Raw genomic sequence first — 57,455 nt, forward strand, 5'->3', positions numbered from 1 at the left:
TGCCGGGGTGGCGGAACTGGCAGACGCACAGGACTTAAAATCCTGCGGTAGGTGACTACCGTACCGGTTCGATTCCGGTCCTCGGCACCATTTTAAATATATATGCGCCCGTAGCTCAATTGGATAGAGCGTCTGACTACGGATCAGAAGGTTATGGGTTCGACTCCTTTCGGGCGCGCCATATATAGACGGGAAGTAGCTCAGCTTGGTAGAGCACTTGGTTTGGGACCAAGGGGTCGCAGGTTCGAATCCTGTCTTCCCGACCATGAACATCTAACCATTTATTATGGGGCCTTAGCTCAGCTGGGAGAGCGCCTGCCTTGCACGCAGGAGGTCAGCGGTTCGATCCCGCTAGGCTCCACCATTTATTCAAACTTATATTATTTTGGCGGTGTAGCTCAGCTGGCTAGAGCATTCGGTTCATACCCGAAAGGTCGTGGGTTCGACTCCCTCCGCCGCTACCAAAATATAAGGACCTTTAGCTCAGTTGGTTAGAGCAGACGGCTCATAACCGTCCGGTCGTAGGTTCGAGTCCTACAAGGTCCACCATGTATGCTATTTGGAGGTATACCCAAGTTTGGCTGAAGGGATCGGTCTTGAAAACCGACAGGGGAGTCAAATCCCGCGGGGGTTCGAATCCCTCTACCTCCTCCATTTTCAAAATAAATTTTATCATTCTTATTATCGCGGGGTGGAGCAGTTCGGTAGCTCGTCGGGCTCATAACCCGAAGGTCGCAGGTTCAAATCCTGTCCCCGCAATCTGGTCCGGTAGTTCAGTTGGTTAGAATGCCTGCCTGTCACGCAGGAGGTCGCGGGTTCGAGTCCCGTCCGGACCGCCATTTTTATTCAATAGTTAACTTGCTTTTGATATAAATTAATTGGCTTAGTTGCTCAGTAGTTAGAGCACGAAAGATAACTATAATCTTTATTTAAGTTATCAAATTTAATATGGCTCAGTAGCTCAGTCGGTAGAGCAAAGGACTGAAAATCCTTGTGTCGGCGGTTCGATTCCGTCCTGAGCCACCATTATTATTCAATATGTTTTATGGCGGTTGTGGCGAAGTGGTTAACGCACCTGATTGTGGTTCAGGCATTCGTGGGTTCGATTCCCATCAGTCGCCCCATTTACGCGGGTGTAGTTTAGTGGTAAAACCTCAGCCTTCCAAGCTGATGATGAGAGTTCGATTCTCTTCACCCGCTCCATAGAATGGGCCTATAGCTCAGCTGGTTAGAGCGCACGCCTGATAAGCGTGAGGTCGATGGTTCGAGTCCATTTAGGCCCACCATTCCGCAGTAGCTCAGTGGTAGAGCATTCGGCTGTTAACCGAACGGTCGTAGGTTCGAGTCCTACCTGCGGAGCCATGGGGAAGTACTCAAGAGGCTGAAGAGGCGCCCCTGCTAAGGGTGTAGGTCGGGTAACCGGCGCGAGGGTTCAAATCCCTCCTTCTCCGCCATTTGGCCCCTTGGTCAAGCGGTTAAGACACCGCCCTTTCACGGCGGTAACACGGGTTCGAATCCCGTAGGGGTCATATAGAAAAGGTGCATACATCTACGTATGCATCTTTTTTATTTGACTTTTTTAGAATGGTCCTACTATATCATTACTTATTTACTTAATAGATGGGGAGTCCTTTATCCATCTAGCATTTATTGCTTTTTATTAGGATAAACATTTCTGTTCTTTCCTTGTACATCATTTCCTATATATGCTTCATATTCTTCTATAAAGCCTTCTGTTTCCTCTTCATTATCATAAATAGTATCATAACTCTCATGGTCGCCACTGTAGTCGGAAGGTGTCTCCGAAGTTCCAAAACGGGCAACCTCAGCAAAGCTATCTTCTTTGTCAGTGATTTCATTTCCAAGGCGGCGATTTTCGAAGTGGTTTCCTAAAGATGGGATAAGTACTTCTTCTTCTACCGGTCGTGCTGAAATAGTGTTTTGTGTTTGAGCGTGTTCAAAACAATGTAATGTGGCTGGAACTGCTTCGAGTCGTTCCAGAGAAATGGTGTTACCACAAACTTTACAATAACCATAATTTCCTTCATTTATAGCTTCAAGGGCAGCATTAGTTTTCTCAATTTGGGATTTAGCATGATCATTCAACGCCGAAATTCTTTCTTTATCCAAAAGTTCAGTACCCATATCTGCTGGGTGGTTATCATAAGAAGATAGTTCATCTACGGATTCTCTTTGCCCCACCTTTACTAAGGTTTCTTCATTCCTTTTAGTTTGTTGTTGGAGTTGTTCTTTTTCTAAAAGTAATTTTTCCTTTAAATTTTGAATTTGTTTAGTAGTAGCCATTTTATTTCACTCCTTAGGAGATTTTTTTGGATCGTATATGTAACATTACCCGAATAGATGTTAGTAGAAACGTTGAGGGGTATGAAGAAAGAGGGGATTGATCACTTCTTTAACCATTTGATAAGAACAAAAAAGGATGTCCCAAAAGCAAAGGGTCAGCCCCAGCAACAACTAAATGCAGTAAAGGATAAGTGTAAGAAACACTACATACTGATTTAGTGTGCGAGGTCAGACCCTTTTTGACATCCAATTTTTCATTAAACAAAATAGCTAATCAATAATCCTATAGATAGAAGCAAGCCGAAAATGGTGTTTGTTTGAGCAGTTGCTTTCATGGCGGGCATCATTTCAATCGGAATGGTTTTGCCAACAAAGCCTTTTGTTGCTTTTGCAGCCTTAGGGATGCTTAATAGAGTTAGCAGAATCCATGGTGTTACAACTCCTAATGCAACAATTACAATAATCCATAGGTAGGCAATAGCAAACATGATAACCATGAATCGCAAACCTTTTTCACGTCCTAGTAAAATTGGCAGCGTGCGTCGACCGTTTGCTTTGTCACCATCATGGTCACGTAGGTTATTAGACATATTAATTAAGCCGACTAGAATGAGGCTAGGTACTGATACGATTGCAACTGTGCTTGAAACATGACCAGTTTGGATGAAATAAGCAATGAGTATAATGACGTAGCCCATGAAAAATCCTGAAAAAAGTTCACCAAATGGTGTAGATGAAATAGGGATGGGCCCGCCTGTATACAAGTAACCGATAAGCATGCAGATTAAACCAACTGCAGCAAGCCACCATGAGGACACAGCACAGATATACACGCCAAGCAAAAGAGCGATTGCATAAAAGCTGAGTGCCAAATTCATAATCAACTTCGGCGTCATTCCATGGCGAACGATTCCGCCACCAATGCCAACTGATTCAGCGGTATCTAGACCGCGTTTAAAGTCATAGTATTCATTAAATAAATTAGTAGCTGCTTGAATTAATAGGCTGGCAATTAGCATTGCTGCAAATAGGATCCAGTTTACTTCCTCTGCTATTAAAGAGAGCAAGGTACCAATTAGTACAGGGACAAACGCTGCTGTCAACGTATGTGGACGAATCAGTTCCCACCAAATCTTCCAGCTGCGTTTTTCTTGTTGGGGTGAAACGGAATTAGATTGTATAGACATTACACTTCTCCTCTTAAGTTAGCTTGCATTTGTAATCACGAATCAAATATTGGTACAGAATAAGTGTAGGAAAACAAATTAAGTGTGTCAATGTCTATTTGTGATTTTCTTAACAATAACGTTTGTTTGTTTTTAAAAGAGAATATATTAATAGGAAAAAAGTTGTCATAGAACGATGAATAAAGACCGCAATAATTGACATTGAGTCGAAATGAGGTGTATCTTTAAATAGGTTTGTATGCTTTTAAAATGTTGACATTAAGGGGGATTTTTTTTGGCTATCTCACATGAAACTGAATGGTTTTATGGACTTCAGCAAGCTGTGCAAAAAGCGAAACAGCAAAAGCAAAAAGTCTTGTTCAGTGTAGTAAGGAAAATCGATGATTTAGACCCCCTTTCATTTTATCAAGCTGGAAGAGAACGGTATGCAGGAGAACGCTTTTACTGGCAGGATCCTGAAAAAGAACTGACCATTGCTGGTTTAGGTATAGTGGAAAAAATCCAAGTGAAGGCGGATGCTTTAAGAGTGAGAAGGATTGAAGCGAACTGGACTGATCTTCAGAAAAATGCCGTTAAAGCAGGTGTTACTGGAATAGTGGGTACAGGTCCGTTAGTGTTTGGTGGATATTCTTTTGATTATAATAAAACGGATTCCCTGCTTTGGGATCAATTTGGTGATAGTTTGTTTTATATTCCTGCCTTCATGCTATCCATTGTGAAGGGACAAGCATATTTAACGACCAATATTGTTTGCACATCGGAAGATCAAGCAAATCTCTTCATAGATCTGATAAATGAATGGGAAAATGAGATTAGAAATCGTTTGACGAATGTGGCTGTAGGCGTAAATGAGTATTTGGAACAAATCGAGGATAATCCTGAGGGTTGGAAGAGAATTGTTGCAGAAGCCGTTTCACATATGAAGCATTCGGAATTGGACAAAGTTGTTCTAGCAAGAGAATTACGGATTGTGTTTAAGAAACGAATTGAAACAGTTGCTGTTCTTCAGCGGCTTCAAAAGGAACAAGCAGGAAGTTTTATTTTTTGTTTAGAATCGGCAGGGGATTGCTTTATTGGTGCAACCCCTGAGCGTCTCGTAAAAAAACACGGAAATGAATTATTCTCTGCCTGTCTTGCTGGCTCAATTGCTCGTGGGAAAGATGCAAAAAAGGATAGGAAGTTGGAACATGAGCTGCTACATGATCAAAAAAACCTCCTTGAACATCAATATGTCGTTTCCATGATTAAGGATGCACTAAGTTTGGTTTGTAAAAAGCTTGAAGTACCTAAAGATCCGACAGTCATGAAAAATAGGCATATTCAGCATTTGTATACACCAGTTAGCGGAGAATGCGATGCGGATGTGTCTATTTTCGACGTAATAGGCAAGCTTCACCCAACACCTGCAATGGGGGGACTTCCAACAGAACAGGCCGTTGCATGGATCCGTGAGAACGAAGAACTGGAGCGTGGCTTTTATGCATCGCCAATTGGCTGGTCTGATTCTTATGGAAATGGCGAGTTTGCGGTGGGCATACGTTCAGCGCTCATTCAAGGTAATGAAGCCTCCTTATTTGCTGGTTGTGGAGTACTGGAAGACTCTACGCCTGAAGGTGAATACGAAGAAACAGGAATAAAATTTAATCCGATGTTAAGTGCTTTAGGAGGGAACCTTCATGAATGATCGTGATGCGTTAACTGCGTATGCGACGGCTTTTGTCGATGAATTAGCTCAAAATCAAATAAAGGACGTAGTCATTAGTCCAGGTTCACGTTCCACGCCATTGGCCTTGCTTTTGGCGGAGCATCCAGAGATAAAGATTCATATTAATGTGGATGAGCGCTCTGCTGCCTTTTTTGCGTTAGGGCTTGCAAAAGCAATGAAAAAGCCGGTAGCGATGCTTTGTACATCAGGAACGGCAACCGCTAATTATTATCCTGCGATAGTAGAAGCGTTCTACTCTCGGATTCCACTGATTGTCTTAACGGCTGATAGACCGCATGAACTGAGGGATGTCGGTGCACCGCAGACAATCGATCAAATCGGAATGTATGGTAATCACGTGAAGTGGTTTGTCGAGATGGCACTTCCAGAAAGCAGTATGAGCATGGTGCGTTATGCGCGAACGGTTTGTGCAAGAGCTGTAGCGACTGCTGCTAATGAGCCAGCTGGTCCGGTTCATTTGAATTTCCCTCTGCGAGAACCGCTTATTCCGAATTTGGCAGAAGCGAGAAATTATCGTCAGGAGAAACAAGCTACTGTAGCGATTGAACCTGGTACCTTGACATTATCAATGAACCAATTGGATGCGATAGCACAAGAAATTGGGCAAGCTAAACGAGGGCTGATTATATGCGGAGAGATGAAGAATGATGGCATAAAAGAGGCCGTGACAAAGCTTGGCGGAAAACTAGGATTTCCCATTCTTGCCGATCCACTTTCACAGTTGCGAAGCGGTCAACATTCGTTTTCAAATGTGATAGACTGTTATGATACATTTTTGCGTGATGAGCATGTGATGGATGCTTTTCATCCAGATGTCATCCTCCGATTTGGAGCAATGCCTGTATCGAAGCCTTTGCTGTTATGGTTAAAAAAACAGAAAGCCGAGTCCTTTGTCATTGATGGTGGAGCAGGCTATCGGGACCCAAGCGGTCTTGCAACGCGTATGCTGTACAGTGAAGAGGAACGCTTTTGCCGAGATATTGCAGATAGGCTGCCTGAAAACGGTGACCAAGACTGGTTGCAACGCTGGGTTAAGGTTAATGAAGCGACAAAACATGCGCTCCGAAGCATCGTTAATGAAGAAGAGTTGGATGAAGGAAAGCTATTTTACCAATTGAATGAGATTATGCCGGAGCACTCTCATTTATTTGTCGGAAACAGTATGCCTATTCGAGATGTAGATACGTTTTTCTTTGCAAATAATAAAAACATAGAACTTTATGCAAACCGGGGTGCAAATGGAATTGATGGAATTGTTTCGACCGCTCTTGGTGTGAGTACGGTTAAAGAAAAGACCGTACTTGCGATCGGTGATTTAAGCTTTTTCCACGATATGAATGGTTTGCTTGCCGGAAAGCTTCAAGGCCAAAATTTGACCATTTTAGTGATTAATAATGATGGGGGCGGGATTTTCTCTTTCTTGTCGCAAGCTTCGGAAAAAGAATATTTCGAAGTATTATTCGGTACTCCCCATGGTCTGGATTTTTCACACGCGGCTCGTCTTTATAACGCAACGTATCGAAAGATAAAGGATTGGGATGAATTTAACGAGGTCTTTCCTGCATCATTTTCAATACCTGGATTAAAGATTATCGAGATTCCGACAAATCGTGAGACGAATGTTTTAAAACATCGTAATTTGTGGAGTTTTGTTTCCCGGGAAATAGCAGCTGCTTTAAACGGAGAAATACAGTGAAACTTGTCTGTAGAAGTGTCGAGTACCATATAGACATCATAGGACATGGGGAACCTCTGCTCCTTTTACATGGGTTTACAGGTAGCCTTGAAACATGGAGATTTCTTTGGCCGATGCAGAAGAAGTATCAGCTGATTATGGTGGATATCATTGGTCACGGTTCTACAGAATCTCCTCATAATGCTGAGCGATATACTATGCTGGAAGCGGCGAAGGATATTCGAGAAATCTTAGAAAAGCTTTCGATTCAAAAAACGCATGTGCTTGGCTATTCAATGGGCGGAAGGTTGGCGCTAAGTTTTGCTTGCTTATTTCCTGAATTTGTACAGTCACTGATACTTGAAAGTGCTTCTCCGGGACTGAAGACAGAGACTGCACGACAAGAGCGTAGAATCCAAGATGCAAAGCTAGCGGATAAAATTGTCGAAAAGGGCATTTCGGCTTTTGTCGATGACTGGGAGAATATCCCCCTTTTCGATTCACAGAAGAAAATGTCTCAGGAGAAACAAAAGGCTGTGAGAAAAGAGCGGCTCGCGAATACGGAACTGGGTCTTTGTAACAGTTTACTTGGAATGGGGACAGGGGATCAGCCTTCCTGGTGGAATCAGCTTGAAAACTTACCTATGCCAATTCTCCTTCTCACAGGTGAGTTGGATAATAAATTTTGTGACATAGCGAGATCGATGCAATCACTCATGAAAGATTGCGAATGGCAGATAATAAATGATGCTGGTCATGCAATTCATGTGGAAGATGAAGAGAAGTTTGGTAAGATAGTAAGTGAGTTTTTAGCAAAACAATAAAGGAGGATATAACATGACAATTCAGTGGGAAACAATTCGTGAATATCAAGAAATTTTATTCCAAAAATACAATGGGATTGCTAAAGTATCGATTAACCGACCACATGTACATAACGCTTTTACACCGAAAACAGTGTCTGAAATGATCGATGCATTTGCAAGAGCGCGTGATGACTCTAGCATTGGCGTTATTATATTAACAGGTGAAGGCGGCAAAGCTTTCTGTTCAGGCGGTGACCAAAAAGTACGTGGACATGGTGGGTATGTTGGCGACGATGATATTCCACGTTTAAATGTATTAGATCTACAACGCTTAATTCGTACGATTCCTAAACCAGTTGTTGCTATGGTGGCAGGTTATGCGATTGGCGGAGGACATGTACTACACATCGTCTGTGACTTAACGATTGCTGCTGACAATGCGGTATTCGGACAAACAGGACCAACGGTAGGAAGCTTTGACGCGGGTTATGGGTCTGGCTACTTAGCACGGATTGTAGGGCATAAGAAAGCGCGTGAAATCTGGTACCTATGCCGTCAATATGGCGCACAGGAAGCATTGGACATGGGCTTAGTTAATACAGTTGTACCATTAGAGCAATTAGAAGCTGAAACAGTACAATGGTGTGAGGAAATGCTTGAAAAGAGTCCGACCGCTCTTCGCTTCTTAAAGGCTGCATTTAACGCGGACACAGATGGTCTTGCAGGACTTCAGCAATTTGCTGGCGACGCTACACTTCTGTATTATACAACAGACGAAGCAAAAGAAGGCCGCGATGCTTTCAAAGAAAAACGTAAACCTGATTTCGGTCAATTCCCACGTTTTCCTTAATACAAATGGACACGGCAGCTTGGCGGATTTTCTCGTCGAGCTGTTTTTATATACAAAACCTAAATGGTTGTTAAAATGCCACCAGTTACTTTGAAGGATCTATCATTAAGAACGCTACACTCGCCTAATCACAATGGTGGCGGTGTGGAGCCGGAATTGTGGATGCTTTCTCGATAAGATGAGTATCCTGCTAAGTAAGATTGGTTATAGTAGTAAGTCGCGACCGTTCCCATGTCCTTTATACAAAAAAGGGGGCTAAATTTTGATTACAGAAAGAAGAGATCACCATGAATACAACGGAAAGACTACCCAATTGGCTGAAGAAACGAGCTATGCTGTCGCCACATCGACCAGCTGTTGAATTTGAAGGAAAGGTTCTTACTTTTCGCGAGCTTGATTTGCAAGCGGAAGAGATGGCGGCAAAGCTTGCTACTCAAAATCTAAAACGGGGAGATTCTTGTGCTGTATTAATCCGAAATCACAAGGATAGTGTCATAATCATTCATGCTCTTTTTTATCTTGGTGTGAAGATTGTTATGCTGAATACTCGTTTAACTGCAGCTGAACTCATTTGGCAGCTTCGTGATAGTGAAGCAAAACTGCTTGTCTCTGAACAAGCTTTTTTTGAAAAACTAAATGTGATTCAATCTTCCATGCAGGAGTTGCCCATTATTGAAAAAGAGGCGTTGGCTTTTATTAGTGGAGTAGAAGGCGTGCTTATTTTAGAAGAATTTGATTTGAGTGATATTGCGACCATCATGTATACATCGGGAACAACTGGGAATCCAAAGGGTGTCATTCAAACTTTTGGGAACCATTGGTGGAGTGCAGTAGGCTCTGTTTTGAACCTTGGATTGACAGAACGAGATAGCTGGTATTGCGCGGTCCCCATTTTTCACATTAGCGGGCTTTCCATCTTCATGCGAAACGTCATTTATGGCATGAAGGTTGTGCTCGTTGAGAAATTTAATGAAGCAGAGGCCAATCAAATGATCATGGGAAATGGTGTGACGATTATTTCGGTTGTAACGGCTATGTTAAACAGGATGCTTACTGACCTTCGAGGAGATAAGTATCCAGCCACTTTTCGCTGTATGTTGCTTGGCGGTGGTCCGGCACCTAAGCATATGCTTTTGGAGTGCAAGGAAAAAGGCATCCCTGTCTATCAAACATATGGCATGACGGAAACGAGTTCGCAAATTGTCACCCTTTCACCTGAGGATAGTCTACAGAAAATTGGTTCAGCTGGGAAAACATTGTTTCCATCGCAATTGCGAATTGAAAAGGATGGACTTGAAGCAGAGCCGAATCAACCTGGTGAAATTGTTGTAAAAGGACCGAATGTAACTAAAGGTTATTTGAACCGAAAAGAAGCGACGGACGAAGCTATCAAGAATGGCTGGCTGTATACAGGTGATATCGGTTATGTGGATGAAGAGGGCTTTCTGTTTGTCATGGATCGTCGGTCAGATTTAATCATTTCCGGCGGTGAAAATGTGTACCCTGCTGAAATTGAAGCAGTAGTAGGCAGTCATCCAGACGTGTTTGAAGCAGGTGTCACGGGAGTGTCTGATGAAGCATGGGGCCAAATTGCTGTTGCCTTTGTTGTTAGTAAACCGGGTAGTGAGCTAACTGAGCAGAAGATTATTGAATATTGTTTAACACGCTTAGCATCCTATAAGGTACCAAAACGAATCATTTTTTGCGAAGGACTGCCGCGGAACGCTTCGAATAAATTGTTGAGAAGAGAACTAAGAAAGCGATTGGAGGACTAGTTTATGAAAATCTCCTCGATTTCTATCTCTCTTATTTCTGCTCCTTTAAAGCGACCATTCATGACTCATTTAGAGACGGTGACAAAACGGGAAGCACTCGTGATTGAAGTCCAAGATAGCGATGGCAGAATCGGCTATGGTGAAGCCGTTCCGTTTTCAAGCCCTTGGTATACAGAAGAAACGATTAAGACATGTTTGCATATATTAGAGGATTTTTTAATTCCACTTGTGCTGCGCAACCCAATGAAACACCCTAAAGAACTTGAAACATTATGGGCTGGTATTCGAAGAAATTCAATGGCGAAATCCGGTCTTGGACAAGCCATTTGGGACTTATATGCAAAGCAACAGGAAATGTACCTGGGCCAATTATTCGGCGGGATGAGGAAAACGGTTGCGGCAGGAGTTGTCATTGCAGCCGATGATGTGAAGAAGGCTCTTAAGCAGATTGAAGAATTTGCTGCAATCGGTTATCAGCGCTATAAAGTAAAGATTCAACGATCTACGGATGTTGAAGTATTATCGGAAATCCGGCGTCATTATCCAGACATTCCGCTTATGGCAGATGCGAATTCTTCGTATTCCCTTGGAGATATTGAGCATTTGAAAAGGCTAGATGAATTCAACTTGCAAATGATCGAACAACCACTCGGACATGATGATTTAGTAGAACATGCAATTTTACAAAAAGAAATCCAAACGCCAATTTGCCTTGATGAAAGCATCTGCTCGTTTCATGACGCTAAACAAGCCTTAATGCTTGGGAGCGGTAAAGTGATTAGTATTAAGATGTCACGCGTTGGTGGATGGGTGGAGGCTGTCAACATTCATAATCTGTGTGTAGAAAAAGACATTCCAGTTTGGTGCGGTGGAATGATTGAATTTGGCATTTCGAAAGCCCATAATATTGCGCTTGCCTCGCTTAACGGATTTACAATTCCAGGTGATGTATCGTCTTCTACACGTTACTGGGAGCATGATATTGTTGATCCAGAAATCGTTGTGGAGAATGGATTTATAACGGTTCCAGATGGTGTGGGAATTGGTTTTGAAGTGAATGAACAGAACTTGAGAGCCATGACGGTTCATCAGCAATTATTTAAATCGCAATAGAGGTTGTTCAAAAAGTCCGGTAAAAATTGCTGTCGAATTGCTTCGTTACTTATTAATGACCTTCTGTTAAGATCGCGCACATCCTGTGCAAGTCCGGTTCTCGAGCTTCTCGGCTCTTTTTATCCTTCTTTTTGAACACGTACTATTAGAAATGTTGGGCAAGAAGTGAGATATATGTTCACTTCTTGTATTCCTTTTTGAAGGTTCCATAAAATAGGCGGCTGACTGTTTTTTTCATAGAATTTCTCAGTTATAATGGAGGTAATAAGCATCCAGAATCTGTATGGGAGATGATCTGATGACAAAGCCTTATCTAATTGCAGAAATTTTACTAAGACGTGGCCTGCCAGAGAATGTCGTTAAAGAGATCACAAGACTTGCGGAAAATGAAATTGTTTGGTTAAAGAAAAAATGCAGTTTGGATGAAGTGGAACGCTAACTGGTGCTAACAACCATACAAGAACAATCTAACGTTAAAACACCACCAGATACTGTGAAGGATAGATCATGAAGCACGCTGCACTCACCTCATTACAATGATGGCGGTGCGGAGCCTAAATTTCGGATTTAATCTCGATAAAATAAGTATACCTGTTAAGTTGATTGGCTATATGAGTGAGTCGTGAAGACCCGTCCCCATGTCCTTCATACAAAACAAAGGCAAGCTCTGCATATGGGGTTGCCTTTTTAACATTGGTTCAAAGGGAGGGAATCAAGGTAAGGGTTTATAAAAATAAAAAGGATGTCCCAATGGTCTAACCTCGCACTCATCATACAGTGTATCGTGTCACTTACACTTCTTTTAAACTGTATGTAGTAGTTATGAGGAAAGAACGGACATCCATTTCCATTTAGTTTAAAGCTGTTTTTAACGTTTCAAGGTTTTTATCCATTATGCTGAAATAATCTTCTTTGTTGCTGATATCATTGTCAGTGAGTACAGATAAATTATGGAGCTGCAATGATTTTGCTCCAAGTTCATCTTGGATAATTTTTGTTAGCTTGGATGAGATGTTTTGTTCATAAATGATGTATTGAATTCCATTGTCTTTTGCAGTTTTCACGATGTTTTCCAGTTGTTTTTGTGAAGGTTCACTTGCAGAAATGCCAGATACGCTGATTTGTTCAAGACCGTAACGCTTTTCCCAATAGCCGTAGGCTGCATGTGATACGATAAGTTTCTTTGTTTTTGCTGTAGAGATCGTTTCAGAAAATTGACTATCTAAATTTGTTAATTTTGTTGATAATGCTTCATATTGTTTTTGGAAGTAATCTGCTTTGGCAGGCATTTTTTCAGAAAGCTCATCTTTAATAATTTCAGCCATTTGTGCAGCATAGACAGGATCAATCCAAAGATGTGGATCTACGCCACCATGATCATGCTCATGTTCCTCAGTAGCAGCTTCACCGTCGTGCTCATGCTCATGACTATGTTCTTCAGTAGTAGCTTCATCATCATGCGCTATTTCGACTTTTTCACCTACTGCGACAACTTTTGTGCCTTCATCTTCAAGAATCGATTTCGACTTATTGACAAAGCCTTCTAAGTTATGTCCAATGTAGAAAAAGAGATCAGATTGTGCCATTCCAATGATATCCTTTTGAGATGGTTCAAAGCTATGTTCGTCTGTTCCTGGTGGATAGACCGTTTTTACGTCTACAAAATCGCCACCAATTTTTTTAGTAAAATCCTCTAGGGCATAGACAGTTGTGTAAACCATTAACTTTTCTTTGCCATCATCTGTTTGTGCCTCTTGCTTAGTAGTCGCTGAACTACAGCCAGCCAAAAAGGTGGCAAATATAAATAAGATTGCGATACTTAGCTGTTTTTTCATTTTTCTTTCTCCCCACTATCAGTTTTTGTTCATTAAACGAAACCATTACGGTTTAATAAAAATGGATATAAACGAAATCATTACGATTTGACTTATGTATCGTACCTTAATTAAGCTAAAAGTGCAAGAAAAAAATTTTAAGGTCGATGTTTGCAAGGTTTATCAGGAACTGGGTCAATGCCGCCTGGGTGAAATGGATGGCATTTAGAGATTCTTCTTATGGTAAGCCAGCTACCTTTAATGGGGCCGAACCGTTTAATTGCTTCTAATCCGTAATGTGAGCATGTAGGATAGAAGCGGCAGGTAGGTGGTTTTAAAGGAGAAATAACCTTTTGGTAAAATTGGATTCCGAAAATTAATATTTTTTTTAACATAAGAATCAGCCTTCATTCTATAGAATATATATTGGTAACAATATATCATATTTTCATTCAAAAAGATGCTGGAAATCATTTTCCTTCTAATTCAGTTTAAATAGATGAAATAAATCGGGATTAGATGTAGTATATACATATAAATGGGAAGAGGAGTGATACAATGCCTTCAGTAGAGAGCTTTGAATTAGATCATAATGCCGTGAAAGCACCTTATGTACGTCACTGTGGGGTACATAAAGTAGGGACAGATGGAGTAGTCAATAAATTTGACATTCGTTTTTGCCAGCCCAATAAACAGGCAATGAAGCCGGATGTGATTCATACGTTAGAGCATCTGCTTGCCTTCAATCTTCGTGAGCATTCAGAGAAATATGATCACTTCGATATTATCGATATTTCGCCAATGGGTTGCCAGACTGGGTACTACCTAGTCGTAAGCGGAGACCCGACTGTTACTGAGATCATTGATGTACTTGAAGACACAATGAAGGATGCTGTACAAATTACAGAAATTCCTGCAGCAAATGAAAAACAATGCGGTCAAGCGAAACTTCATGACCTAGAAGGCGCGAAGAAATTGATGAATTTCTGGTTATCACAAAGTAAAGAGGATCTTCATAAAGTTTTCGGTTAAAAGACATCCATGAGCATCTGATCTAAAACTAAAACGATGAAAAAGAAGAAAAGGGTATCTCATAAGGGTCAGACCTCGCACTATACAGTATGTGTTTATACTGCATTTAGTTGTTGCGGGTTCTGACCCTATGCTTTTGAGACGCTCTTTTCTTATTGCTTGTCATTTGAAGTTTTGTTTGCTTTATTCTCATCGGGATCTGGTGATGGATCAATTGTATGTTTATAATCGTATCCTTTATTAATGGTAAAAACAGATAGCGCTAAGATTACAAGGACAATAATAATGCTAATAATTATAATCGTTTTCACCTGTATACTCCTTTACAAGTATTTTACTTTTATTATACAGGAAAATCCTACATTAAACCTTGGCTCATTAGGAAAAAATACATGTTTTAACTTAAGTAGAGAGGGAATTATAGTTAATAGGAGGGTGATAACGATGGCAAAAAATAATATTGTTGAATATAAACAAGGTGAAAACCGTAAAGTGGACCAATTGGTTGAACTGGTGAATCAAGAAATCGCAAACTTAAGTGTGTTATATACAAAATTGCATAATTATCACTGGTATGTAGACGGTCCACATTTCTTCTCTTTGCATGTAAAATTGGAAGAACTATATAACGAAGTTACAGCTCATATGGATGAGCTTGCGGAAAGATTGCTGGCGTTAGGTGCAAAGCCTGTAGCGACGCTTAAGGAACAACTTGATCTAGCAACAATTAAAGAAGCGACTGGAAAAGAAGAAACAGAAGCGATGATACAAACAATCATTAATGATTTTGAGCAATTATCACAAGAATATTCAAAAGCCATTAAATTGGCAGAAGAAAACGCGGACCAAGTGACAGGCGATATGTTTGTAGGAATGCAAAAAAGCTTCGATAAACATACATGGATGCTTCGTGCTTATTTGAAGAAATAATATAGTTCTTTGAAGTCTCGCCTAAAGAAGATGTCTCAGGAAGGGTCGGACCTCGTACTCTATACACAGTATATAGTAGTAAAATACTAACTATAATCTGTATATAGTCGTTGCAAGGTGTGACCCTTTCCTCATGGGACAGCCCTTTTTTTAGAGGAGGGCACATGAAAAAGCCCTCACGATCGAATGAAGGCTGTAGTCTATGTATAAAATGCTTTCAATGAATATTACGAGGGTGATAATGGGTAACTTTGGCATTATTCATGCTATCATGTGCAAATTTGCCTTTAAGTGATTCAATAATGTAAATACCAAGGAGGTTATTAATTTCCTGATCGTCCATTTCTTCAAGTAAGTTGAATATCTCCTTCCGATCAAGCTGTTCAAGGACGGCAAAGGTTAGCATATCGATATCTTCTTCATCCCCAGACAATTTATCACGGTATAGGTTGTACAAATCCTCAATGAGTTTCATTTTTTCACCTCTTTTTCAAGTTTTAAATCATGTTTAGTATATGACTTTCCTAATTAAAGATACTTAATCAATTATTTTACACGTTAATTGTATTTAATGGAAGAATAAGTGATGTATGAAGCAGAGTGATGAAAGGGAAAATAATACTATTATAGGGGGGATTACAGTGGGTGAGGATCGAAAGACGTATTATATTTGGCTGCCGAATGGACAAATCTTTCAGGATAGTGAAAGTTCGCCTTGGAATTATAAAATTGAAGCAACTGATGATGAAATCAAGCAGCTTCGTGAATATTTTGATCAAAATTATTCTACAGAAATCGGAAACTTTTACCGTGCGCACATCCCGTTTTTAGAGTATCATCATGATCCAGGAAATGATGCTTATGATAAGACGCTTCATGAAGTGTACGAGTTGATTTATAAACTTGGAGATACCGATGCGAGAAATCATATTGCGAATATGGAGATATTATCTTCTTTTCCTAGAGAAACAGGGAAGGACCTGTAATGGATACCTTATTTGAAAATTCTAGTCAAGGAAATAAGAAAATTTGCATCCGAGGCACGTTAAGGGACCGATAGCTAAAATGTAGCCTTCATCATCCAAGAGTAAAAATTGAAAACAATAATCCATTCAATTGAAAAAGAACAAGTATCATATTAGAAAAGGGTCAGTCCTCACACTCGTCATACAGTTAAATAAAACTGTATGACGAGTGCGAGGTTAGACCCTTTTTTCTTTTATCAACTTATCCCGCATTAACGGGCAGTAAGACCCCCACCTCAAGGATTAGAGGAATCGAAGAAGCGTAGGTGGGGGGACAACTGCCCGTAAAAGCCCGATTGGTTCAACTAACAATCAGTGGGGGATGAAGAAACCCCCCACTGATTGAAGTTTCACTTTATTGTGGAAGGTCAATTTCTTGTGCGGATTTAAGCACTTCTTCAGGGATCGTAATATCCTTCACGCCGTTATAATTACTAAAGGTTGCGTTTGTTTTTTGTTCGAGTGTCACTTCTTCACTGCCTTCAGTAGTCTTGAATGTCATATCCATGCTCATTGTTGTAGGATTGAAGGTTTTCTTGTCAATCGTATAGGAATACTTTAATCCAGTAACATCTACATTTTGTAAATCAAGTCCTAATTCTTGACCAAAGCTCTGTGAAAGTTGTTCTTGCATGAACGCATTGAATTTTTCAGCTGAAGCATTTAGTGATAAAATATAAGAAGAATCGTCTTGTTCAAATGTGAAGTCTTCAATATATTCTTGCATTTTTTTCAGTTCGGCAGCAGGGTCGCCTTGCTGTTCCGATGCTTTAAGAAGTTCTGTTGACATTTCTTCAGGTAGCTTCATCCATGTTCCTTGTGTTGGTTCATACGTAAAGAAACCTTCTTTAGTGAAATAACTTTCTGTTTTCACTGATTCTTCACCTGGCATATTGATGGATATGACTTGATAGAGGGAGATTGGGTTTTGAATGACATCCATGTCAATGGTTGAAGTAATATCCATTGGTTCTGAATCACTACTTGAAGTAATGGTTTGGTCATTCTCCATTTTCACAGTTAAACTCTTCAATTCTTTACTTGCTACAATGGTTTTTTCAAATACTTCCTCAAGAGTAAGGGATTTTTCTTTTGGTGCAGATTGTTCAGTGTTTGGTTTGGTTTCTGATTTTCCGGTTTCGGAAACGGGTGCAGCTTTTTGGCCACAGCCACTTAAAAGTACTACTAGTGCGAAGAAAGGGATGGCTAATGATTTTAGCTTCATTACATCGACTCCTTTTTGGTCATTTACATACATAATATAATAAAAGAGGAAAAGATTGTTATGTAACACTTCTTTTCTATTTAAATAAACCTTTCTACCTAATTTTTTAGGTGGGGAAACAGGGAGAAAGTATGAAAAAATTTTTTGATAATCATGGACATCAAGTTGATTTTTCCTGTAAAGAGGAATTTGGTGATGCTTGGCATGTGCTTGTTTTAACACACTGGAACAAGCAATGGGTTGTAACACGGCATAAAGTTAGGGGACTTGAATTTCCGGGTGGGAAGCGGGAAAAGGGAGAAACGATTGAGGAGGCAGCGGTACGTGAGGTGTACGAGGAAACAGGCGGGAAGGTGGCCAGTTTGCTTTTTCTTGGACAATATCGTGTACATGCAGTAAGTGGACCGTTTATTAAGTCGATTTACTTTGCTGAACTTACTGAGTTAGTTGAAAAAGACGATTATTTGGAAACGGAGGGACCCGTATTATTGGATCAACTTCCAGATCATCTAGAAACGGACTCTCGCTTTAGTTTTATCATGCGAGATGAGGTTATTCCGTTAAGTATCGAGCGACTGCGAAACATTCTACCGGATTGTAAATCTGATAAATAAGGCTAAGGGTCCAGATCCCGCAACGACTATTACTGCGAGGCTAGGCCCTTTTAAAGCGCCTTATCATTTCAGCGGTCATGCTTAATTAATGATTTTTCAAGCAGTTCAACAAGCTGGTACATCACTGTGGCACAGACAGCGATAATCATGAGCGACAAGAGGACAAGGTTGAAATTAAATACTTGGAATCCATAAATTATCAAATAGCCAAGTCCTTTTGAAGAAACAAGGAATTCGCCGACGATGACGCCAACCCAGGAAAGACCCACATTTACTTTCAATGTCGAGATGATGGTTGGAAAGGATGCAGGTAGTACAGCTTCTTTAAACGTTTGAAAGCGGTTGGCGCCAAATGTTTGGAGCACTAATAGGTAGTTCGGATCAACACCTTTAAATGCGGTGTAGACGACGATGGTCGTGATAATGACGGATATAATCGCTCCCATTGTGATAATAGAAGTGAAGCCTGGTCCGAGTGCTACGATTAAGATCGGTCCAAGAGCGACCTTCGGCATCGCATTTAAGATGACAAGATAAGGATCAAGAACTCTTGAAAGAAATGGCGACCACCAAAGAATCGCGGCAAGTAATGTTCCAAGCAAAGTACCAATGATAAATCCAAGTACTGTTTCGAATAGGGTTATGCTTAGATGGTTAAACAAAGTGCCATCACTTATTTTTGTAAGAAACAGGATCCAAATCTTTGACGGTGAGCTGAAAATGAGTTGATCTATCCACTTGAATCTTGAAGCAATTTCCCATCCTGAAAAAAAAGCAAGGAAGATGAGGAGTTGATACAAACGAACCCACCGTCTCTCTTTGACGAGTGCTGCTTTGTATTGGGTGTGGAGTGCATTAATGTTCAAGGCTCTCAAGCTCCTTCCAAATAGTTTGAAATAGGGAGGAGTAGCTTGGATGGTTACGGGCTTGAAAAGGAGTTAACGATCTAAGTTCATTAGGGACTTCAAATACTTTGTGAATTCTGCCAGGGCGGGCCGCAAACAAGTAAATACGGTCGCTCATAGCAATCGATTCGCCGATATCATGTGTAACCAACACAGCTGTTTTACCATATGCCTTCAATGTTTCAGAAACGAGGTCTTCAAGCTTCAGTTTCGTTTGATAATCGAGCGCAGAGAATGGTTCGTCTAGCAATAGGATCTTTGGATCAACGGCGAGTGTTCTTGCTAGCGCTGCCCGCTGTCTCATTCCACCTGACAACTCCCTTGGATATTGATGTTCTACATTAGGTAAGCCGACATCTTGAAGGAGCTTCATCGCTGTTGACAGAGAAGTTTCTTTATCATGTTTCAATAACTTTAACCCCAGTGTTACGTTTTGCTCAATCGTTTTCCACGGAAATAAGTAATCTTGCTGTAGCATATAGCCTATTTGAAGCTCATCCCGTGAAAGCACGGGCTGCCCTTCCAGCAAAACGGTGCCAGCTGTTGGTGGAAATAGACCAGCAATAATAGATAACAGGGTTGTTTTTCCACAGCCACTTGGGCCAAGAAAGGAGATAAACTCCCCTTTCTCGATCGATAAATGAATATTTTGTAGTGCCTGTGTTGCCGTTTGTTTCGAAAAGTACGTATGATCAACACGATTAATCGTTAGAAAGTCCATGATTACTTCGATACCTTTTCGGCAAATGATGTGTTCACTAAGTCTTCATAAGCTAATCTACTTGGAAGCTCACCTGCTGCATCCATAATATTCTGCAAGTTATTCCACTCTTCTTCATCTAAAATCGGGTCTGTTGCATAGGAGCCTTGTGCTTTATAACGATCCACAACGGTTCCAATTAACGTAAGATCTGTGTCTTCAAAATACGGTTGAATTACTTCGGCTACTTCTTGGCTGCTATGTTCCTGCACCCAATCTTGTGCTTTTTTTACAGCACGGGTGAACTTCTCGACCGTTTCGCCCTTCTCTTCTATATAACTCGCTTTGGTCATGAATGTTGTGTAAGGAATATGCCCTGATTCCGTTCCGAATGAAGCGACAATATGGCCTTTTCCTTCTTTTTCAAACAGGCTGGCAGTCGGTTCAAATAGTTGTACATAATCACCTGTACCTGAAGCGAAAGCTGTAGCAACATTGGCAAAATCAATGTTCTGTATAAGTGTCAGATCATTGTGAGGGTCGATGCCATGCTTCTTGAGTACAAACTCACCAGCCATTTGTGGCATGCCACCTTTACGCTGACCAAGGAAGGTAGACCCTTTTAGCATATCCCAAGAAAAGTCATCGATTTTCTCACGAGAAACGAGGAACGTTCCATCGGTCTGGGTAAGTTGGGCAAAATTCACAATTGGATCATTTGCACCTTGAGCGTTCACGTAAATTGATGTTTCAGACCCGACAAGGGCAACATCCGCGCCATCCGATAATAAAGCAGTCATCGTTTTATCGCCGCCAGCTGTCGTTTTTAAGTCGATGCTTAGTCCTTCTTCTTCAAAAAATCCCTTTTCAATCGCTACATATTGCGGTGCATAGAAAATCGATCGAGTCACCTCTGCGACACGCACCTTTGTCAGATCGTCCTTGCCACATGCACTAAGAGCGAGGATTAATAAACAGGCCAATGTAATCATGAATCCTGCTTTTACCCAATGTTTCATCTTCCATTCCTCCTAATTCGTAGGTCATTCACCTAGAATAACGTATGCAGAAGTGAAAAATGTGTGAATGCCTATAAGAGAGAGAAAAAAGGATCGCGCCACTTCATAAAACCAGCATAATTGCGATCCATAATTTCCTATCGAAGAGGAGTAACGGTTCGACTGAAAACGAATCGTATTGTTCTTATTTACGTTTTTTTGGAATAATAACTGTGCGTGTACTTTCATTAGAAAGTAGTAGAGAGGCAGGTTGTAAGTGTTGCTTTTCGCCGAGAGATACGTACAATCAGTCTCTTTTTCACATCATTCCTTTTGATTTATGGTCAGCTTTCGGACATAAATGAAGTGGAATTTATGGTTCTTCACATTTGGTTGAAATTCATGGGTGCTTTAGGGAAACGAATAACTGTCATCATTAACAACGATCTAGTACGATTTTCATTATTATACACTCAACTTTCACACCTTAAAAATCTTGATTAATTATCGGTATCTTTTGGAAGATGGCAGATGCATTTGGAGGAATCGCTCTGCCTAGATTCATTACAATGGTGGTTATATTTCCTTCTATTGTGGGTAGAGATGAGGAGCAACCTGTACCTCCTTTTCAACAGCTGGCTCTTTTTAAGAAGCGCGAAGTGGCACTTGGATTATCAATCACCTTTTCTTGCTTGGTGGATATTCGATTGTTTATACCTATCTTTCTCCTTCTTTGCTAACTGTATTAGGGATAGTGGTACTTTCCTTAGCACAGGTTTGCTAACCTTCGGGATTGAGAGTCTGATCGGATCGAAGTGGTGTGACTGTTAAACTAAATGGTGGTAAGACGTTGCATATGAGTATTTTGTTGTCCCTTGTAACGAATTCGCCGAGTTTTGGTCGACCTTACATGAAGCTCGTTCTGGGCATGTTATGTGCGGTTAAATTTAGTGAAATATAAAATGAAAACTAATAAAACTTTAGGAGGAGTTAAAGATGACACAAAATCAAAATAGAAAAGTGGTATTGGAGCCTGCTGCACAAAAATTCGTAGAGGACACGGCTAACCCGCCGTACCTGTTTGATCTTGGTCCAGAGAAGGGCAGAGAAACAGTAGATGAAGTACAGTCCGGAGAGGTTAAAAAGCAGCCGGTTGAAGTAGAAGAGCTTGTCATTGAGGGAGAGACAACTGGACCTGTATCCATTAAAATATTGCGCCCTGAAGATGCCTCAGAAAATCTCCCTGTCATTTTATATACGCATGGTGCAGGCTGGGTTTTCGGAAACGCACATACACATGATCGTTTAGTTCGGGAACTTGCTGTTGGATCACAATCAGCGGTCGTGTTTACTAATTACAGTCTTTCGCCAGAAGCCAAATATCCGATTGCTATAGAAGAGGTCTATACGGCTTTGGAATGGATTGCTAAAGAAGGCGATAATTACGGGATGGATTCAAGTAATATTACAGTAGCAGGCGACAGTGTTGGAGGAAATATGTCGGCAGCTATTACGCTAATGGCCAAAGAACGAAAAGGTCCAGCTATTCGCAAGCAATTACTTTTCTATCCTGTAACGGATGCTTCATTTGATACGGATTCATACAAACAATTTGCTACCGGATATTTTCTGCGTATGGATGGGATGCAATGGTTCTGGGATCAGTATACATCCGATCCACAGCAGAGAGCAGAAATAACTGCATCTCCACTTCGGGCAACAACAGAACAATTAAAGGGGCTTCCTGAAGCTTTAGTTATCACGGCAGAAGCCGACGTTTTGCGCGACGAAGGAGAGGCATACGCCAATAAGCTTCGCGAAGCTGGTGTAAAGGTAACTGCAGTACGCTTCCAGGGTATCATTCATGATTTTGTGATGCTTAACGAATTCGCAGACACAGAAGCAGCAAAAGGGGCTATAATGCTTGCAAACGCATGGCTGCGTGAATAGAGGGAACATCCCAAAAAAGAAGATTAACTTTTAAAGGAACGAACCTCTTTTGTCATAATCTCCTTTTTGATTTATTTAATCAAAAGGGAGATTATGCTTTCAAAAACCTGAAAGATGGAATGAAGAACGCTTTTGGAAGGAAGCTTCACTCCGCTTCGATAAAGCGACAGTACGAACCCGACTCAATGAATTACACACTAAGTACACCACGTCCTCATGTCTTGGTCTGTTTGCTCCTCATGTTGTGGAACTAAACCTTTACTTACGCATCGGTAAGTTTCACTGTATCACACCAATCGGGCTTTTACCGACAGTTAATCTCAACTAATATTTTTCCTGTTTCTATAAAAAGGAGGTGGGTTGCCTTACTATCTCTTAAAAAAGTCTATATACTACCCGTTAATGCAGGATAAAATGGGGGAGTTGATTTACAATAAAGGAAAATGAGTTTTATGAAAGGGGGATGTATGATGGAGGATGGCATAATAATAACGAAGCAGCGGTTTCCATCACCGCATCCGAATATTCGTCTGTTTATCGTAACGTATCTTTCACAAGGCTTGAAGGTGAAGGGACTTCTTGCTGAGCCAGATGATGATCAAATGTATGATGGTTTCTTATATTTACGAGGAGGCATTAAAAATGTCGGCAAAGTACGCCCGAGTCGTATTGTGCAATTTGCAGCAGAAGGCTTCATTGTGTTTGCACCGTATTATCGGGGGAATCAAGGCGGAGAAGGGGATGAAGATTTTGCAGGCGAAGACCGTGCTGATGGGATCAGTGGCTTTATATTACTCGAACAGCACAAACGTGTGAAACCTGAGAATATTCATATTTTCGGGTTTTCACGAGGAGGAATTATGGCCCTTTGGACGGCAATTTATTGTAAATCAGCTGCCTCCGTTGTCACATGGGGCGGAGTGTCTGATATGTTTCTAACTTATGTGGAACGTGTAGACCTACGTCGCATGATGAAACGTGTTATTGGTGGTACGCCGAGTAAAGTTCCAAACGAATATAAATACCGCACACCACTGTTTGCAGTAGATGAACTAGTTGCACCAGTTCTGATTATTCACGGTGAAAAAGACAATAACGTGTCGATTGAACACGCCTACAGGCTGGAGAAAACATTGAAGGAAAAAGACAAGCCTGTTTGGAGTTGGTATTTTGACGAATTTACCCACTATTTCCCGCCGAATATCAACCGAAAAGTCGTTTGTGATCTAACACAGTGGATGAAAAACCAAACGAGAAAGCAATGTGCTAAAAAGTAAGTAAAGGAAGGGAGGTTTATGCTTTGGGAATGCCAATGGAGTTAAACACGATGATCGTGACAAAAGGCCGTGAAAGCAGAGAGGAAGAAAATCTTTTCCGTTTAACGAAAGACGGCTATCGCCTATACCCAATCGATATTCCAATTGAAGTTCGCAAAACGATCGAAAGTGAAACGAATGGGATAGCCATCATTCAAAAAGTTTCTTGGACAAACAACCAAACTGAAATCACCTATCAGTTGGTGTCATTGAATTCAACCAATTAAACAAGTAGGCTTTAGAGTAACGGATTCCGTTTAGAATACAATTAATGTCATGAACAGTACATATAGAGGGTGAAATTGCGCTGATTTCACCCTTTTCATATTCATTGTTTTTTCTGAAGTTTCATTTTACGCTATTGACGATAAATATTTAAAGTATTATATTATTATAAATAGTTTAATAATTTTAACTTTTCTTATCAAGAGAGGCGGAGGGACTGACCCTGCGAAGCCTCGGCAACCAGCATATCATGCCCGGTGCCAAATTCAGAGGAATGGTAACCATTCCGTAGATAAGAAGGTGGATAAATCTTGAATATAAACATTCAAACTCCCCTTCTGTCCATATGCAGTGGGGAGTTTTTTCTGTGGAAAAGGGGCGGGGCTTCGCAAAATCAGCGCAGCTACCCACCTTCATAAGGTGATGCAGTTTTTAGAACCTGAACCTTTTTCATCGTAGGGTTTAGAGCAGACGCTCATTAATGTTTTATGTTCAATTAAAGTCATCGATAAATAGGACAAGGGGGAGATATACATGACAGCTTTACATATTGCATTATTAGGTTACGGTACAGTGGGGAAGGGTGTTTATAAAACGATTCAAACACATCAGGAAAAGCTTAAGCGTATTTTTAGGAAAGAGGTAAAAGTGGTTGCCATACTTGTTAAAAATATAGAAAAACATCATACACTAGATTCTGATGTTCTGTTAACCGATGATTTTAACAAGATTATTACACTTGAGCAGCTAGATGTTGTCATTGATGCGATCGTTGGTCAAGAGCCTAGCTTTACGTACTTGCAGCAAGCGATGAACAGAGGATGTCATGTTATAACAGCAAACAAAGAAATGTTTGCTTATCATGGAACTCAATTAAAACAGATAGCCAAGGAAAAAGGGGTTACTTTAGGATTTGAGGCAACAGTCGCAGGAGGAATTCCGATTATCCAAACTCTACGACAATTGTTAAACGTAAATAATATCCAAAAAGTGCAAGGGATTCTTAATGGGACTTCGAATTTTATTTTGACAAAGATGCGAGAAGACGGCTGTCCATTTGAAACAGCGTTAAAACTAGCACAAGAAAAAGGTTATGCAGAAGCTGATCCAACAAATGATATTGAAGGATATGATGCCTTTTACAAAGCAGTGATTTTAAGTGAGCTAGCTTTTGGAGAGAACCCGAATTGGGAGGAATCGATTCGACAAGGGATTCAATCAATCACACCTGAGCAAATTGAGCTTTTTTCAGCATTGGGGTATCGATTTAAACATGTAGCTTCTATGGAAAAGACAGAAAAAGGGATCGTATGCTCAGTCAAACCTGTACTGGTCAATGAAACACATCCATTTTATCAAATCGAAGGCGTGCAAAATGCAGTCTCCATTGATGGAGATATTGTAGGCAACATTAGCCTCCAAGGGCCTGGAGCGGGAATGCTTCCAACCGCAAGTGCCATTATCGAAGATTTAGTGTATATAAATAAACATAGTTTTTCGCCTATTTTCTTAGATGAACAAAATGGATTAAGTGTGAAGGTATCCAAGATTTATTGGGCAATGGCAGGAGATGCGGCTGTAGAAAATATTCCTTCTCATATTCAAATCATTGACAGACCTAATCCAAATGTTCTCATTGTCGAAGCATCTTGGGAGGAAATTTGTGATATTCAATGGCCAAATACTTATTTTTATCAAGTTCTTGGGAAAGTATTAACTGAAAATACGCTTGTTAGTTCTTGAGTCAATCTTGTTAAAAAAGCAACATCCGTAGAATTGAATTAGCTGGAACGCTATAGGTAGTGAAAGTCGTACAAACAAGAAGTGATAACCCAAATCCTTACCTATCTGTATGAAGAAGACTATAGAAGTAAAGGAAATGATTTTAAAGCAAAAGAACAGGGAGGCTTTAAAATGAAACTAAATGTGGGTACAGAAGAAGCAATTAAAAGATGGAAAAGTGGTCTGCTATTTATATGGGTATCCTGAGAATAATGGATATGGTATATCATTTAAATATGGTAATAATATGCTTAATGTTAAGAATGATTTAAGATTTCAAGTAGAAAGAAGCGACAGTGTCGTATATTTGAGAAAATAAGTAAGGGTATGATTTCTTTAACTAACGGGTGCAAGAGTTGAAAATCAGGGGTGCTGCGGCAATCCCTTTTTTATTGCACTAACGGGGCAGGTTACTTTAAGAAGGAATTCAAACAATTGGTATTGAAACATTGACATATAACCATATATTTTCGGGAGAATTTAATAAAATGGAGACCTAAGAGATGAGTTAAAATACCTTCTTGAGGATTATAAAATAACGCCTTACACTTTTGGCTTAATTAGTGGTCTTGATGAAAAAACAGTTTTAGAGCTTGCAATAGTACACTATCACTATTCATATAATTTTGCTTAAAAGTATAATGACGGAAAAACAAGAAATAGATTCGAGGTGAAGAAAATGTCTTTTAGGATTATTCTCCAACTTGGTTTTGCTTTAATGCTTTTAATATTTTCAACTGGGGCTACTTTGTATGAAGGGAGTGGAATATTAGAAGACACTTGGGAATGGAAATATACAGCGATTTTTTCTCAGATGAAGAATGGGCCAGTGGAAAACGTAAATGATATTTTGCCAATTGACTATTTTGTATATGCAGCTAAATTTGTGCCTACATTTCCTTTGCTTATGCTACTTGGTGGTACATATCTTATCATCCTTTTGGCGTATATTTTTCTCAGACGTAAAGATAAAATATTTTCATATATCCTATCGTGTATTGGGGTTTTGTACTTGGGATTAAGTAGTTTTATATCAAAATCTCCAACAATTGGTTTGAAAATTTTTTTCAATAGTTTTCTCTTCATTGGCATTTTATTAATTGTTATTGCATTGCTTAGAATTTTTAATTATAAGACTAAAAAAATATAGGAACTCTTATTTTTTATGGAACAAAAGGAGTGCTTTAAAAACGTGGCTGTCTTTGTGATCGCCTTTTCTTATTATGTTAACGCAGTAGTTTATTAAAAAAAGCTTATTTACTAGAAAACGATAAAAAATGAACTGAAGAATTATATAGGGGGTGACTTATTATGACCAAAGATATTGAAATCTTTCCGGTACTTGAAACTAATAGATTAGTATTAAGAAAAGTTGAAAAAGGCGACGCCAACAGTATCTTGAAATATATGTCTGATAAAGAAGTAATGAAATATTATGGTTTAGAACCTTTTAAAACAATAAGCGATGCCTTAAGCGAGATATCATGGTATCAATCGATATTAAATGAAAAGACTGGAATAAGATGGGGAATTACTTTAAAAGAGGAAGATGAGGTGATTGGTAGTTGTGGCTTTCTTAACATGATCTCCCAACATTATCGAACTGAAATTGGCTATGAGTTAAGTAAAAGTTATTGGGGGAAAGGAATAGCAAGTGAGGCGTTGGAAGCTGTAATAAGGTACGGATTCGAACATTTGAAATTGCAAAGGATAGAAGCGTTAATTGAACCGCCTAATACACCGTCACAAAAGTTAGCAGAAAAGCAAGGCTTTATTAGAGAAGGGTTATTGAGAAATTATGAGTTTGCTTGCGGTAAATTTTATGATTTATATATGTATTCATTGTTAAAGCAAGACTTTTAAATACTGTTAGAATGTGACTGGGTTAAGGCTGTAGTTTATATATGTTTCCTAGACCTTGTAAACGGACTTCTCACTTTTTGCGATCTTTTAAATAATTTTAAATTATCATATAATAAAAATAATTATGATACACTATATATGATAATAATTGAGGCAGAAAAGATGTGTGGCTAGTTCGCGTCTTAGCTTGGTGTGGCGCTTACATCTTCTAGGCTAATTTTAGGGGAAAAGGTTGATAAAAATGAGCAGTAGTGAAACTAAAACAGACGTCATTTTAATTGGCGCCGGAATCATGAGTGCGACTTTAGGGACATTCTTGAAAGAATTAGTACCGGAATGGGAAATTAAAGTGTTTGAGAAGCTAGAAAATGCAGGAGAGGAAAGCTCTAACGAATGGAATAATGCGGGAACGGGGCATGCGGCATTGTGCGAGCTTAACTACACGGTTGAAAAACCGGACGGATCTGTAGATATTAGTAAAGCCATAAAAATTAATGAACAATTTCAGGTTTCCATGCAGTTTTGGTCTTATCTTGTAAACAGCAAGCTGATAAAAAATCCGCAGGACTTTATCATGCCATTGCCCCATATGAGTATGGTACAAGGAGATAAAAATGTAACTTTCTTAAAGAATCGTTTTGAAGCGCTGTCAAACAATCCTCTTTTCCAAGGGATGGAGTTTTCTGATGATCCAGCAAAACTGATGGAATGGATTCCGCTAATTATGCAAGACCGTCCATCGAATGAAGCGATAGCGGCAACAAAAATCAACTCTGGAACGGATGTCAACTTTGGTGCTTTAACGCACATGTTGTTTGACCACTTAAAGACTAAAAACGTCGATATCAAATTTAAACATAGTGTTGATAATATGAAACGTACGAGTGATGGCCTATGGGAAGTAAAAGTACGTAATGTTGATAGTGGTAGCGTCGAACGCCATACTGCAAAATTCGTCTTTATCGGAGGCGGGGGAGGAAGTCTGCATTTACTGCAAAAGTCTGGTATTCCTGAAGGGAAACATATTGGCGGATTCCCAGTAAGCGGAATTTTCATGGCGTGTAATAATCCAGAAGTTGTTGCCAAACACCATGCAAAAGTATACGGAAAAGCTAAAGTTGGCGCTCCACCAATGTCTGTTCCGCATCTTGATACACGTTTTATCGACAATAAAAAATCGTTGCTATTTGGACCATTTGCCGGCTTCTCACCAAAGTTTTTAAAAACAGGTTCAATGTTCGATTTAGTAACTTCCATAAAACCGAATAATCTCTTAACTATGTTGGCAGCAGGCGCAAAAGAGATGGCATTGACAAAATACTTGATCCAGCAAGTGATGTTATCGAAAGAACAGCGCATGGAAGAGTTACGAGAGTTTATCCCGACCGCAAGATCTGAGGATTGGGATTTAGTAGTAGCGGGCCAACGTGTACAAGTGATCAAAGATACTGTTGAAGGCGGCAAAGGAACGCTTCAATTCGGTACCGAAGTTATTACTGCAGCCGATGGCTCAATTGCAGCATTACTAGGAGCTTCTCCAGGTGCTTCTACTGCTGTTCACGTTATGCTTGAGGTAATGAATAAATGCTTCCCGCAACATATGCATGAGTGGGAACAAAAAATCAAAGAAATGATTCCTTCTTATGGTGTGTCACTAATGGAGAATCCAGAGCTTTTGCATGAAATTCATACATCAACAGCAGAAGCGCTTGGCCTACGCGAAAAAGAGCTAGTCTATAGTTAACTTTGGATGTAGAAATAAAGATGTTACATGAACAAGTATAAGCAACATTTTCATCGATGAAGAGATTGAAAAGGCAATGATTGAAAAACAGAGATAAAATAATAGAATATCATCGGAAATAAAACACAGAACCTTTGAAATCTATGGATTTAAGGTTCTTTTTTTAGATTCGCAGTTAGAGTCTACAGTGACCCGTACCAAGAGTAAGGGCGAGTTTTCTATGATATTCGTAATACTAAGGCTATAAAAGTATAGATTTTAAGCAAATAAAAAAACAGCTGCCGTGAATTTCTCGACAGCTGGGGTAAGGTTATCTTTACCCTTATTTCCCTTTCCCCTTCCCTTTTCCTTTGCCAGTGCCACCTTTGCCAGTGCCACTTTTGCCAGTGCCACCTTTGCCAGTGCCACTTTTGCCAGTGCCACCTTTGCCAGTGCCACCTTTGCCAGTGCCACCAGTGCCAGTACTACCAGTGCCGGTACCTTTTGCTACTGGATTTCGAGTTAAGAATTCATCCAGTCCTGTTTTTTCTGCTTGTTCAATTAATTCTAAAATTTCGGCTCTTCCCATTTATAAAACCACCTTTCGCTAAAACTCCTTAAAATATAAGGTAGTGTATATTATGAAATCTTATTTTATTTGTCCTATGTCTTTGTTCTATTTTATGTATTTTATTTTATTATCAAATGTACTCCCTTCCTCATAAGATGGAATGTAAAAAAGAAGGTATGATGTTATGCAACATAATATTCCTACAATCAGTATTTTTATTGAATCTAGGCACCTTGAAGAACTGGAAGATAACGTTTGGGATGAGGAGTCTCATCCTGCCAGACTAGTAGTAGACAACACTCCATACGATATTGGTATTACTTATCGAGGAGATCACATACGTAATTTCCCAAAGAAATCGTATAGAATCGACTTTGGAACATATAATGAAGAATTTAAAGGGCGCGAAGTTCACCTAAATGCTGAATATCGCGATCCCTCATTAATTCGAAACAAGTTATCCTTTGATTTTTTTCGAAATATTGGGAGTGTTTCTCCTGATTGTAAGCATGTTGTCATCGAAGTTAATGGAAAGCCTATGGGCATTTATTTACAGCTTGAATCGGTAGATGAATGGTTTTTGCAAAAAAGACAGCTTTCGTATGGTCCAATCTTTTACGCAACGAATTATCATGCTAATTTTTCCTTATTAACTCCGAAACGTAAACCAAAATCATCTTTGCTATCCGGGTATGACCGGAAATTAGGGAAAGCTGAGGATGACCTTGATTTAGAAATGCTCATATATAAAATTAATACAATTTCAAGGAACGATTTTGGTGAAGAAATTGCAAAAAACATGGATGTAAAAAAATATTTGTTGTGGCTATGTGGTGTGGTTTGTACACAAAACTTTGATGGTTTCATTCACAATTATGCACTATATCGAAATGGCGAAAATGGATTGTTCGAGATGATTCCATGGGATTATGATGCAACATGGGGCAGGGATTGGGATGGGGAAATGATGGAATACGATTATGTTCCTATAGAAGGCTATAATACACTCACTGCACGTCTTCTTGATGTAAAGGTATTTCGTGATCAATACCGTCTTATCCTTGAAGAAATTTTGGAAACTGCGTTTACAATTGAGGCGTTAGAACCAATCATTACAAATCTGCACAGGCAAATACGCCCTTATATAACTTTAGATCCATATAAAAAGAAGTCGATCGATATGTTTGATAATGAGCCAGAACTTATCCTACGATATATTTCAAATCGGAATAGATATCTTCGCGAGCATCTGAAGGATTTGACATAAAGGAGGAAATACTGTGGGACCAATCGTTATGAGAAATACGGGGAAGTATGGTCGAGGGATATTTGCAAACCGTAATATTAAGAATGACGAATTAATTGAGGAAGCGCCAGTGATTGTTATTCCTAAAAAAGAATGGAAGGTAATGAGGGAGAGTATTCTCCTGAACTATGTTTTCTGGTGGGAAGAGGATAAAGCTCTCGCTTTAGGATATGGTTCATTATACAATCACTCTTACACTCCTAATGCTGGGTATATAACTAACATTAAAAACCAATCGATAGACTTCTATGCAAGGAAAGATATTCATAAGGGAGAAGAAATAATGATCAATTATAATGGAGACCCAAAGGATCAATCTCCATTATGGTTTAAAGTTAGAGAGTGAAATTCGTTGCCTTGCATGTGGGGGAGTTCTCAGGTCCTTTTTTTTGAAATGATGAAAACTAACGTCAGGTTTTGGTGAATGAGATTATTATTGTCTTCGGAATTAAAAAACGATTGATTACAAGAAATTGTCCATGTATGATAACCCTTTTAAATCCCTTTTGATTTCTTATTAGGAAATGATTATGGAAGGGGAGCTTTTTATTACAAATTTGATTCTTGTATCTAATCAAATCCTATATTAGTTGGCTTTTTTTGCAGTTTTATCCATTACGGTGAACCGTATCGAAAGTGATAGTAGACTCTAAAAGGAAAAAAATGAAGTTCATAATATAACTATAGAATTTATGTATTTAATCCGAAATTCCCCTTAAAACGATTGCTTTACTACTTAAGAGTAAAGCATTTTTTTATTCAACTACCATGAAAATAAACTTCTATAACTTCGAAAAAAGACAATACCTAAGAAGACCCTTCTCATTCGTTAAAAAATGGAGTGAGCCAGAATTTATTGAGCTATGGATTGACTGGATAAGAACCAATATGGACAGTTCACAATATTTTCAATCTCTGTAGTGCAGCAGTGATATTTCCGCTGCATGGATGGTTAACCGGGTGCTTTAATGAAAAAGCACGACTGTCTTGTCTTTATGATATCCGTTCTTATTGTGCAAGCGAGACAAGTTAATGCAAGAATCCCTAACATTCACTCTGATTTACTGCATAGTATAGTCGAACTGCATACTAATAAGTTTTTAATAACTACGCACACCAAACTAATTGTGCGTACATAAAATGCCTAGAAGGTTTGTTTATATCTAATGTAAAGGTGGAAAAAATTTATGGTTTCATATATGGATTACACATCTCCATCAACTCAATACACTTTTGACGTAAATAAAAGTCCCTTGTTCAAAAAAGATAACAACAACTATATTAACGTATTAGGTGTGCAACAGTTGAATACATTGGAAAATGTGTCTCTGCTAGACATTTTCCTAAGTACTAATAATGTCGTAGAACCGCACTATCACCAAAATGCAGCTGAGTTAGTCTATTGTATTTCTGGTGCTGCTACTGTATCGATACTGAACCCATTCACAAAACAACTTCTCAATTACACTATTACACCAGGACAAGTGGCAAACGTTCCACAAGGTTGGTGGCATTATGAAGTAGCTACACTTGATGACACTCATCTTTTGGCAATTTTTGATGCACCAACCCCAGAAGTAATCTTAGGGTCTGACCTCTTAAAATTTACTCCTGCAAACGTCATGTCGCATACTTATTGCATCGATGAAAATCAATGGAAAAAAGCAGTTGCACCAGTTAAACCAACAACATATATAGGTCCATACACGAATTGCAACAAAGTAAAGGAACATACACCACATCAATATGTAGATCAACAATATCAACAGCCGCAATATAATATTCCGCAATACCAACAAACTCCTTACGTACCTCAGTATCAGCAATATTGGGGCTAGCAGATAAAAAAATACAACTATTGGCATGGAAAATCCATGTCCTTTTTACTGCACAGTTTGTGTCTGAAGCGTACTGCAAATTACTCTTCAACATTTTCAACAAATATTTTGGCAGCTTCCCACTCTGCACTGCATCCTTCACAAACTGTCATTGATATATGAATCTTAATATTTAGGAATAGAGAGTTTGGAAGCTCTCTATTGAAAGCGGTTTTTAACGAAATCAGAGGACTATCAGATTGCGTGATTTGACCCTTTGATCTCGATCTCATCTATAATATTTTTGGAAGTAAAATTCAATAAATTATCTTTCTAAAAAGAGAGCCGATAGTTGTATTTTCAAAATAACTATGATAAATTAAATGTGTAATCGGTTACATATGAGGTGAAGCTAAATGGCAACAATAAAGGATGTCGCTAAACAAGCAGGAGTCTCGGTAGCGACTGTTTCAAGAGTGCTAAATAATAATGGGTATGTTCATGAAAATACTAGAAAACTGGTAATCGAAGCCATTGGGCAGCTGAGCTATAAACCAAATGAAGTCGCTCGATCACTTTTTAAAAAGAAATCTAGATTGATTGGTTTATTGCTCCCGGATATTCGAAATCCATTCTTTCCTGAGCTTGCACGAGGGATCGAGGATGAGATACAAGAGCAAGGCTATCAATTAATCATCGGCAATATAGACGAGAAATATCCGAAAGAAATAGATTATATACAAACATTTAAACAAAATAATGTAACAGGTATCATTACGGCAACGAATCTTACAGGTCGTAGCCATTATGATAATCTTTCATCACCGGTGGTTTTCCTTGACAGGACTTTTAATGACCATCCATCTGTCTTTGCAGATGGAATCGAAGGTGGACGAATAGCTGCCTCGGAGTTAGTGAAACGAGGGAGCAAACGGATTACTATTCTTAAAGGACCTGCACAATTACAAACTGCACAAGATCGATTCAACGGAGCAATAGCAGAGCTTCGTGCAGAAAACGTAGATTTTTCTGTGATAGAGACTAGTTCATTTTCTTTTTCAGACGCAGAGATGTGGGCGAAGGAATTATTTGGGAAGTACCCTGATACAGACGGTATACTTGCGAGTAACGATGTGGTTGCGGCTGCGGTTATGCATGAAGCATTACGATTGGGAAAAGCAATCCCAGAGGACTTGCAACTGATCGGGTTTGATGACATCCCACTAAGCAGACTGCTATTTCCACCGCTATCTACGATTAGGCAGCCTGCGTATGATATGGGAAAGGAAGCGGCAAAACTGCTTATAAGATTGATCAATAAGGAAACACATTTTGAAAAAAACATCCAAATGCCTGTAATGTTTATCGAAAGGCAGACGACAAGGAAGGTTGAGAAAAATGGTTAAAATAACAGTAATCGGCAGTTCATCGATGGACTTGGTCGTAACAGCGCAGAAACGACCTGATAAAGGAGAAACGATTCTTGGGGAGTCTTTCAAAACAGTGCCAGGCGGAAAAGGGGCCAACCAAGCAGTAGCGGCTAGCCGCCTTGGAGCAGAAGTGACAATGATTGGCCGGGTTGGCGATGATGATTTTGGGAAAGAGATTATTAAGAATTTCTCAAAAAACAATGTGCTAACGCAATGTGTGGAACGGGTTACAGATATGGAAAGCGGAACCGCACACATAACGCTTGCTGAGGGAGACAACAGTATTATCGTTGTCAAAGGTGCAAACGACATGGTAACGGCGGAGTATATCGAACAGAAGCTAGAGGTTATTCGAGAATCTGATATCGTTCTCATTCAACAAGAGATTCCAGAAGAAACAGTCGAGTATGTGAGCGAAACATGTCACAGCCTGGGGATTCCACTTCTATTAAATCCTGCTCCTGCGAGACCATTAAGCCAAAAGGTCATAGAAAGAGCCACTTATATTACGCCGAATGAACTTGAAGCAGCCGTACTATTTGGGAGTGATGATATTCATGCAGCCTTAAAGCAATATCCAAATAAGGTTTTCATCACAGAAGGAAAAAATGGTGTGCGGTATCATGATGGGGAAAAGGAAGTTCTCATTCCATCTTATCAAGTGGAAGTTGTGGATACGACTGGTGCGGGAGATACGTTTAATGCTGCCTTTGCTGTTGCATTAGCAGAAGACAAAGGGTTTAGTGATAGTGTTCGGTTTGCGAACAGAGCAGCCTCTCTTTCGGTTACGAAGTTTGGCGCTCAAGGTGGCATGCCAACAAGAGCTGCTGTCGAAGGGAGTCTGTAATTTGAAAAAGTCAGGAATTTTAAACAGCCACATTTCAAAGATTTTAAGTGACCTCGGTCATACGGATATGATTGTAATAGCAGACGCCGGCTTGCCGGTTCCAGATGGGGTAGTGAAGGTCGACCTAGCGTTAAAACAGGGGACCCCATCTTTTAAGGAAGTTGTTGATGTGATAAGAGAGGACATGGTCATTGAAAAAGTGATCATGGCCTCTGAAATGGTGGACGGAAATCCAGAAACCTTTGATTATTTGAATAAAACCTTTCATGAAACGAATGTGGAACGGGTTACACATGTGGAATTTAAGGTATTAACAAAACAGGCTAAAGTAATCATTCGCACAGGAGAAGTGACGCCATTTGCGAATTGTATTTTACAATCCGGTGTATTTTTCTAAAAAGAGGTGTGGTAAATGAAAATTTCAATGGAAAACATCTATAAAGCATTTGGAACGAATCAAGTTCTTACTGGTGTTGACTTTGAACTTGTTGCTGGAGAAGTTCATGCTCTCATGGGGGAAAATGGCGCTGGAAAATCAACGTTAATGAATGTGTTGACAGGACTTCATTCACTCGATAAAGGTAGCATAATAATTGATGGAAAAGAAACGTATTTTGCTAGCCCGAAAGAAGCCGAGCGAGCTGGAATAACCTTCATTCATCAAGAGTTGAACATTTGGCCCGAAATGACTGTCCTTGATAATTTATTTATTGGCAAGGAATTAAAATCAGCTTTCGGATTACTGAAAACGAAAGAAATGAAAACGTTAGCAAAAGAACAATTTGATAAACTGGCCGTTTCGATTCCATTAGATAAAGAAGCAGGGGCATGTTCCGTTGGCGAGCAGCAAATGATTGAAATCGCAAAAGCGTTAATGACAGATGCCAAAATCATTATTATGGATGAACCGACAGCTGCTTTAACAGAAAGAGAAATCGAAAAACTGTTCCAAGTGATTGCAGCATTAAAGAAAGATGGCGTATCAATCGTTTATATTTCCCACAGGATGGAAGAAATTTTTGCTATTTGCGATCGAATTACCGTCATGCGAGACGGTAAAACAGTCGATACGAAAGCGATTCCTGAGACAAGCTTTGATGAGGTTGTAAAGAAAATGGTTGGTAGGGAGCTGACTGATCGTTTTCCCAAACGAGATTCAAAGATTGGCGAAACCGTGTTAGAGGTGAAAGGAATCTCTAAGGCAGGGGTGTTTCAGGATGTTAGCTTTTCCGTTCGATCGGGAGAAATCGTTGGCTTCTCAGGGTTAATGGGAGCAGGTCGTACAGAAATTATGCGCGCGATCTTTGGTCTCGACAAGCTGGATATCGGTGAGATCTGGTTGAATGGTGAAAGAGCGGTCATTAAGAAACCTGAACAGGCCGTACGATTAGGGATTGGCTTTATTACAGAAGATCGGAAAGACGAGGGATTAATCCTTGATTTTTCGATAAAAGAAAACATGGTATTGCCAACTCTGTACAGCTTTGCGCCCAAAGGCATTATTAATGAAAAAAGTGAATTGGATTTTGTTAATATGTTGATCAAGCGGTTAACAGTTAAGACACAGTCTGCAGAAACGAGAGTGGGCAACTTGTCTGGAGGTAATCAGCAAAAAGTCGTCATTGCTAAATGGGTAGGAATTGGTCCGAAAGTGTTAATTTTAGATGAACCGACGAGAGGGGTCGACGTTGGTGCGAAGCGGGAAATTTATCAATTGATGAATGAACTGACAAGCAGAGGCGTTGCGATTATTATGGTTTCCTCTGAATTGCCAGAAGTGCTTGGAATGAGCGATCGAATCCTCGTTGTTCATGAAGGTAAAATAAGTGGTGAATTAGCTAGAGCAGAAGCTACTCAAGAAAAAATTATGACATTAGCAACAGGAGGACTGGAACATGAAATCAGTGAATGAAGGGACTCAGCCCCTAAAAACGAATTATCTTAGTACAATGACGCAAAAATTAGGTCCACTACTTGGATTGCTATTGTTGTTTGTCATTGTTTCGATACTAAATCCAAACTTTCTTGAACCTTTAAACTTATTAAACCTTCTTCGTCAAGTGTCGATCAATGCCTTAATTGCGTTTGGTATGACCTTCGTTATTTTAACAGGTGGCATTGATTTATCAGTCGGCGCGATCCTTGCTCTTTCAAGTGCCTTAACGGCTGGTATGATTGTTTCTGGTATGGATCCAATGATTGCAATCATCATTGGCTGTCTACTTGGTGGAATGATGGGTATGGTCAATGGGTTATTAATCACAAAAGGTAAAATGGCGCCATTTATTGCTACGCTTGCAACGATGACTATCTTTAGGGGATTGACGCTTGTCTACACAGGTGGAAACCCAATTACAGGGCTTGGAGAGAATGTCTTATTTCAATTATTCGGTAAAGGCTATTTCATAGGCATCCCTGTACCTGCAATTACGATGATGGTCACCTTTGCCGTGCTGTATATAATTTTGCATAAAACGCCATTTGGCCGAAAAACATATGCGATTGGAGGCAATGAAAAAGCTTCTTTAATTTCAGGCATTAAGGTGCCACGAGTAAAAGTCATGATTTACGGACTTTCCGGATTATTAGCAGCACTGGCCGGTGCGATTTTGACATCACGCTTGAATTCTGCTCAGCCAACTGCGGGTACTTCCTATGAACTGGATGCAATTGCAGCAGTCGTTCTTGGTGGGACGAGCTTAACGGGTGGTAAAGGAAGAATATTTGGCACATTGATTGGTGCTTTGATTATTGGGACATTAAATAATGGCTTGAATATGCTTGGGGTTTCATCCTTCTATCAAATGGTTGTTAAAGGGGTCGTCATTATAATCGCAGTATTACTGGATCGTAAGAAAACAGCATAAGGAGTGGTTATTTTGAAAAAATTATTGGTCGTATTTCTATCACTAACACTCTTGCTCTTAAGTGCGTGTTCAATGGAACCGCCTAACTGGGCAAAGCCTGCAAAAAAAGAAAAAACAACGGATATTAAAATAGGACTTTCGATATCGACTTTAAACAATCCGTTTTTCGTATCTTTAAAGGATGGTGTCGTGAAAGAAGCGAAAGCTCTAGGTATGGACGTGAAAGTGGTGGATGCACAAAATGATACTGCCAAGCAAAGCAATGATGTTGAGGATTTAATTCAGCAAGGTGTTGATGTACTGTTGATTAACCCGACTGATTCAGCTGCCATATCATCAGCTGTTCAATCTGCAAATGCAATTGGCATTCCTGTTATCACGCTCGATCGCTCTTCAGATAAAGGCGATGTCGTAACCTTGGTTGCTTCAGATAATAGTAAAGGTGGCGAAATGGCAGCTGAATATATGGTTGAAAAGCTTGGAAAAGCTGCTGTAGTAGCGGAACTTGAAGGAGTACCTGGTGCTTCGGCAACTCGAGAAAGAGGGAAGGGATTCCATATGATTGCGGATACGAATCTTCAGGTAATCGCTAAACAATCAGCAGATTTCGACCGGACAAAAGGGTTAACAGTTATGGAAAACATCATTCAAGCAAATCCAACGATAAAAGCTGTGTTTGCACATAATGATGAAATGGCATTAGGTGCCATTGAAGCAATCAATAGTTCAGGTAGAGATATTATGGTGATTGGCTTTGATGGAAATGAAGATGCCCTAAATGCAATTAAAGCAGGAAAGCTTGAGGCAACAGTGGCTCAACAACCAGAATTAATTGGCAAACTTGCAGTTGATGCTGGACGTGATGTGTTAAGTGGAAAAAAAGTTGAGAAAATTATTCCTGCTCCGCTTAAGCTTGTAATAAAAGAATAATATGGTTAAAAGGGTTCTAATGAGTAACGATAGATAGTAAACGCTTTATTCGATTGCAGTTCGCAAAACAATCGAAAGTGTAGAGCGGCTCAACTACTATACTGAAAATGTCCTTGACTCCAACTATAAAACCCAGCTAATCTTCTCATGTGAAGTAGCTGGGTTTTATAGTTGTATGTTCAAAATATCTCCTAAAGTGATAGTTTATGAGACAAACGAAGACTTTTTAAGCATAACAGTGTCAGAATTAGATGTTTATGATGAAATAAGAGGAAAGTTTTGTGATCTTTTTGTATAGCATCTTGATTTTAAAAACGCTTGGTTTTGATTTCAGTTTTTCAAACTACCTGTAAATATTTTTAAAAACACCTATGAATCTTCTGGATTTAATTTACAAACTGACTTGAGTCAGATATAATGAATTCCATATCTTCGAGATATAATTTATAATGTGGGGGATTCATATGCCTGTTATTACAAAACAAACTTCAAAGGTAAAACTATGGAGCCGTTCTTTTATTTTTGTTATGTTGGCTAATGCTTTATTATTTGGGGCGTTCGAGATGTTGCTTCCGACCTTGCCTCTATTTGTTTCGCGTATTGGTGGAGATGCTACACAAATTGGATTAGTGACAGGAATATTTGTGTTTTCAGCGATTCTCATTCGGCCTTTTGCAGGTGTTCTTGCTACCAAAATGGATAAAAAATATTTATTAATTATCGGCATCGCAATATGTGCTCTATCTTCTGGGGTATACTACCTTTCGTCAGGCATTGGGATGATGATTTTTGTCCGAGTGATTCATGGCTTTGGTTTTGGCTTAGCTACCACCTATTTTACGACCATCGCAGCTGAAAATATTCCTGAGGATCGTCGAGGAGAAGGTATGGGGTATTTCGGTGTGGGAGAGACGATGGCCATGTCGATTGGACCGTTAATGGGGGTTAGTATCCTAGGTAACAATCATTTCGGAAGTTTATTTATGAGTTGTACGGCATTCATTTTACTGGCCCTATTAACAACGATTTTCATTTCTCGAAAACCTAACATGGCAAATGAATTAAGAACGGTAGAAGTTCCAACCACTACAGTCAAGTTGATCGAAAAACGTGTGCTATTTCCATCGATTCTCATTTTTATGACAGGAATAAGCTCTGGTGGAATCATGTCATTCACTACTTTATACGCAATCGATAAAGGATTTGAAAATGTCGCATGGTTTTTCTTCATTGTAGCGATTGCAGGTCTTCTTGTAAGATTGGTTTCTGGTAAAATGTTTGACAACCTAGGACCTGCTTATGTATTAATCCCTGCTGGAGTGATTAGCATTGCTGGTTTTATTGTCCTTATCGCGGCCCAGAATGAGATTGTGTTTCTCTTGGCTGGTTTTCTATATGGCATGGGATTCGGAGCCATTTTTCCTGCTCTTCAAACTGTATGCTTGAATCTAGTGGAAGAACATGACCATGAAAATGCGATCGGATCCTTTTTTAATTTTTATGATTTAGGAATCGGCGGAGGCTCTATTTTACTTGGTATAGTGGCAAAAACCTTTTCCTATGAGGCTGTATTCTATGTAGCGCTCATTACCTATGTCTTATATTTACTCCTATATCTTGTTCATGCTACTTTCGTTTTACAAATGAAAAAGAAGAGAGAATTAGCCTAGAACTATGACTCTCTCCCATTTTATCTCGGTTTAACAGGCTGTAAAACCCCCACCTCAATTTTTGTGAGAGAATCAAGAAATAAATAGGTGGGGGATAAACAGCCTGTAAATCCCCGATTGGTTCAACTAACCATCAGTGGGGGATGCCCTCCACTGATGGAAGTTTTACTTTATTTTGACTTATGGAGGTAAAAAGATGAGCAAAGAACAGATAAAAAAGATAGCGATTAAACATTTTAACCAATATGGATATGAGGGAACGAAGATGGCCCAAATTGCGGAAGAAACCGGAATTCGGAAGCAATCTCTTTCCTATCACTATTCAACCAAAAAGGAACTCTTTTTGGAAGTTTATCAAGATGTTGTACAAGAAGAACGATTGTTTGTTCAGAGCTATTTTAAAGATCATGCAGAAGAACCTCTCGAACATCAGTTGTATAACTTTTTAACGGAACATAAAAATCGTTTTTTAACGAATCCCAATGCTTCATTTATGCTTGTTTTGTCATCTTTTACGCCATTGGAGGTTTATGACTATGTCATCTCCCAATTCCGTTTATATTTGGCCATTCTTAAAGAAGAGGTTGCAGCTTGCTTTTCCAAGCATACCTGTCGTCTAAGTCCCGAAGAATGTGCGATGGCGTATGCCACGCTATTAGACGGTCTCGATGTCCAGTTATTATATGAAAACAGCCAGGCGTATGAAAAAGTACAACAGATTACTTGGAATATTTTTTGGGCTGGTGTTCAAGGGTAAAGGGAAACTTCTATGAGTGGGGGGCATCCCCCATCTAGCTTCTTTTGTTTCCTGGAATCTTAAGGTGGGGGGCTTACTGCCTGTGGAGAGTGGGATAAAAAGTTGGACACGATCCATTCATTGATAGAAATGGTTGTGGCTTTAAAATAAAGTTCGATACTTTGTAAAAAGTTTGATTAAAAGTCCTGTATTGATATGCAGGATTTTTCCTTGTTCAGCAATCGGGCCAGATTGTTGAATAGTGATTGCCATAAAATATTTGAAAGTATTAATATTATAAGATGTAAGTTTATGCTTTTTATGTAATAATTATTTTGTAGAGATGTAAATTTACAATTCATACATAGTGGAAGTGGGGATCATAATGGCAACGGGAACACATACAGTAGAAATTCCAATAGATGTACAAGCAGTTTGGGAATATGTCAGTGATCTTGAAAAATGGGCAACAACAGTACCAGCCTATAAAGAACATGAAATCATAAATGACAATCAATCTATTTGGACATTTGAAGGTAATGTGAAAGGTATTAAAAAAACAATAAAAGCGCAGGTAGATATTACCGAATGGAATGAACCTTCAAATATTAAGTTTGCACTAAAAGGTTTATCAGATAATTTTACAGGAAGCGGTCACTTTACTGCAGAAGATGTTAATGGTAAAACAACAATGACTTGTACCGTGGAAGTCCATGCAGGCGGATTATCGGGTGCGGTGTTAACACCAATCATTAAATGGGCTGTTCCAAAAGTAGCATCTCGTTTAACAGAATCTATCGCACGTAAAATTGCAGTATTCTCATAGTTTTTAAGGATTGAAAGTCGCTTCATTTTGGAGATACCTCCTCTGAAGCAAAGATGATAACCAATGTAATGATAAAGAGTTTTACTAGAAATTTTATAATTAGCGGAAAGGGGGCTGTCCAAAAATGGACGGCCTCTTTTTTCGTTGTGTCACCCATATACTCATGCTAATTCAAATAATTGATGATGGTGATTTTACAATTAGCAGAGTCTTTATTGGTTTTACTTGCTCCCTTTAATCATTCAGCGAAGAAATAAAATGAAATCATATAAAGGTTTTCGACTTCTACGTTAAATATTGGACTTATTACTAAAATACGTTTGGTACACATTTTACTTAAATTAATGGGAGATTTAGTGAAAGTAGATTTAAGTTGTTTTAAAAGTTCTCATCATGTTTTAGTTATTCCATTAAAGGGCGCGATTGTTGAGCACACAGGTAGAAAATGATCAAACTTTTATATAAGCCAATAATGGCATGACTTGGCGAAAGTCTCTAACCCAAAATGCATATCCCACTTTTAAAAGAGTAGACATATGAGTCTTTCATACGTCTACTCTTTTGCCGCTTTTAAACTCCGTTGCTGTCATTCCTTTTACTTCCTTAAATACTTTACAGAAATAATTATAGCTGCTAAATCCTACCATATAGCTAATATCCGTGATTGATGATTGTCCCTGTTCAATGAGAAAGACTGCTTCATCGATTCTTTTCTTCTGAATATAATCAATGACCGTCATATTCATCTCATCTTTAAATTTCTTTGCTATATAGGTCCGATTAAACCCAAGTTCATCTGCTACTGATTGTAGATTGATCGGTTCACTAAAATGAAGATTGAGATACATGAGCACCTGTTTGACAACCGAACTATGTCCTTTCATCGCAAAGCTTCTCACAGCATTACAATATTCTTCTGTCATAGCCACTTCCAACAGATCTATTTCAGATATGGTGATGGTTTCCTCAATCTTTATGGCAAACAGTTCTGAAATTCCATGCAAATATTGTGGAGCTACGCCACCCTTATTGGCTGCCAACCGAAGCATGCTACTGTAGCTGAAAGCAATGTTTTTTCTTGCTCTTAAAGGATTTCCAGGCACCCTGTATAAGAAATCTCCCGAAAATTCTACGAATGTTTCCAGTGCCTTTTCTGTATTCCCTACCTCAATAAAGTGTAAAAGTTTTTTCTCAATCTCATATCTTAGTTTAATATCAAAATCATCTTCATCAAATTCTTGTGGTTGAAGCTCTTTAGGATTGTCTCCTTCATTGCTTACCATTGTGATTATTTGAGATTTTATAGGAGGATGTCCATAGATATTCACTAAAACATCTCCTAAAGCTAAGTATGATTCTCCTATATAAGCAATGGATTTATAATAGCATTCCAAAGATTTGAACGAACTACTTTCCAAATGGTTTTCCTTGATTACACGCCAAATGAAAGAATCTGTTACCCGTTCTTTTAAAAAAGGACCTACTATGACCATCCCTTTATCCGTTTCATGGGTGATAAGAGCTATGGCGAAATAGGAAAGGGAAAAGGAATCTGTTTGAAAACAAAAACTATGTTTCTTTGCCTTCATCAGTGCTTTTTGAAAATGAGCATACATCCCCTTCCTTGTTTCTGTCATGATGAGGGGTTCTGTGTCATCTGAGATGTGTAGAATGGTTCTGAATTGTTCATCCATGACTTCAACATCCATTTTAAAAGCACTTTTGATCATCCAACACTTTTCCGTTAATTCATTTAGTAAGTTCTCCATCGTTTCCCCTTTATCTAAACTCTCATTTCATTATCACACCATCTTAACGTTCAAATTATTTTTTGTATATATCGATAAGTATGATAATTGCGATTTTTTATTTTGTAAGCGGGAACATTATAGCTTCGATTTTGCATAATAACCAACAATAGTAGATGTGAAAACGCTTTTATCATATTATGATGTACCCATATTAAATATTTTAATCTCATTTTTTTAGGAGGAAATCCTATGGCAAATCGTTCAATTGCTAGTGAAATTCAATATAATAACGCCAAACCATGGCAGCTTGTCGCTTTTGCTTTTAACAATTCAGCAACAAATGCTCAATACTTTATGTACCTTATGTTTTTTATCTATTATTGTACAGATAGCTTAGGGCTGTCAGCTATTATCGTCGGTGGAATGATGACATTTTCTCGTATTTTTGATGCATTTATCGATCCAATGATTGGATTAATGATCGATAAAACGAATACTCGTTTTGGTAAATTCAGACCTTATATGTTTGTGGGCATGATCATTATGAACATCTCTACGGTTGGGCTCTATTGGGGGCTTCAATTAGATAGTAACATCGCCATGTATACATGGATTGCAGTTTGTTACGTCATTTGGAACGTTGGCTATACTTGTTCTACGATTTGTACAAAGAGTGCTCAAAATGTTTTAACGAATAATCCAAAGCAACGCCCACTAGTAAGCGGAATTGACCAGGTTATCATGACTGGACTCGATATTCTTATTTTCTCCTTTGGTATGATCATTTTAAATTATTTTGGTGGGGTAGAGGATCCTTCTTCATTTAGAAACTTTGCTTTTATGATTGCAGGGTTTACCACTTTATTCACGATCATTGCAATGGCTGGTATCTGGAAAAAGGATAATGAAAATTACTACGAAGTAAAGGATATGACTAAAAAGGAAAATCAGATTAAAATAAAAGATTTCATTTCTATTATTAAAGGTAATAAAGCGCTTCAAATGCTGATTGTTGCGGGGTCTTCAACGAAAATTGCGACTTCCATTCAAAGTTCAGCAACGGCTTACTTCTTTATGATTGTCATGGGTGGTGCGGAATTTCAGGCAATCGTCAACGGACCTGCAACCTTTGTTAGTTTAGCAGGTGCCTTTATCGGTGTTGGCTTAGCTGTCTATTTAGGATTAAAAAAATCATTTGTGATTGGTCAAATTCTCAGCATTGTTGCTGCGGCCATCCTTTTAGTCATTCGACCATTTGATGCGGGCTCTGTTATTCTAGCGGTTGTTTTAATCTCTTTCTTCCGTTTAGCCGAGAGAATGGCTGATACGAATCAGATTCCAATGATTGCTGATGTAGCCGATTATGAGCTTTGGAAAAACGGACGTTTCATTCCTAGCATGATTGCCACTGCGTTCTCGTTTGTGGATAAAATGGTTAGTTCTCTAAGTGGTTTATTATTAGGAGCTGTACTTGGAGCTGCACATTATACAGCAGGGATGGAAGTCACTCCAACACTATACTGGTCTATATTAGGACTGTACTTTGGTGCACCGCTAATTGCTCATATCATTGCATTGATCGCGATGAAGAAGTACCCAATTAACAAGGAATTCTATGAAAAAATGACAAAAGAGAATCAGGAAAGAAAAGCAAAGATGGAAATGGGAGCATAGTAGCCATGTAATAACCGAGAGTGCTTTTACAAAAACATATATCTGGAGTGACTTTTATAAGGATAGAAGAGAAACGAATATCTTTTTAGAAGAGAAAAGTGGGATGTATGAACAATTAATGGGTGTTGATATCGATTTGTAAGATCATTTTAGCAACATGTAAATGAATGAAAAAGCAGTAAATGATAAGCAAAACTCTATGGGGATGAAGCAAACTTTGTACAATCTGATCATCAATAGTTAGACAGAAAAATTCATTTGTACATATGAATGCTTCTAATAAAAAGGGACCGTTGCATCTTAAAGGCAACGGTTTTTGTACGTATCATGGATCTTAATGATCGGCCAATAGGAACGCAAAGGGGTGTTTGATCAACAGGATTTTCAATAAGACAGCGCTCTAGTCCGAAGACTTCTTTAATCATGTTGGTGGTAAATCCTTTTTGGGGCGGCCCCTCTTGATAAATTTTCCCCTTAACAATGCTAATGAGATGATCAGCGTATTGCGCTGCTTGATTTAAATCATGTAAAACCATAACTATCGTTCGACCGTGAGTGATGTTTAAGTCACGCAGTAATTCTAATATTTCAATTTGGTGCGCTAGATTTAAATAGGTTGTTGGTTTATCTACTAATAAAAGATCTGTATCTTGAGCTAAGGCCATTGAAATCCACGCTCTTTGCCTTTATCTCCCAGATCATTGATCCAATGTACGATTTGCAAAATCAGTCATTTTTGTTGCCGATAATGCACGTTCTACAATTGAATGATCTTCCGGAGTTTGTCTAGAAAATAAACCTTTATGTGGATGTCTACCGTAGTAACATAGATCTTTGACGGTTACATCTTCTGGGGCCTCGGACCTTGAGGTAAAATGGTTGATTTACCACAACCATTGGACCCAATAATAACGCTAATCTTACCTTTAGGAACTTCTAAACTGATAGTATCAAGGATTTGAGTTGATCCGTAAGAGAGAAAGTTGTTCTGCTGATAATGTTGTCATAATTGATCGCCTTTCTTATGCCTTTTTTCGTTCAGAACGTAATAAATATAAAAAATATAGTGCCCCAATGACTGCTGTAATAATTCCTGCTTGGCATATTGCCCCTAAAGCTATTGTATTAGGTTACTTGAAACTATTGAAGTATCTCGCAATGGAGAACTAAAGGAATTTAAGGGAGTAGGGAAATTTTAAATAGAGGAAAATACTTTAGCATCAATTTATCCCGGCTTAACAGGCTGTAAAACCCCCACCTCAATTTTTGTGAGAGAATCAAGAAATAAATAGGTGGGGGATAAACAGCCTGTAAATCCCCGATTGGTGAGATACAGTGAAACTACCGCTGTGCTCTTCAGCGGTTTAGTTGAACCAATCGGGTTCGTACTGTCGCTTTATCGAAGATTTAGCGACAGTAGAACGGGACTAACCATCAGTGGGGATGAAAAAACCCCCACTGATGGAAGTTTCACTTTATTTAACACCGACGGAGCCAATGAAGGATATAAAATCTATACATATGATTTCCAAAAGGACAAAAATAGAAAATTAATAAAATGATGCTATGTTGGTAAGAAAAGCTGTAATACCAAACAAGAGGAGAAATATAAAAAGCCTGTATCAATGATTACTTGGTAATCATGATATAGGCTTTTTAACTCAAGAGTTAATTATCATTATCTATATTTAACTCACTGTTTGTTTTTTTGATGAGCTTCAATTCGAATTAGCGACTTTGAAACGCCACTTTTAAACCAAGTCCGAGATAGATGGCTCCGACAATTTTACCGCTAAAGCGGCCGAGCCAAGATATCCGTTTAACAAGCCGCCCGAGTGGACGAATGCAAAAGGCGATAAGTGTCGTATAGATCACACCTAAGAATACAAAGATTAGGCCGAGAAACAAGAATTGGAGAACAGATGTCCCTTGTTCAGGGTGAACGAATTGTGGCAAAAATGCTAGAAAGAAGAGAGCTGTTTTTGGGTTAAGAACTTCTGTTAAAATGGCCTGACCATACGTACTTAAAGACGATATCGGGGAAACCTTTGGCAGTTTAGGATCAGATGGCTTTTCTAATATCGCACGAATGCCGAGATAAATTAAGTAAGCAGCACCTGCAAACTTCACAATATTAAAAGCAAGTGCAGATGTCATCAAAATGGCGGAAAGTCCAACCGCGGCAAATATAGTATGAATCAAATCGCCAGTCGCGAGTCCAATACCTGCAATTACGCCTGCTTTACGCCCACCTTGAACAGTGCGAGTGGCCGTAAGAAGAACAGCCGGACCTGGAATTAAAAAGAGCCCAATTACGACTGCAATAAACGCTCCTAAAGTAGAAAAATCAAACATTGGGGTTTCCTCCTATTCCTTCAATACCGTCAAGTATAGTAGAGGATGAATCGTAAATCAACAGCCATTCAAAAGTTTAAAAACAATTCGTTTGGAATGGTATTCATGATCATAAGGAATGTTTAGAATAATATGGTAATATAAAGAAAAGTAGGGAATCAATCGCTTCAGATAAGTGATGTCTACATTTTGATTGTCAGACTGTCCAATTGCTGTCTGAATGATATGAAAATTAGGAAGATGCGTATATAAGTGCATGTTCAAAAAGGAGGATAAAAAGAGCCGAGAAGTTCGAGGAGTGCATCCCGAGAGGACCGTGGAGACAGAGGTTTGAAGCAATTCGCAAGCTTTTTTACCGGACTTTTTGAACATCCCCCTATAATTAGAATGTGCGTCATAAGCTCAAAGAAATGACAAATAGCCATCTAAAGGTGAGTAGAAAAAGAGAATTCAAGGATTACTGAGGTGAAATAGAATGGACAATCAATATTTTGTTGGTTGGGGAACACTTGCCCTTATTAATGCAGGATTAGCGCAAGGTAAAAACAGGACTGGTTTAAATTGGTTTTTATTATCTTTGCTGCTTGGACCAATTGCAACATTGATCTTATTGTTTTCAGAAAAGAAACCAGATTAAACGATATAAGACTATTTAGTTAAAAAAATAATGATCCCAAATCGAAATTGGAATCATTAACGTACATATTATAAAAGAAAACACTTATCCTTACTGAACAGATCCTCGCTTAATTAACGACACATCAATTGTCTCGTTTGTAACCGGCTCATTGGCAATAAGTTTTACTAGATTACCAGCACAAAGCGCTCCCCATTTATGCTTGGAATAATCAATGGTAGCTAAATTTGGCATGATGTATTGGGACATTTCAATATTATCAAAGCCAATAATATGTATGTGTTTTCCAATTTGATACGTTGTTGTTGACAGATAATCATACATGCCAATGGCCATTTCATCATTTAAACAGAAAACAGCAACAGGTTCTTTGTACTCTTTGACGATTTGATCTGCTGCGCGTGCGCCCGAAAGTTTAGAAAAATCCCCTTTAATTTCCTGATAGTGAATATCATCACATTGTTTTACCGCTGTTCTAACAGCTTGCAGACGTTGATGGGCATCATAAGAAATATCAGGACCTGTAACGATATAAAGCTTTCGGTGGCCTTTTTCAAGCAAATAGTGAACGGCTAAAGCGGATCCGGTTGTATTATCCAGAATCACTTGATTAATGTTTTGGTGTTCAAGTTCTCGATCTAAGACGACTAGTTTACACCCTATGTCAGCATATTTAATTAATTCTTCATCTGAAAAACTCCAATCAAGAACAATGGCGCCATCTATTACTTGTTCTGGTAGGAAACGATGAGATTTCATCCCGTTGCAGACGATTAGTTCATAATCAGTGCTGTTAAGTGTAGCATTGATACCTTGCAGAAGCGGTCCAAAAAAATTACCACTGTAATCGGACATTAAAAAGGCACCGATGATTTTTGTTTCGCGTTTTTTTAATGAGCGCGCGGCGGCATTTGGAACATAGTTCAATTCCTTTGCAATTTCCCGAATTCGTGCTGAAGTAGCTTCCGTTATTTTAGAGCTCCCATTTAATGCATAGGATACGGTTGAAATCGAGACACCGGCATGTTTCGCGATATCTTTAATACTTACCACGATAACGTCCCCTATCTTTTCCTTAACGGTATTATATCGTATTTGATTAGCTGAAAAGTTTCAATGTATATCTCATAGGAAAAAGGCATTCGTGATGGATTGAACGACTACTATTCCTGTGTTTAAATAAATAATGGCAATTTTCTAATAAACCATTGAAAACGGTTACCTGAAGACTTATAATAACTCATAGAATCGTATCGATAGCTTTAGTAATGAGATATAAGTATTTTTATATTTTTTTTATCGTTTATCGAAACGTTTCACTAAAAGTAGTATAACTGAAAACTATGAAAAAATGAATCCGTTTTCAATGAAGAAATAAAATCTAAACTCTTTTCATGAAAGTCTATCCACCTAATAAAATAGTAGAAATGGGGATAAAGATGACAGTGATTCCAATAGCAGTTCAAATGTATTCATTGCGTGAGGAAAGTGAAAAAGACTTTGCTGGTACATTGAAAAAAGTTGCAGAACTAGGCTTTGCTGGCGTTGAATTTGCTGGACTTGGAGGATTGACTGCGACAGAAGTCCGTGTGTTATTGGATGATCTAGGACTGAAAGCTGCATCTAGCCATGTTCCGCTTGTCGAGTTGAAACATAACTTGGCACAAGTAATTGAAGATCAGAAGATATTAGGAAGTACCTATATAGTTTGCCCGTATTTAATGCCGGATCAACGAAGTGAAGAAGATTATAATACGCTGATTCCATGGCTAGATGAGGCGGGTGAAACGTGTCTGCGTGAGGGCATTACCCTTTGCTATCATAATCATGATTTTGAACTAGAACGCATGTCGGATGGAAGAATGGCACTGGAGGCGATTTTTGATGATACAAACGCAGACTATGTGAAAGCAGAACCCGACATATACTGGCTGACAAAGGCTGGGGAAAAGCCGGTAGAGTGGCTTAACCGCTATAAAAATCGAACTCCACTCGTTCATTTGAAAGATATGACGACAGATGGAGAACAATTTTTTGCAGAGCTGGGAACTGGCGGGGTTGATATTGAAGCGGTGCTCACTATAGGAGAAGAAGTTGGTGTTCAGTGGTGGGTGATCGAACAGGATCTAAGCCGAACCACACCATTTGAAAGCATGGAAATCAGTATTAGGTATCTGAAAAAGAAACTTCCTTATCTTCTGAATAAATAAAAAGGGGACGAAAGTATGGCGTTAAACGTAGGCATCATTGGTTGTGGGAATATTAGTAGCATTTACTTAGAAAACAGCCGTCGTTTTCCTGAATTTACTATTATGGCATGTACGGATTTGGATATTGAAAAAGCAAAAGCGGCTGCTGTAAAATATGGCATCCAACATATGGGTAGTGTGGATGAAATGATGGCTTCGCCGGATATTGATATCGTATTAAATTTGACGGTTCCACACGCTCATGCAGCGGTAGCGCTAAAAGCAATCGAAAATGAAAAGCATGTGTATACAGAGAAGCCGCTCGCGATTACATTTGATGATGGCAAGAGAATCATGAATGAAGCCCGTCTCAAACAAGTCACTATAGGATCTGCTCCAGATACTTTTCTAGGCGGAAGTATTCAATTGGCCGGTAAGTTAATCGAAGAAGGTGTGATTGGAAAACCGATAGGCGCATCGGCCTTTATGATGTCACGTGGGCCGGAATCGTGGCACCCGAATCCTGAAATTTTTTATCATGTAGGCGGTGGTCCGATGTTCGATATGGGTCCATATTACATAACCGCACTAGTTAGCTTATTAGGGCCAGTCAACAGAATCACTGGATCTACACGTATTACGTTTCCAGAACGAACGATTACAAGCCCGAAGAAAAATGGAGAAAAAATAACGGTTCAGGTCCCAACACATGTGTCTGGCATTCTCGATTTCGTAAACGGAGCGACCGCGACGATTACAACAAGCTTTGATGTATCAGCGGCGCGGACACCGTTCATTGAAATTTATGGAGAAGGCGGTACAATCAGCCTGCCTGATCCGAATCATTTTAATCAGCCACTTCTAGTGAAAAGACATGGCGAAGAAGAGTGGCAAGAAATGAAGCCTGATGGAGACGCTCATGATAATTTGCGTGGCATCGGACTTGCTGATATGGCTAAAGCAATTGAAGTAGGGAAACAACCACGTGCAAATGGCAATATGGCCTTACATGTGCTTGAAATTATGCATGGAATTCACCGCTCATCTGAAGACGGACGCCATTATTTGCTGGAAAGTACATGTGAACAGCCGCCTTTGTTATCGTAAGAAATTGGTTAATAACGAGAAAAGCTAGGAGGATTAGTTGATGAGTACGTTAAAAGTAGGTGTTATCGGCTGTGGAAGTATAGCGAAATTTCGTCATTTACCAGAGTATTATGCTAATAAAAAGGTAGAAATCGTCGCGGTTTGTGACATTGTCGCAGATCGTTGTGAAAAAATGGCCACGCAATACAGTGCTAAAGCATTTACCGACTATAAAGAGGTATTGAAGCTGGAAGAAATCGATGCAATCAGCGTCTGTCTACCTAACTATTTACATGCACCTGTTTCCATTGATGCGTTGAATGCGGGAAAACACGTGCTTTGTGAAAAGCCGATGGCAACGTCAAAGAACGAAGCAGTTGCGATGATTAATGCTGCGAATATAAATGAAAAAACGCTGATGATCGCACATAACCAACGTTTTGTAGCTTCCCATCAAACGGCCAAACAAATTATTGACAGCGGCAAGCTCGGGAAGATTCACAGTTTTAAAACAACATTTGGTCATCCAGGTCCAGAGGCATGGAGTGTGGATGGTGCAGATAGCTGGTTCTTTAACAAAGAACAGGCTTTTATCGGAGCAATGGGTGACCTTGGCGTCCACAAATCAGATTTAATGCGTTATTTACTGGGAGAGTTTACAGAAGTAGGCGCATTTATTGAAACGACTGCGAAGAAGAATACAGAAGTGGATGACAATGCCGTCTGTATTTTACGAACAGAAAGTGGGATTATCGGTACTCTTACAGCAAGCTGGGCATATGTGTCTGGCGATGACAATTCTACAGTTATCTACGGAGAAAATGGAACCTTACGTTTAGAAGCTGATCCAGACTATTCGTTAATTGAAGAATATCGGGATGGCAAAGTGATTCATCATAAGCTTGATAAAATTCAAACGAATGAAGATGGTGGCCAGATAAATTCTCATGTCATCGACCATTTTGTTGAGTGCATTTTGGAAAATAAAGAACCACTCATCACGGGTGAAGAAGGTTTGAAATCACTAAAGGTTATTCTAGCGGCACTTGAGTCACAGGAAACAAAAAAAATTATTTCATTGGAACAGGGAGTGTAATTGAAATGAAATTAGGCGTATTTACTGTATTATTTGCAAATAAATCATTTGAGGAAATGCTTGATCACGTGAAAGCTTCAGGGCTTGATGCAGTTGAAATCGGTACAGGCTGCTATCCAGGGAATGCCCATTGCCCACTTGATGAGCTTTTAGAAAATGAGCAGAAGCGAAATGACTATTTAGAAGCTGTCACATCACGCGGTTTAACGATCAGTGCATTTAGCTGTCATGGCAATCCACTCACACCAGACAAAGCCTTTGCCGAAGAGTCGGATACTGTTTTACGTAAAACGATTAAACTAGCGTCTCTTCTTCAGGTTCCAGTCGTTAACGCTTTTTCTGGTACTGCTGGTGACAGCGACGAAGCAAAACAGCCGAACTGGCCCGTCGTTCCTTGGCCTGCGGAATATGGGGATGTGTTAACATGGCAATGGGAAAACAAATTGATTCCATATTGGAAAGAAATCGGTGAACTGGCTACACAACATCATGTGAAAATTGGTCTTGAATTGCACGGTGGCTTCCTTGTTCACACGCCATATACGATGCTAAAACTACGTGAAGCAACATGTGATGCAATCGGTGCGAACTTAGACCCTAGTCATATGTGGTGGCAAGGAATTGATCCAGTTGCTGCGATAAAAATCCTTGGTAAAGCTGGTGCCATTCACCATTTTCATGCAAAAGATACGTACATCGATCAAGACAATGTCAATATGTACGGATTGACAGATATGCAGCCATACGGAAACGTACAATCACGAGCATGGACGTTCCGAAGTGTCGGCTGTGGCCACAGCATGCAGGAATGGTCAGATATGATGAGTGCACTTCGTACATATAACTATGATTACGTTGTTAGCATTGAACATGAAGATGCGATCATGTCCATTGAAGAAGGCTTCTCGCGTGCAGTAAAAAACTTAAATGACGTTTTGATTCGTGATTCTTCAGGCGATATGTGGTGGGCGTAACAGTATGTGTAATTGAAAAGAGGCAAAGTGCCTCTTTTTTTGGCGTAGAAAGTAAGTAGATTTAGCTGCTCTTATTGTTTGTCTAAGTAAAAAATTTTCATAATGGAATATAATTGGAGTGTAACTAGAAGGTTAAGGAGGAGAAAATGATGTCTTTTAGCTTTACAGGCATTCACCATGTTCAATTAGCCGCACCACCAGGTTCGGAGGAAGTAGCAAGAAAGTTTTTTGTAGGAATTTTAGGATTTGAAGAAATCGAACAACCGGAACCAATGAAAATACGAGGTGGCGTGTGGTTCGGATTTGGAAACTATCACCTTCATATTGGCATCGAAGAACCGTTTTCTCCTGCCAAAAAAGCTCATCCAGCGTTCGAGGTAAAGAATATAGAGGCTTTGAAAATTCATTTGGCTGAAAATAACATTCCTTTTATAGTCGACACAGATTATCCAGGGGTAAACAGAATTTATATCGAAGACCCTTGGGGAAATCGAGTGGAAATTTTAGAGAAATGTATGTAACGAATCCCTTCATAAAAAGAGAAGGGGGGAAGTAATGCAAAACCCAAGGAATAGAATTCCTGGGTTTTGTTTTTCATGATGAAATTATGCTGTGTCCTTATTGTTTATATTGAAAACTTTAAAGGATTGTCTGAAAAGAGTGACGGATGACATCCCCGCGGCTAATGATTCCAGCCAATACCCCATTACGCACGACTGGTAATTTTTTTATTCGTTTTTTTCCTAAAATGGCTGCAATATTTTCAATATCTTCATGATATTCAACTGTGATAACCTTTTTCTTGGCAATATTCAATACGTTTAAATCAAGTATTTTCTTTGCCCTTGCCTCAAATTCCTCATCGTCTCCTTTTAACACGTTCATATAATAGAAGGAGCCTACAATGATATCCTTATGCTTGCCAATATGTCTCATAATATCACCATCACTTATATAAGCGATGATTTCATTTCTGTCATTGATGACTGGAAGCCCGCTTATGTGGTACTCAATAAATTTCTTGATGACGGAACGAATGGTATCGCTTTCGAAGACCTTGTAAACATGACGATTCATAATTTCATATGCTTTCATATTAGTCCTCCTAAATATTAGCCATGGAAAGTGGAACGCGTTACTATGTAAGATCCTTTCGTTTCCCCGATTGTACAAGAAAGACTAAAGTTGTTCTCGTTTAAGGTGAGCGTTTTAATTAATTCAACCAAATTTGAAATTTTGGATTGTTCCGCAATTATCCTCTTAAAATCACTCATCATTTGATTGGGTCTAGAATTCTGATTATAAAGAATTTTCTATGCGATTGGGTAATACTTCATATTTGCTAAAATTTGCTCGTACGTTATAAATTCATTTGTGTAATTAAATTCACTCCCTGTTTTCAATGTTGTTAATGCACTTTCAATTAAAAATTGTTTAGATTCCTCTTTCTTATTCATGGTTTCTTCTTGTATAAAATATAACAAATTTAAATACGTAGTTAATTTCGGATCATTCGGTTCCAATTGCTTCTCTATCACCTTTTTTATATTCAATGTTGCAATAGATAATTCATTGTTGAAAAAATTATTGTGATTTGATTGTGGATGTAGTTGATTCATATTTTCTCGTACGAATAAATGAATGTCCTTGCTGCTAATATCATCTAGAATCGTCATTACACGATCCAAACAATATTTAGCCATTTGCTGTATGGATATCATTCTGTTTAGAACTTTACTTGTATGCATCATATTTTTCAACATCCCACTATAAAGCACCGCACAATCCACCATATATCTTTCTTGGCTTTTCGGGAAAATATTTAAAAAACGTTCATATATCCAATTTAAAAAGAAATATCTCGACTGCTTTATGAATATAATGAGCTCTGGGTCATTGGATACGAACACATCCTCAATGAGTTGAATAATTTTATTTTCCCAGCTAAGCTCCATCATAAAACTGACTTGCTTAATAAAAATGTCCTTGTCTGTAATGTCTTCGCCAATGAGAAGTTTATCTCTTTCTAATTTCGTGTTATCTTGTATCAGATTGAACACCGCTTTAAACAATTCACCTTTAGAAGTAAAATAATTATAAAAAGACCCCTTCGAAATCCCGCTATGGTTCAAAATATCTTGAATGGATGTAGCATGATACCCTTGTTCAATAAATAATTCATATGCTTTATCTATGACATTTCTTTTATTCTTATTCACTATTTGTCCTCCTTTCAAGGTAAGTCAGCTCCATTATTTACTAACATTATACCATGAATAAACCATAAGTATAATTTTATACTCATGGTTTATTTTTTTCTTGATTGTTTATTCTGTAGATGATAGTATGAGTCCTATGGAACCATCGGTACAATATTGGACCGTTGGTATAGGAGGATTAAAAGGAGGAGAATACTTTATATGTCAGAGAAACAAATGAAACCCTCATATGGCATACTGGCCATTTTAATGACAGGTGCTTTCGTAGCCTTATTAAGTAATACGTTACTAAATGTCGCACTACCATCCATTATGAAGGAATTTGATGTCAGTGCTTCAACCGTACAATGGTTGTCAACAGGTTATATGCTAGTAAACGGGATCTTAATTCCGACAACAGCATTTTTAATTAAAAAATATACGGCGAGACGACTATTCTTAATCGCTATGGCATTATTTACAATTGGTACATTAATTAGTGGATTTGCGCCGAGCTTTTCAGTGTTACTTGTAGGACGCATGACACAAGCTTCAGGGGCAGCATTAATTATGCCTTTATTAATGAACGTACTCTATACATCATTTCCACCTGAAAAACGTGGTTCTGCAATGGGGATGTTCGGGATCGTAATGATTTTTGCACCTGCTATTGGACCAACACTATCTGGCTGGGTCATCCAACACTATAATTGGTCCGTATTATTCTTTATGATGGTCCCACTTATGGTTATCGTGTGGTTTTTAGGCTTCTTTAAATTACGCGATCAAAAAGAAAAAAGTAATGATACAATCGATGCCTTATCAGTCGTATTATCAGCTCTAGGATTCGGTGGGATTTTATACGGATTTAGTTCAGCTGGTAATACAGGTTGGGATGCACCAAGTGTATATTTAACAATTATTGTTGGTGTACTTGCATTGATCGGGTTAGTCGTT

Annotated in this window: 55 protein-coding genes, 16 tRNA genes, 1 pseudogene and 1 riboswitch (1 of these 73 running past the window's edge); of the genes and pseudogenes, 55 read left to right on the forward strand and 17 right to left on the reverse strand. The window is 39.0% G+C overall.

The window, feature by feature from the left end:
• Position 1 precedes the first annotated feature (1 nt).
• From ACIQZI_RS00005 to ACIQZI_RS00080, 16 genes are all read left to right on the forward strand, one after another.
• Positions 2-90, forward strand: a tRNA-Leu gene (locus ACIQZI_RS00005).
• Between the two features lie 14 nt (positions 91-104).
• Positions 105-181 (forward strand) — tRNA-Arg (locus tag ACIQZI_RS00010).
• 8 nt (positions 182-189) lie between these two features.
• Positions 190-266, forward strand: a tRNA-Pro gene (locus ACIQZI_RS00015).
• A gap of 22 nt (positions 267-288) precedes the next feature.
• Positions 289-364 (forward strand) — tRNA-Ala (locus ACIQZI_RS00020).
• Between the two features lie 23 nt (positions 365-387).
• A tRNA-Met gene (locus tag ACIQZI_RS00025) sits at positions 388-464 on the forward strand.
• A gap of 8 nt (positions 465-472) precedes the next feature.
• A tRNA-Ile gene (locus tag ACIQZI_RS00030) sits at positions 473-549 on the forward strand.
• A gap of 12 nt (positions 550-561) precedes the next feature.
• A tRNA-Ser gene (locus tag ACIQZI_RS00035) sits at positions 562-654 on the forward strand.
• A gap of 31 nt (positions 655-685) precedes the next feature.
• Positions 686-759 (forward strand) — tRNA-Met (locus tag ACIQZI_RS00040).
• Between the two features lie 3 nt (positions 760-762).
• Positions 763-839: transfer RNA gene (locus ACIQZI_RS00045), tRNA-Asp, on the forward strand.
• Positions 840-950: 111 nt separating this feature from the next.
• Positions 951-1,026, forward strand: a tRNA-Phe gene (locus tag ACIQZI_RS00050).
• A 22-nt stretch (positions 1,027-1,048) separates the two neighbouring features.
• Positions 1,049-1,124 (forward strand) — tRNA-His (locus ACIQZI_RS00055).
• Positions 1,125-1,129: 5 nt separating this feature from the next.
• Positions 1,130-1,203 (forward strand) — tRNA-Gly (locus tag ACIQZI_RS00060).
• Between the two features lie 6 nt (positions 1,204-1,209).
• Positions 1,210-1,286: transfer RNA gene (locus ACIQZI_RS00065), tRNA-Ile, on the forward strand.
• A gap of 1 nt (position 1,287) precedes the next feature.
• A tRNA-Asn gene (locus tag ACIQZI_RS00070) sits at positions 1,288-1,362 on the forward strand.
• A 1-nt stretch (position 1,363) separates the two neighbouring features.
• Positions 1,364-1,454: transfer RNA gene (locus ACIQZI_RS00075), tRNA-Ser, on the forward strand.
• A 3-nt stretch (positions 1,455-1,457) separates the two neighbouring features.
• Positions 1,458-1,529 (forward strand) — tRNA-Glu (locus ACIQZI_RS00080).
• Between the two features lie 118 nt (positions 1,530-1,647).
• Here ACIQZI_RS00080 and ACIQZI_RS00085 read toward each other — a convergent pair.
• Positions 1,648-2,304 carry a TraR/DksA C4-type zinc finger protein gene (locus ACIQZI_RS00085; RefSeq protein ID WP_403067767.1) on the reverse strand — a complete coding sequence of 219 codons (657 nt, stop codon included), beginning with the start codon at positions 2,302-2,304 and terminating at the stop codon, positions 1,648-1,650.
• Between the two features lie 257 nt (positions 2,305-2,561).
• Positions 2,562-3,491, reverse strand: coding sequence for a 1,4-dihydroxy-2-naphthoate polyprenyltransferase (locus ACIQZI_RS00090; RefSeq protein ID WP_403067774.1), 930 nt, complete (start codon positions 3,489-3,491; stop codon positions 2,562-2,564).
• A 274-nt stretch (positions 3,492-3,765) separates the two neighbouring features.
• Between ACIQZI_RS00090 and ACIQZI_RS00095 the strand changes: the two genes are divergently transcribed.
• The 7 genes from ACIQZI_RS00095 (at position 3,766) to ACIQZI_RS00125 (ending at position 11,875) form a co-directional block, all read left to right on the forward strand.
• Complete coding sequence (locus ACIQZI_RS00095) at positions 3,766-5,175, forward strand: isochorismate synthase (RefSeq protein ID WP_403067777.1); 1,410 nt, start codon at positions 3,766-3,768, stop codon at positions 5,173-5,175.
• Positions 5,168-6,913 carry a 2-succinyl-5-enolpyruvyl-6-hydroxy-3-cyclohexene-1-carboxylic-acid synthase gene (menD, locus tag ACIQZI_RS00100; RefSeq protein ID WP_403067782.1) on the forward strand — a complete coding sequence of 582 codons (1,746 nt, stop codon included), beginning with the start codon at positions 5,168-5,170 and terminating at the stop codon, positions 6,911-6,913. Before ACIQZI_RS00095 ends, menD begins: the two co-directional genes overlap by 8 nt.
• Positions 6,910-7,716, forward strand: coding sequence for a 2-succinyl-6-hydroxy-2,4-cyclohexadiene-1-carboxylate synthase (gene menH / locus ACIQZI_RS00105; RefSeq protein WP_403067787.1), 807 nt, complete (start codon positions 6,910-6,912; stop codon positions 7,714-7,716). Before menD ends, menH begins: the two co-directional genes overlap by 4 nt.
• A 13-nt stretch (positions 7,717-7,729) precedes the next feature.
• The gene (gene menB, locus ACIQZI_RS00110) at positions 7,730-8,548 is read left to right on the forward strand and encodes a 1,4-dihydroxy-2-naphthoyl-CoA synthase (protein ID WP_062175688.1); all 819 of its coding nucleotides are present in this window, start codon (positions 7,730-7,732) and stop codon (positions 8,546-8,548) included.
• 287 nt (positions 8,549-8,835) lie between these two features.
• Positions 8,836-10,323: an o-succinylbenzoate--CoA ligase gene (locus ACIQZI_RS00115; protein WP_403067794.1), complete on the forward strand. Its 1,488-nt coding sequence runs from the start codon at positions 8,836-8,838 to the stop codon at positions 10,321-10,323.
• 3 nt (positions 10,324-10,326) lie between these two features.
• Positions 10,327-11,436 (forward strand): o-succinylbenzoate synthase, encoded by a 1,110-nt coding sequence (menC, locus tag ACIQZI_RS00120; RefSeq protein WP_403067797.1) that lies wholly within the window; start codon positions 10,327-10,329, stop codon positions 11,434-11,436.
• A 298-nt stretch (positions 11,437-11,734) separates the two neighbouring features.
• Positions 11,735-11,875 carry a hypothetical protein gene (locus ACIQZI_RS00125; RefSeq protein WP_157279334.1) on the forward strand — a complete coding sequence of 47 codons (141 nt, stop codon included), beginning with the start codon at positions 11,735-11,737 and terminating at the stop codon, positions 11,873-11,875.
• Between the two features lie 412 nt (positions 11,876-12,287).
• Here the strand turns inward: ACIQZI_RS00125 and ACIQZI_RS00130 are convergent, their stop codons facing one another.
• Positions 12,288-13,271: a metal ABC transporter solute-binding protein, Zn/Mn family gene (locus ACIQZI_RS00130; protein ID WP_049682966.1), complete on the reverse strand. Its 984-nt coding sequence runs from the start codon at positions 13,269-13,271 to the stop codon at positions 12,288-12,290.
• A gap of 137 nt (positions 13,272-13,408) precedes the next feature.
• Positions 13,409-13,645 (reverse strand): membrane protein insertion efficiency factor YidD, encoded by a 237-nt coding sequence (yidD, locus tag ACIQZI_RS00135; protein ID WP_403067806.1) that lies wholly within the window; start codon positions 13,643-13,645, stop codon positions 13,409-13,411.
• A gap of 163 nt (positions 13,646-13,808) precedes the next feature.
• On the opposite strand from yidD, the gene ACIQZI_RS00140 reads away from it, so the two are divergent.
• A complete protein-coding gene (locus tag ACIQZI_RS00140) occupies positions 13,809-14,282 on the forward strand; it encodes an S-ribosylhomocysteine lyase (protein WP_049682965.1) in 474 nt (157 codons plus the stop codon).
• A gap of 152 nt (positions 14,283-14,434) precedes the next feature.
• On the opposite strand, the gene ytzI is transcribed toward ACIQZI_RS00140, so the two are convergent.
• The gene (ytzI, locus tag ACIQZI_RS00145) at positions 14,435-14,593 is read right to left on the reverse strand and encodes a YtzI protein (protein ID WP_082191186.1); all 159 of its coding nucleotides are present in this window, start codon (positions 14,591-14,593) and stop codon (positions 14,435-14,437) included.
• Positions 14,594-14,726: 133 nt separating this feature from the next.
• Between ytzI and ACIQZI_RS00150 the strand changes: the two genes are divergently transcribed.
• A complete protein-coding gene (locus ACIQZI_RS00150) occupies positions 14,727-15,212 on the forward strand; it encodes a Dps family protein (protein ID WP_403067813.1) in 486 nt (161 codons plus the stop codon).
• A 217-nt stretch (positions 15,213-15,429) separates the two neighbouring features.
• Here ACIQZI_RS00150 and ACIQZI_RS00155 read toward each other — a convergent pair whose 3' ends face one another.
• On the reverse strand, positions 15,430-15,687 hold the full coding sequence (locus ACIQZI_RS00155; protein ID WP_028392644.1) for a DUF6154 family protein: 258 nt from the start codon (positions 15,685-15,687) through the stop codon (positions 15,430-15,432).
• Positions 15,688-15,802: 115 nt separating this feature from the next.
• On the opposite strand from ACIQZI_RS00155, the gene ACIQZI_RS00160 reads away from it, so the two are divergent.
• Positions 15,803-16,198, forward strand: a complete 396-nt coding sequence (locus ACIQZI_RS00160) for a hypothetical protein (RefSeq protein ID WP_062175698.1) — start codon at positions 15,803-15,805, stop codon at positions 16,196-16,198.
• A gap of 394 nt (positions 16,199-16,592) precedes the next feature.
• Here ACIQZI_RS00160 and ACIQZI_RS00165 read toward each other — a convergent pair whose 3' ends face one another.
• Complete coding sequence (locus tag ACIQZI_RS00165; RefSeq protein ID WP_403067820.1) at positions 16,593-17,462, reverse strand: DUF6612 family protein; 870 nt, start codon at positions 17,460-17,462, stop codon at positions 16,593-16,595.
• Between the two features lie 131 nt (positions 17,463-17,593).
• On the opposite strand from ACIQZI_RS00165, the gene ytkD reads away from it, so the two are divergent.
• On the forward strand, positions 17,594-18,076 hold the full coding sequence (ytkD, locus tag ACIQZI_RS00170) for an RNA deprotection pyrophosphohydrolase (protein WP_403067825.1): 483 nt from the start codon (positions 17,594-17,596) through the stop codon (positions 18,074-18,076).
• Between the two features lie 68 nt (positions 18,077-18,144).
• Here the strand turns inward: ytkD and ACIQZI_RS00175 are convergent, their stop codons facing one another.
• Genes ACIQZI_RS00175 through ACIQZI_RS00185 form a run of 3 tightly spaced genes read right to left on the reverse strand, consistent with a single transcriptional unit; the run spans position 18,145 to position 20,700 of the window.
• Positions 18,145-18,942: an ABC transporter permease gene (locus ACIQZI_RS00175; RefSeq protein WP_403067830.1), complete on the reverse strand. Its 798-nt coding sequence runs from the start codon at positions 18,940-18,942 to the stop codon at positions 18,145-18,147.
• Positions 18,932-19,702, reverse strand: coding sequence for an ABC transporter ATP-binding protein (locus ACIQZI_RS00180; protein WP_403067834.1), 771 nt, complete (start codon positions 19,700-19,702; stop codon positions 18,932-18,934). Before ACIQZI_RS00180 ends, ACIQZI_RS00175 begins: the two co-directional genes overlap by 11 nt.
• Before the next feature lie 2 nt (positions 19,703-19,704).
• Positions 19,705-20,700 (reverse strand): ABC transporter substrate-binding protein, encoded by a 996-nt coding sequence (locus tag ACIQZI_RS00185; protein ID WP_403067839.1) that lies wholly within the window; start codon positions 20,698-20,700, stop codon positions 19,705-19,707.
• Positions 20,701-21,203: 503 nt separating this feature from the next.
• Here ACIQZI_RS00185 and ACIQZI_RS00190 point away from each other — a divergent pair.
• The 8 genes from ACIQZI_RS00190 (at position 21,204) to ACIQZI_RS00225 (ending at position 29,559) form a co-directional block, all read left to right on the forward strand.
• Positions 21,204-21,419, forward strand: a complete 216-nt coding sequence (locus tag ACIQZI_RS00190; protein ID WP_403067844.1) for a hypothetical protein — start codon at positions 21,204-21,206, stop codon at positions 21,417-21,419.
• Positions 21,420-21,675: 256 nt separating this feature from the next.
• Positions 21,676-22,629, forward strand: coding sequence for an alpha/beta hydrolase (locus ACIQZI_RS00195; RefSeq protein WP_403067847.1), 954 nt, complete (start codon positions 21,676-21,678; stop codon positions 22,627-22,629).
• A 470-nt stretch (positions 22,630-23,099) separates the two neighbouring features.
• A complete protein-coding gene (locus tag ACIQZI_RS00200; RefSeq protein WP_403071898.1) occupies positions 23,100-23,906 on the forward strand; it encodes an alpha/beta hydrolase family protein in 807 nt (268 codons plus the stop codon).
• 23 nt (positions 23,907-23,929) lie between these two features.
• Complete coding sequence (locus ACIQZI_RS00205; RefSeq protein ID WP_403067873.1) at positions 23,930-24,172, forward strand: DUF2584 domain-containing protein; 243 nt, start codon at positions 23,930-23,932, stop codon at positions 24,170-24,172.
• Positions 24,173-24,363: 191 nt separating this feature from the next.
• Positions 24,364-24,469: riboswitch (SAM riboswitch) on the forward strand.
• A 235-nt stretch (positions 24,470-24,704) separates the two neighbouring features.
• On the forward strand, positions 24,705-25,913 hold the full coding sequence (locus ACIQZI_RS00210; protein WP_403067878.1) for a homoserine dehydrogenase: 1,209 nt from the start codon (positions 24,705-24,707) through the stop codon (positions 25,911-25,913).
• A 718-nt stretch (positions 25,914-26,631) separates the two neighbouring features.
• Positions 26,632-27,102: a YjdJ family protein gene (locus ACIQZI_RS00215; protein ID WP_403067881.1), complete on the forward strand. Its 471-nt coding sequence runs from the start codon at positions 26,632-26,634 to the stop codon at positions 27,100-27,102.
• 161 nt (positions 27,103-27,263) lie between these two features.
• Positions 27,264-27,815 (forward strand): GNAT family N-acetyltransferase, encoded by a 552-nt coding sequence (locus tag ACIQZI_RS00220; RefSeq protein WP_403067886.1) that lies wholly within the window; start codon positions 27,264-27,266, stop codon positions 27,813-27,815.
• A gap of 241 nt (positions 27,816-28,056) precedes the next feature.
• Positions 28,057-29,559 carry a malate:quinone oxidoreductase gene (locus ACIQZI_RS00225; RefSeq protein WP_403067891.1) on the forward strand — a complete coding sequence of 501 codons (1,503 nt, stop codon included), beginning with the start codon at positions 28,057-28,059 and terminating at the stop codon, positions 29,557-29,559.
• A gap of 322 nt (positions 29,560-29,881) precedes the next feature.
• Here ACIQZI_RS00225 and ACIQZI_RS00230 read toward each other — a convergent pair whose 3' ends face one another.
• A complete protein-coding gene (locus tag ACIQZI_RS00230; protein WP_403067896.1) occupies positions 29,882-30,127 on the reverse strand; it encodes a hypothetical protein in 246 nt (81 codons plus the stop codon).
• Between the two features lie 166 nt (positions 30,128-30,293).
• Between ACIQZI_RS00230 and ACIQZI_RS00235 the strand changes: the two genes are divergently transcribed.
• The 12 genes from ACIQZI_RS00235 to ACIQZI_RS00290 all read left to right on the forward strand — a co-directional run bounded on the left by ACIQZI_RS00235 (position 30,294) and on the right by ACIQZI_RS00290 (position 42,538).
• Entirely contained in the window at positions 30,294-31,376 is a 1,083-nt protein-coding gene (locus tag ACIQZI_RS00235) for a CotH kinase family protein (RefSeq protein WP_403067901.1), read from the forward strand.
• Between the two features lie 13 nt (positions 31,377-31,389).
• Positions 31,390-31,761, forward strand: a complete 372-nt coding sequence (locus ACIQZI_RS00240) for an SET domain-containing protein (RefSeq protein ID WP_403067904.1) — start codon at positions 31,390-31,392, stop codon at positions 31,759-31,761.
• An 841-nt stretch (positions 31,762-32,602) separates the two neighbouring features.
• Positions 32,603-33,253 (forward strand): cupin domain-containing protein, encoded by a 651-nt coding sequence (locus ACIQZI_RS00245; protein WP_403067907.1) that lies wholly within the window; start codon positions 32,603-32,605, stop codon positions 33,251-33,253.
• Between the two features lie 395 nt (positions 33,254-33,648).
• Positions 33,649-34,638, forward strand: coding sequence for a LacI family DNA-binding transcriptional regulator (locus ACIQZI_RS00250; protein WP_062175733.1), 990 nt, complete (start codon positions 33,649-33,651; stop codon positions 34,636-34,638).
• A complete protein-coding gene (gene rbsK / locus ACIQZI_RS00255; RefSeq protein WP_403067911.1) occupies positions 34,631-35,509 on the forward strand; it encodes a ribokinase in 879 nt (292 codons plus the stop codon). The genes ACIQZI_RS00250 and rbsK overlap by 8 nt, the downstream gene beginning before the upstream one ends.
• A 1-nt stretch (position 35,510) precedes the next feature.
• On the forward strand, positions 35,511-35,906 hold the full coding sequence (gene rbsD, locus ACIQZI_RS00260) for a D-ribose pyranase (RefSeq protein ID WP_403067914.1): 396 nt from the start codon (positions 35,511-35,513) through the stop codon (positions 35,904-35,906).
• Positions 35,907-35,921: 15 nt separating this feature from the next.
• Complete coding sequence (locus tag ACIQZI_RS00265; RefSeq protein ID WP_403067917.1) at positions 35,922-37,421, forward strand: sugar ABC transporter ATP-binding protein; 1,500 nt, start codon at positions 35,922-35,924, stop codon at positions 37,419-37,421.
• Positions 37,405-38,376: an ABC transporter permease subunit gene (locus tag ACIQZI_RS00270; RefSeq protein WP_403067920.1), complete on the forward strand. Its 972-nt coding sequence runs from the start codon at positions 37,405-37,407 to the stop codon at positions 38,374-38,376. The genes ACIQZI_RS00265 and ACIQZI_RS00270 overlap by 17 nt, the downstream gene beginning before the upstream one ends.
• 12 nt (positions 38,377-38,388) lie before the next feature.
• On the forward strand, positions 38,389-39,306 hold the full coding sequence (rbsB, locus tag ACIQZI_RS00275; RefSeq protein WP_403067923.1) for a ribose ABC transporter substrate-binding protein RbsB: 918 nt from the start codon (positions 38,389-38,391) through the stop codon (positions 39,304-39,306).
• A 464-nt stretch (positions 39,307-39,770) separates the two neighbouring features.
• Positions 39,771-40,976 (forward strand): MFS transporter, encoded by a 1,206-nt coding sequence (locus ACIQZI_RS00280; RefSeq protein ID WP_403067926.1) that lies wholly within the window; start codon positions 39,771-39,773, stop codon positions 40,974-40,976.
• Positions 40,977-41,172: 196 nt separating this feature from the next.
• A complete protein-coding gene (locus tag ACIQZI_RS00285) occupies positions 41,173-41,733 on the forward strand; it encodes a TetR/AcrR family transcriptional regulator (protein ID WP_403067929.1) in 561 nt (186 codons plus the stop codon).
• Between the two features lie 364 nt (positions 41,734-42,097).
• Positions 42,098-42,538: an SRPBCC family protein gene (locus ACIQZI_RS00290; RefSeq protein WP_403067932.1), complete on the forward strand. Its 441-nt coding sequence runs from the start codon at positions 42,098-42,100 to the stop codon at positions 42,536-42,538.
• A 545-nt stretch (positions 42,539-43,083) separates the two neighbouring features.
• Here ACIQZI_RS00290 and ACIQZI_RS00295 read toward each other — a convergent pair.
• The gene (locus tag ACIQZI_RS00295) at positions 43,084-44,307 is read right to left on the reverse strand and encodes a helix-turn-helix transcriptional regulator (protein ID WP_403067935.1); all 1,224 of its coding nucleotides are present in this window, start codon (positions 44,305-44,307) and stop codon (positions 43,084-43,086) included.
• Between the two features lie 231 nt (positions 44,308-44,538).
• On the opposite strand from ACIQZI_RS00295, the gene ACIQZI_RS00300 reads away from it, so the two are divergent.
• Positions 44,539-45,963: an MFS transporter gene (locus ACIQZI_RS00300; RefSeq protein ID WP_403067938.1), complete on the forward strand. Its 1,425-nt coding sequence runs from the start codon at positions 44,539-44,541 to the stop codon at positions 45,961-45,963.
• Positions 45,964-46,217: 254 nt separating this feature from the next.
• On the opposite strand, the pseudogene ACIQZI_RS00305 reads toward ACIQZI_RS00300, so the two are convergent.
• Together ACIQZI_RS00305 and ACIQZI_RS00310 are read right to left on the reverse strand one after the other, a co-directional pair.
• Positions 46,218-46,970: pseudogene (locus ACIQZI_RS00305) on the reverse strand (ABC transporter ATP-binding protein).
• Between the two features lie 721 nt (positions 46,971-47,691).
• Positions 47,692-48,318 (reverse strand): LysE family translocator, encoded by a 627-nt coding sequence (locus tag ACIQZI_RS00310; protein ID WP_062175755.1) that lies wholly within the window; start codon positions 48,316-48,318, stop codon positions 47,692-47,694.
• A gap of 475 nt (positions 48,319-48,793) precedes the next feature.
• Here ACIQZI_RS00310 and ACIQZI_RS00315 point away from each other — a divergent pair, with 475 nt between their 5' ends.
• Positions 48,794-48,955: a hypothetical protein gene (locus ACIQZI_RS00315; RefSeq protein ID WP_172796805.1), complete on the forward strand. Its 162-nt coding sequence runs from the start codon at positions 48,794-48,796 to the stop codon at positions 48,953-48,955.
• Between the two features lie 90 nt (positions 48,956-49,045).
• Here the strand turns inward: ACIQZI_RS00315 and ACIQZI_RS00320 are convergent, their stop codons facing one another.
• Positions 49,046-50,008 carry a LacI family DNA-binding transcriptional regulator gene (locus ACIQZI_RS00320; RefSeq protein WP_062175757.1) on the reverse strand — a complete coding sequence of 321 codons (963 nt, stop codon included), beginning with the start codon at positions 50,006-50,008 and terminating at the stop codon, positions 49,046-49,048.
• Between the two features lie 386 nt (positions 50,009-50,394).
• On the opposite strand from ACIQZI_RS00320, the gene ACIQZI_RS00325 reads away from it, so the two are divergent.
• The 5 genes from ACIQZI_RS00325 (at position 50,395) to ACIQZI_RS00345 (ending at position 54,821) form a co-directional block, all read left to right on the forward strand.
• Positions 50,395-51,165: a sugar phosphate isomerase/epimerase family protein gene (locus ACIQZI_RS00325; RefSeq protein ID WP_403071901.1), complete on the forward strand. Its 771-nt coding sequence runs from the start codon at positions 50,395-50,397 to the stop codon at positions 51,163-51,165.
• A gap of 15 nt (positions 51,166-51,180) precedes the next feature.
• A complete protein-coding gene (locus ACIQZI_RS00330; RefSeq protein ID WP_403067943.1) occupies positions 51,181-52,251 on the forward strand; it encodes a Gfo/Idh/MocA family protein in 1,071 nt (356 codons plus the stop codon).
• A 40-nt stretch (positions 52,252-52,291) separates the two neighbouring features.
• On the forward strand, positions 52,292-53,326 hold the full coding sequence (locus ACIQZI_RS00335) for a Gfo/Idh/MocA family protein (RefSeq protein WP_403067946.1): 1,035 nt from the start codon (positions 52,292-52,294) through the stop codon (positions 53,324-53,326).
• 5 nt (positions 53,327-53,331) lie between these two features.
• Positions 53,332-54,300 carry a sugar phosphate isomerase/epimerase family protein gene (locus ACIQZI_RS00340; protein ID WP_062175765.1) on the forward strand — a complete coding sequence of 323 codons (969 nt, stop codon included), beginning with the start codon at positions 53,332-53,334 and terminating at the stop codon, positions 54,298-54,300.
• A gap of 149 nt (positions 54,301-54,449) precedes the next feature.
• Positions 54,450-54,821, forward strand: a complete 372-nt coding sequence (locus tag ACIQZI_RS00345; protein WP_403071904.1) for a VOC family protein — start codon at positions 54,450-54,452, stop codon at positions 54,819-54,821.
• 118 nt (positions 54,822-54,939) lie between these two features.
• On the opposite strand, the gene ACIQZI_RS00350 is transcribed toward ACIQZI_RS00345, so the two are convergent.
• Positions 54,940-55,395, reverse strand: a complete 456-nt coding sequence (locus ACIQZI_RS00350) for a CBS domain-containing protein (protein WP_403067950.1) — start codon at positions 55,393-55,395, stop codon at positions 54,940-54,942.
• 218 nt (positions 55,396-55,613) lie between these two features.
• Positions 55,614-56,519 carry a TetR/AcrR family transcriptional regulator gene (locus ACIQZI_RS00355; RefSeq protein ID WP_403067953.1) on the reverse strand — a complete coding sequence of 302 codons (906 nt, stop codon included), beginning with the start codon at positions 56,517-56,519 and terminating at the stop codon, positions 55,614-55,616.
• 201 nt (positions 56,520-56,720) lie between these two features.
• On the opposite strand from ACIQZI_RS00355, the gene ACIQZI_RS00360 reads away from it, so the two are divergent.
• A protein-coding gene (locus ACIQZI_RS00360) for a DHA2 family efflux MFS transporter permease subunit (protein ID WP_403067955.1) crosses the window boundary here: on the forward strand, positions 56,721-57,455 show its start. It continues 768 nt past the right edge of the window; 735 of the gene's 1,503 nt are visible here — the first part of the coding sequence; its start codon is at positions 56,721-56,723; the stop codon falls past the right edge of the window.

The organism is Peribacillus sp. NPDC096379 (assembly GCF_044762875.1).
GTDB lineage: Bacteria > Bacillota > Bacilli > Bacillales > DSM-1321 > Peribacillus.

Excerpts from the sequence above, each read along its gene's own strand:
- ACIQZI_RS00085 (WP_403067767.1), bottom strand. The coding sequence starts at position 2,304 with ATGGCTACTACTAAACAAATTCAAAATTTAAAGGAAAAATTACTTTTA.
- ACIQZI_RS00090 (WP_403067774.1), bottom strand. The coding sequence starts at position 3,491 with ATGTCTATACAATCTAATTCCGTTTCACCCCAACAAGAAAAACGCAGC.
- menD (WP_403067782.1), top strand. The coding sequence starts at position 5,168 with ATGAATGATCGTGATGCGTTAACTGCGTATGCGACGGCTTTTGTCGAT.
- menB (WP_062175688.1), top strand. The coding sequence starts at position 7,730 with ATGACAATTCAGTGGGAAACAATTCGTGAATATCAAGAAATTTTATTC.
- ACIQZI_RS00115 (WP_403067794.1), top strand. The coding sequence starts at position 8,836 with ATGAATACAACGGAAAGACTACCCAATTGGCTGAAGAAACGAGCTATG.
- menC (WP_403067797.1), top strand. The coding sequence starts at position 10,327 with ATGAAAATCTCCTCGATTTCTATCTCTCTTATTTCTGCTCCTTTAAAG.
- ACIQZI_RS00125 (WP_157279334.1), top strand. The coding sequence starts at position 11,735 with ATGACAAAGCCTTATCTAATTGCAGAAATTTTACTAAGACGTGGCCTG.
- ACIQZI_RS00130 (WP_049682966.1), bottom strand. The coding sequence starts at position 13,271 with ATGAAAAAACAGCTAAGTATCGCAATCTTATTTATATTTGCCACCTTT.
- yidD (WP_403067806.1), bottom strand. The coding sequence starts at position 13,645 with ATGTTAAAAAAAATATTAATTTTCGGAATCCAATTTTACCAAAAGGTT.
- ACIQZI_RS00140 (WP_049682965.1), top strand. The coding sequence starts at position 13,809 with ATGCCTTCAGTAGAGAGCTTTGAATTAGATCATAATGCCGTGAAAGCA.
- ACIQZI_RS00150 (WP_403067813.1), top strand. The coding sequence starts at position 14,727 with ATGGCAAAAAATAATATTGTTGAATATAAACAAGGTGAAAACCGTAAA.
- ACIQZI_RS00155 (WP_028392644.1), bottom strand. The coding sequence starts at position 15,687 with ATGAAACTCATTGAGGATTTGTACAACCTATACCGTGATAAATTGTCT.
- ACIQZI_RS00160 (WP_062175698.1), top strand. The coding sequence starts at position 15,803 with ATGAAGCAGAGTGATGAAAGGGAAAATAATACTATTATAGGGGGGATT.
- ACIQZI_RS00165 (WP_403067820.1), bottom strand. The coding sequence starts at position 17,462 with ATGAAGCTAAAATCATTAGCCATCCCTTTCTTCGCACTAGTAGTACTT.
- ytkD (WP_403067825.1), top strand. The coding sequence starts at position 17,594 with ATGAAAAAATTTTTTGATAATCATGGACATCAAGTTGATTTTTCCTGT.
- ACIQZI_RS00180 (WP_403067834.1), bottom strand. The coding sequence starts at position 19,702 with ATGGACTTTCTAACGATTAATCGTGTTGATCATACGTACTTTTCGAAA.
- ACIQZI_RS00185 (WP_403067839.1), bottom strand. The coding sequence starts at position 20,700 with ATGAAACATTGGGTAAAAGCAGGATTCATGATTACATTGGCCTGTTTA.
- ACIQZI_RS00190 (WP_403067844.1), top strand. The coding sequence starts at position 21,204 with ATGGCAGATGCATTTGGAGGAATCGCTCTGCCTAGATTCATTACAATG.
- ACIQZI_RS00195 (WP_403067847.1), top strand. The coding sequence starts at position 21,676 with ATGACACAAAATCAAAATAGAAAAGTGGTATTGGAGCCTGCTGCACAA.
- ACIQZI_RS00200 (WP_403071898.1), top strand. The coding sequence starts at position 23,100 with ATGGAGGATGGCATAATAATAACGAAGCAGCGGTTTCCATCACCGCAT.
- ACIQZI_RS00210 (WP_403067878.1), top strand. The coding sequence starts at position 24,705 with ATGACAGCTTTACATATTGCATTATTAGGTTACGGTACAGTGGGGAAG.
- ACIQZI_RS00215 (WP_403067881.1), top strand. The coding sequence starts at position 26,632 with ATGTCTTTTAGGATTATTCTCCAACTTGGTTTTGCTTTAATGCTTTTA.
- ACIQZI_RS00220 (WP_403067886.1), top strand. The coding sequence starts at position 27,264 with ATGACCAAAGATATTGAAATCTTTCCGGTACTTGAAACTAATAGATTA.
- ACIQZI_RS00225 (WP_403067891.1), top strand. The coding sequence starts at position 28,057 with ATGAGCAGTAGTGAAACTAAAACAGACGTCATTTTAATTGGCGCCGGA.
- ACIQZI_RS00230 (WP_403067896.1), bottom strand. The coding sequence starts at position 30,127 with ATGGGAAGAGCCGAAATTTTAGAATTAATTGAACAAGCAGAAAAAACA.
- ACIQZI_RS00235 (WP_403067901.1), top strand. The coding sequence starts at position 30,294 with ATGCAACATAATATTCCTACAATCAGTATTTTTATTGAATCTAGGCAC.
- ACIQZI_RS00245 (WP_403067907.1), top strand. The coding sequence starts at position 32,603 with ATGGTTTCATATATGGATTACACATCTCCATCAACTCAATACACTTTT.
- ACIQZI_RS00250 (WP_062175733.1), top strand. The coding sequence starts at position 33,649 with ATGGCAACAATAAAGGATGTCGCTAAACAAGCAGGAGTCTCGGTAGCG.
- rbsK (WP_403067911.1), top strand. The coding sequence starts at position 34,631 with ATGGTTAAAATAACAGTAATCGGCAGTTCATCGATGGACTTGGTCGTA.
- ACIQZI_RS00265 (WP_403067917.1), top strand. The coding sequence starts at position 35,922 with ATGAAAATTTCAATGGAAAACATCTATAAAGCATTTGGAACGAATCAA.
- ACIQZI_RS00270 (WP_403067920.1), top strand. The coding sequence starts at position 37,405 with ATGAAATCAGTGAATGAAGGGACTCAGCCCCTAAAAACGAATTATCTT.
- ACIQZI_RS00280 (WP_403067926.1), top strand. The coding sequence starts at position 39,771 with ATGCCTGTTATTACAAAACAAACTTCAAAGGTAAAACTATGGAGCCGT.
- ACIQZI_RS00285 (WP_403067929.1), top strand. The coding sequence starts at position 41,173 with ATGAGCAAAGAACAGATAAAAAAGATAGCGATTAAACATTTTAACCAA.
- ACIQZI_RS00290 (WP_403067932.1), top strand. The coding sequence starts at position 42,098 with ATGGCAACGGGAACACATACAGTAGAAATTCCAATAGATGTACAAGCA.
- ACIQZI_RS00295 (WP_403067935.1), bottom strand. The coding sequence starts at position 44,307 with ATGGAGAACTTACTAAATGAATTAACGGAAAAGTGTTGGATGATCAAA.
- ACIQZI_RS00300 (WP_403067938.1), top strand. The coding sequence starts at position 44,539 with ATGGCAAATCGTTCAATTGCTAGTGAAATTCAATATAATAACGCCAAA.
- ACIQZI_RS00310 (WP_062175755.1), bottom strand. The coding sequence starts at position 48,318 with ATGTTTGATTTTTCTACTTTAGGAGCGTTTATTGCAGTCGTAATTGGG.
- ACIQZI_RS00315 (WP_172796805.1), top strand. The coding sequence starts at position 48,794 with ATGGACAATCAATATTTTGTTGGTTGGGGAACACTTGCCCTTATTAAT.
- ACIQZI_RS00325 (WP_403071901.1), top strand. The coding sequence starts at position 50,395 with ATGACAGTGATTCCAATAGCAGTTCAAATGTATTCATTGCGTGAGGAA.
- ACIQZI_RS00330 (WP_403067943.1), top strand. The coding sequence starts at position 51,181 with ATGGCGTTAAACGTAGGCATCATTGGTTGTGGGAATATTAGTAGCATT.
- ACIQZI_RS00335 (WP_403067946.1), top strand. The coding sequence starts at position 52,292 with ATGAGTACGTTAAAAGTAGGTGTTATCGGCTGTGGAAGTATAGCGAAA.
- ACIQZI_RS00340 (WP_062175765.1), top strand. The coding sequence starts at position 53,332 with ATGAAATTAGGCGTATTTACTGTATTATTTGCAAATAAATCATTTGAG.
- ACIQZI_RS00345 (WP_403071904.1), top strand. The coding sequence starts at position 54,450 with ATGTCTTTTAGCTTTACAGGCATTCACCATGTTCAATTAGCCGCACCA.
- ACIQZI_RS00350 (WP_403067950.1), bottom strand. The coding sequence starts at position 55,395 with ATGAAAGCATATGAAATTATGAATCGTCATGTTTACAAGGTCTTCGAA.